Annotated in this window: 55 protein-coding genes (2 of these 55 running past the window's edge); 32 read left to right on the top strand and 23 right to left on the bottom strand. The window is 60.8% G+C overall.

What is annotated here, in order from left to right; genetic code table 11:
* The 3 genes from NBH21_RS04105 to NBH21_RS04095 form a co-directional block, all read right to left on the bottom strand.
* Positions 1–1,839, bottom strand: the 5' portion of a protein-coding gene (locus NBH21_RS04105; RefSeq protein ID WP_250912654.1) for a putative bifunctional diguanylate cyclase/phosphodiesterase. Its footprint begins 216 nt before the window's first position; 1,839 of the gene's 2,055 nt are visible here — the first part of the coding sequence; it begins with the start codon at positions 1,837–1,839; the stop codon falls past the left edge of the window.
* Between the two features lie 155 nt (positions 1,840–1,994).
* Complete coding sequence (locus NBH21_RS04100) at positions 1,995–3,368, bottom strand: aminotransferase class I/II-fold pyridoxal phosphate-dependent enzyme (protein WP_250912653.1); 1,374 nt, start codon at positions 3,366–3,368, stop codon at positions 1,995–1,997.
* Between the two features lie 185 nt (positions 3,369–3,553).
* Positions 3,554–4,882 (bottom strand): L,D-transpeptidase family protein, encoded by a 1,329-nt coding sequence (locus tag NBH21_RS04095; RefSeq protein ID WP_250912652.1) that lies wholly within the window; start codon positions 4,880–4,882, stop codon positions 3,554–3,556.
* A gap of 241 nt (positions 4,883–5,123) precedes the next feature.
* On the opposite strand from NBH21_RS04095, the gene NBH21_RS04090 reads away from it, so the two are divergent.
* Positions 5,124–5,861 (top strand): YrbL family protein, encoded by a 738-nt coding sequence (locus tag NBH21_RS04090; RefSeq protein WP_250912651.1) that lies wholly within the window; start codon positions 5,124–5,126, stop codon positions 5,859–5,861.
* Here the strand turns inward: NBH21_RS04090 and ldtR are convergent.
* Both ldtR and NBH21_RS04080 read right to left on the bottom strand, forming a co-directional pair.
* Positions 5,858–6,367: a transcriptional regulator LdtR gene (ldtR, locus tag NBH21_RS04085; protein ID WP_163904746.1), complete on the bottom strand. Its 510-nt coding sequence runs from the start codon at positions 6,365–6,367 to the stop codon at positions 5,858–5,860. The genes NBH21_RS04090 and ldtR overlap by 4 nt on opposite strands.
* Positions 6,368–6,497: 130 nt before the next feature.
* Positions 6,498–6,935: a DUF6163 family protein gene (locus NBH21_RS04080; protein WP_250912650.1), complete on the bottom strand. Its 438-nt coding sequence runs from the start codon at positions 6,933–6,935 to the stop codon at positions 6,498–6,500.
* Between the two features lie 126 nt (positions 6,936–7,061).
* Between NBH21_RS04080 and hemB the strand changes: the two genes are divergently transcribed.
* The 4 genes from hemB (at position 7,062) to NBH21_RS04060 (ending at position 10,478) form a co-directional block, all read left to right on the top strand.
* Positions 7,062–8,078 (top strand): porphobilinogen synthase, encoded by a 1,017-nt coding sequence (gene hemB / locus NBH21_RS04075; RefSeq protein ID WP_250912649.1) that lies wholly within the window; start codon positions 7,062–7,064, stop codon positions 8,076–8,078.
* A 94-nt stretch (positions 8,079–8,172) separates the two neighbouring features.
* Positions 8,173–8,631: an RDD family protein gene (locus NBH21_RS04070; RefSeq protein WP_250912648.1), complete on the top strand. Its 459-nt coding sequence runs from the start codon at positions 8,173–8,175 to the stop codon at positions 8,629–8,631.
* A 147-nt stretch (positions 8,632–8,778) separates the two neighbouring features.
* On the top strand, positions 8,779–9,558 hold the full coding sequence (locus NBH21_RS04065) for an arginyltransferase (protein WP_250912647.1): 780 nt from the start codon (positions 8,779–8,781) through the stop codon (positions 9,556–9,558).
* A complete protein-coding gene (locus NBH21_RS04060) occupies positions 9,555–10,478 on the top strand; it encodes a DMT family transporter (RefSeq protein WP_250912646.1) in 924 nt (307 codons plus the stop codon). Before NBH21_RS04065 ends, NBH21_RS04060 begins: the two co-directional genes overlap by 4 nt.
* Here the strand turns inward: NBH21_RS04060 and NBH21_RS04055 are convergent.
* Together NBH21_RS04055 and parC are read right to left on the bottom strand one after the other, a co-directional pair.
* The gene (locus NBH21_RS04055) at positions 10,436–11,539 is read right to left on the bottom strand and encodes an Acg family FMN-binding oxidoreductase (RefSeq protein WP_342451987.1); all 1,104 of its coding nucleotides are present in this window, start codon (positions 11,537–11,539) and stop codon (positions 10,436–10,438) included. The genes NBH21_RS04060 and NBH21_RS04055 overlap by 43 nt on opposite strands.
* A 308-nt stretch (positions 11,540–11,847) precedes the next feature.
* Positions 11,848–14,124, bottom strand: a complete 2,277-nt coding sequence (parC, locus tag NBH21_RS04050; RefSeq protein WP_250912645.1) for a DNA topoisomerase IV subunit A — start codon at positions 14,122–14,124, stop codon at positions 11,848–11,850.
* Between the two features lie 225 nt (positions 14,125–14,349).
* Between parC and NBH21_RS04045 the strand changes: the two genes are divergently transcribed.
* Positions 14,350–15,546, top strand: a complete 1,197-nt coding sequence (locus tag NBH21_RS04045; RefSeq protein WP_250912644.1) for a hypothetical protein — start codon at positions 14,350–14,352, stop codon at positions 15,544–15,546.
* A 17-nt stretch (positions 15,547–15,563) separates the two neighbouring features.
* On the opposite strand, the gene NBH21_RS04040 is transcribed toward NBH21_RS04045, so the two are convergent.
* Together NBH21_RS04040 and aspS are read right to left on the bottom strand one after the other, a co-directional pair.
* Positions 15,564–16,103, bottom strand: a complete 540-nt coding sequence (locus tag NBH21_RS04040) for an FUSC family protein (protein ID WP_250912643.1) — start codon at positions 16,101–16,103, stop codon at positions 15,564–15,566.
* A 4-nt stretch (positions 16,104–16,107) separates the two neighbouring features.
* Positions 16,108–17,898, bottom strand: a complete 1,791-nt coding sequence (gene aspS / locus NBH21_RS04035; protein WP_250912642.1) for an aspartate--tRNA ligase — start codon at positions 17,896–17,898, stop codon at positions 16,108–16,110.
* A 220-nt stretch (positions 17,899–18,118) separates the two neighbouring features.
* On the opposite strand from aspS, the gene NBH21_RS04030 reads away from it, so the two are divergent.
* The 8 genes from NBH21_RS04030 to NBH21_RS03995 all read left to right on the top strand — a co-directional run bounded on the left by NBH21_RS04030 (position 18,119) and on the right by NBH21_RS03995 (position 25,945).
* Positions 18,119–19,354: an MFS transporter gene (locus tag NBH21_RS04030; protein ID WP_250912641.1), complete on the top strand. Its 1,236-nt coding sequence runs from the start codon at positions 18,119–18,121 to the stop codon at positions 19,352–19,354.
* A gap of 87 nt (positions 19,355–19,441) precedes the next feature.
* On the top strand, positions 19,442–20,851 hold the full coding sequence (locus NBH21_RS04025) for a multicopper oxidase family protein (RefSeq protein ID WP_250912640.1): 1,410 nt from the start codon (positions 19,442–19,444) through the stop codon (positions 20,849–20,851).
* A 96-nt stretch (positions 20,852–20,947) separates the two neighbouring features.
* Positions 20,948–21,829 (top strand): MBL fold metallo-hydrolase, encoded by an 882-nt coding sequence (locus NBH21_RS04020; RefSeq protein WP_250912639.1) that lies wholly within the window; start codon positions 20,948–20,950, stop codon positions 21,827–21,829.
* Between the two features lie 141 nt (positions 21,830–21,970).
* Positions 21,971–23,116 (top strand): ribonuclease D, encoded by a 1,146-nt coding sequence (gene rnd / locus NBH21_RS04015; protein WP_250912638.1) that lies wholly within the window; start codon positions 21,971–21,973, stop codon positions 23,114–23,116.
* Between the two features lie 4 nt (positions 23,117–23,120).
* Positions 23,121–23,615: a GNAT family N-acetyltransferase gene (locus NBH21_RS04010; RefSeq protein ID WP_250912637.1), complete on the top strand. Its 495-nt coding sequence runs from the start codon at positions 23,121–23,123 to the stop codon at positions 23,613–23,615.
* A gap of 10 nt (positions 23,616–23,625) precedes the next feature.
* Positions 23,626–24,618: a small ribosomal subunit Rsm22 family protein gene (locus tag NBH21_RS04005; protein WP_250912636.1), complete on the top strand. Its 993-nt coding sequence runs from the start codon at positions 23,626–23,628 to the stop codon at positions 24,616–24,618.
* Complete coding sequence (locus NBH21_RS04000) at positions 24,596–25,612, top strand: DUF2891 domain-containing protein (RefSeq protein WP_250912817.1); 1,017 nt, start codon at positions 24,596–24,598, stop codon at positions 25,610–25,612. Before NBH21_RS04005 ends, NBH21_RS04000 begins: the two co-directional genes overlap by 23 nt.
* Positions 25,613–25,945 carry a hypothetical protein gene (locus NBH21_RS03995; RefSeq protein ID WP_250912635.1) on the top strand — a complete coding sequence of 111 codons (333 nt, stop codon included), beginning with the start codon at positions 25,613–25,615 and terminating at the stop codon, positions 25,943–25,945.
* On the opposite strand, the gene NBH21_RS03990 is transcribed toward NBH21_RS03995, so the two are convergent.
* Positions 25,917–26,324 (bottom strand): DUF2000 family protein, encoded by a 408-nt coding sequence (locus NBH21_RS03990; RefSeq protein WP_163904714.1) that lies wholly within the window; start codon positions 26,322–26,324, stop codon positions 25,917–25,919. The genes NBH21_RS03995 and NBH21_RS03990 overlap by 29 nt on opposite strands.
* Here NBH21_RS03990 and NBH21_RS03985 point away from each other — a divergent pair.
* Both NBH21_RS03985 and NBH21_RS03980 read left to right on the top strand, forming a co-directional pair.
* The gene (locus NBH21_RS03985) at positions 26,323–27,204 is read left to right on the top strand and encodes an AraC family transcriptional regulator (RefSeq protein ID WP_250912634.1); all 882 of its coding nucleotides are present in this window, start codon (positions 26,323–26,325) and stop codon (positions 27,202–27,204) included. The two genes, NBH21_RS03990 and NBH21_RS03985, sit on opposite strands and share 2 nt — an antisense overlap.
* A gap of 95 nt (positions 27,205–27,299) precedes the next feature.
* Positions 27,300–28,655, top strand: coding sequence for an esterase-like activity of phytase family protein (locus NBH21_RS03980; protein WP_250912633.1), 1,356 nt, complete (start codon positions 27,300–27,302; stop codon positions 28,653–28,655).
* Positions 28,656–28,830: 175 nt separating this feature from the next.
* Here the strand turns inward: NBH21_RS03980 and ppx are convergent, their stop codons facing one another.
* The 4 genes from ppx to NBH21_RS03960 form a co-directional block, all read right to left on the bottom strand.
* On the bottom strand, positions 28,831–30,351 hold the full coding sequence (ppx, locus tag NBH21_RS03975) for an exopolyphosphatase (RefSeq protein ID WP_250912632.1): 1,521 nt from the start codon (positions 30,349–30,351) through the stop codon (positions 28,831–28,833).
* Between the two features lie 11 nt (positions 30,352–30,362).
* Positions 30,363–32,555 carry an RNA degradosome polyphosphate kinase gene (locus NBH21_RS03970; RefSeq protein WP_250912631.1) on the bottom strand — a complete coding sequence of 731 codons (2,193 nt, stop codon included), beginning with the start codon at positions 32,553–32,555 and terminating at the stop codon, positions 30,363–30,365.
* Positions 32,556–32,619: 64 nt separating this feature from the next.
* Complete coding sequence (hdaA, locus tag NBH21_RS03965) at positions 32,620–33,333, bottom strand: DnaA regulatory inactivator HdaA (protein ID WP_250912630.1); 714 nt, start codon at positions 33,331–33,333, stop codon at positions 32,620–32,622.
* On the bottom strand, positions 33,334–34,458 hold the full coding sequence (locus NBH21_RS03960) for an AI-2E family transporter (protein ID WP_250912629.1): 1,125 nt from the start codon (positions 34,456–34,458) through the stop codon (positions 33,334–33,336).
* Positions 34,459–34,709: 251 nt separating this feature from the next.
* Between NBH21_RS03960 and purM the strand changes: the two genes are divergently transcribed.
* The 5 genes from purM to NBH21_RS03935 all read left to right on the top strand — a co-directional run bounded on the left by purM (position 34,710) and on the right by NBH21_RS03935 (position 39,723).
* Positions 34,710–35,783 (top strand): phosphoribosylformylglycinamidine cyclo-ligase, encoded by a 1,074-nt coding sequence (purM, locus tag NBH21_RS03955; RefSeq protein WP_250912628.1) that lies wholly within the window; start codon positions 34,710–34,712, stop codon positions 35,781–35,783.
* Positions 35,780–36,439 (top strand): phosphoribosylglycinamide formyltransferase, encoded by a 660-nt coding sequence (gene purN, locus NBH21_RS03950; RefSeq protein WP_250912627.1) that lies wholly within the window; start codon positions 35,780–35,782, stop codon positions 36,437–36,439. The genes purM and purN overlap by 4 nt, the downstream gene beginning before the upstream one ends.
* Positions 36,440–36,524: 85 nt before the next feature.
* Positions 36,525–37,475 (top strand): ABC transporter ATP-binding protein, encoded by a 951-nt coding sequence (locus tag NBH21_RS03945; RefSeq protein ID WP_250912626.1) that lies wholly within the window; start codon positions 36,525–36,527, stop codon positions 37,473–37,475.
* Positions 37,476–37,669: 194 nt separating this feature from the next.
* Positions 37,670–38,611 (top strand): omptin family outer membrane protease, encoded by a 942-nt coding sequence (locus tag NBH21_RS03940; protein WP_250912625.1) that lies wholly within the window; start codon positions 37,670–37,672, stop codon positions 38,609–38,611.
* Between the two features lie 167 nt (positions 38,612–38,778).
* Positions 38,779–39,723, top strand: a complete 945-nt coding sequence (locus NBH21_RS03935; RefSeq protein ID WP_250912624.1) for an omptin family outer membrane protease — start codon at positions 38,779–38,781, stop codon at positions 39,721–39,723.
* A gap of 101 nt (positions 39,724–39,824) precedes the next feature.
* Here the strand turns inward: NBH21_RS03935 and NBH21_RS03930 are convergent, their stop codons facing one another.
* Entirely contained in the window at positions 39,825–40,421 is a 597-nt protein-coding gene (locus NBH21_RS03930; protein ID WP_250912623.1) for an NUDIX domain-containing protein, read from the bottom strand.
* The gene (locus tag NBH21_RS03925) at positions 40,418–42,532 is read right to left on the bottom strand and encodes a molybdopterin-containing oxidoreductase family protein (protein WP_250912622.1); all 2,115 of its coding nucleotides are present in this window, start codon (positions 42,530–42,532) and stop codon (positions 40,418–40,420) included. The genes NBH21_RS03930 and NBH21_RS03925 overlap by 4 nt, the downstream gene beginning before the upstream one ends.
* 75 nt (positions 42,533–42,607) lie before the next feature.
* Here NBH21_RS03925 and NBH21_RS03920 point away from each other — a divergent pair, with 75 nt between their 5' ends.
* The 4 genes from NBH21_RS03920 to NBH21_RS03905 all read left to right on the top strand — a co-directional run bounded on the left by NBH21_RS03920 (position 42,608) and on the right by NBH21_RS03905 (position 45,343).
* Positions 42,608–43,459, top strand: coding sequence for a 23S rRNA (adenine(2030)-N(6))-methyltransferase RlmJ (locus NBH21_RS03920; RefSeq protein ID WP_250912621.1), 852 nt, complete (start codon positions 42,608–42,610; stop codon positions 43,457–43,459).
* 84 nt (positions 43,460–43,543) lie between these two features.
* Complete coding sequence (locus tag NBH21_RS03915; protein WP_250912620.1) at positions 43,544–43,966, top strand: hypothetical protein; 423 nt, start codon at positions 43,544–43,546, stop codon at positions 43,964–43,966.
* Between the two features lie 22 nt (positions 43,967–43,988).
* Positions 43,989–44,720, top strand: a complete 732-nt coding sequence (locus tag NBH21_RS03910) for a ribonuclease T2 family protein (protein WP_250912619.1) — start codon at positions 43,989–43,991, stop codon at positions 44,718–44,720.
* Between the two features lie 26 nt (positions 44,721–44,746).
* Positions 44,747–45,343, top strand: coding sequence for a glutathione S-transferase (locus NBH21_RS03905; protein WP_250912618.1), 597 nt, complete (start codon positions 44,747–44,749; stop codon positions 45,341–45,343).
* 74 nt (positions 45,344–45,417) lie between these two features.
* On the opposite strand, the gene NBH21_RS03900 is transcribed toward NBH21_RS03905, so the two are convergent.
* Positions 45,418–46,062 (bottom strand): outer membrane protein, encoded by a 645-nt coding sequence (locus NBH21_RS03900; protein WP_250912617.1) that lies wholly within the window; start codon positions 46,060–46,062, stop codon positions 45,418–45,420.
* 366 nt (positions 46,063–46,428) lie between these two features.
* Between NBH21_RS03900 and NBH21_RS03895 the strand changes: the two genes are divergently transcribed.
* From NBH21_RS03895 to NBH21_RS03875, 5 genes are all read left to right on the top strand, one after another.
* Positions 46,429–47,196 carry an SDR family oxidoreductase gene (locus NBH21_RS03895; RefSeq protein ID WP_250912616.1) on the top strand — a complete coding sequence of 256 codons (768 nt, stop codon included), beginning with the start codon at positions 46,429–46,431 and terminating at the stop codon, positions 47,194–47,196.
* Positions 47,193–49,220 carry an excinuclease ABC subunit UvrC gene (gene uvrC, locus NBH21_RS03890; protein ID WP_250912615.1) on the top strand — a complete coding sequence of 676 codons (2,028 nt, stop codon included), beginning with the start codon at positions 47,193–47,195 and terminating at the stop codon, positions 49,218–49,220. Before NBH21_RS03895 ends, uvrC begins: the two co-directional genes overlap by 4 nt.
* Positions 49,221–49,335: 115 nt before the next feature.
* Positions 49,336–49,971 (top strand): CDP-diacylglycerol--glycerol-3-phosphate 3-phosphatidyltransferase, encoded by a 636-nt coding sequence (gene pgsA / locus NBH21_RS03885; protein ID WP_250912614.1) that lies wholly within the window; start codon positions 49,336–49,338, stop codon positions 49,969–49,971.
* Positions 49,972–49,973: 2 nt separating this feature from the next.
* Positions 49,974–50,228, top strand: a complete 255-nt coding sequence (gene moaD / locus NBH21_RS03880; protein ID WP_250912613.1) for a molybdopterin converting factor subunit 1 — start codon at positions 49,974–49,976, stop codon at positions 50,226–50,228.
* Between the two features lie 68 nt (positions 50,229–50,296).
* The gene (locus NBH21_RS03875; protein ID WP_250912612.1) at positions 50,297–50,758 is read left to right on the top strand and encodes a molybdenum cofactor biosynthesis protein MoaE; all 462 of its coding nucleotides are present in this window, start codon (positions 50,297–50,299) and stop codon (positions 50,756–50,758) included.
* 68 nt (positions 50,759–50,826) lie between these two features.
* Here the strand turns inward: NBH21_RS03875 and NBH21_RS03870 are convergent, their stop codons facing one another.
* Complete coding sequence (locus tag NBH21_RS03870) at positions 50,827–51,723, bottom strand: branched-chain amino acid ABC transporter permease (protein ID WP_250912611.1); 897 nt, start codon at positions 51,721–51,723, stop codon at positions 50,827–50,829.
* A gap of 58 nt (positions 51,724–51,781) precedes the next feature.
* Between NBH21_RS03870 and NBH21_RS03865 the strand changes: the two genes are divergently transcribed.
* Together NBH21_RS03865 and NBH21_RS03860 are read left to right on the top strand one after the other, a co-directional pair.
* A complete protein-coding gene (locus tag NBH21_RS03865; RefSeq protein WP_250912610.1) occupies positions 51,782–52,330 on the top strand; it encodes a CGNR zinc finger domain-containing protein in 549 nt (182 codons plus the stop codon).
* Positions 52,327–52,851, top strand: coding sequence for a hypothetical protein (locus NBH21_RS03860; RefSeq protein ID WP_250912609.1), 525 nt, complete (start codon positions 52,327–52,329; stop codon positions 52,849–52,851). Before NBH21_RS03865 ends, NBH21_RS03860 begins: the two co-directional genes overlap by 4 nt.
* A gap of 22 nt (positions 52,852–52,873) precedes the next feature.
* Here the strand turns inward: NBH21_RS03860 and NBH21_RS03855 are convergent, their stop codons facing one another.
* The 5 genes from NBH21_RS03855 to NBH21_RS03835 all read right to left on the bottom strand — a co-directional run.
* Positions 52,874–53,905: a LacI family DNA-binding transcriptional regulator gene (locus tag NBH21_RS03855; protein WP_250912608.1), complete on the bottom strand. Its 1,032-nt coding sequence runs from the start codon at positions 53,903–53,905 to the stop codon at positions 52,874–52,876.
* Positions 53,906–54,162: 257 nt separating this feature from the next.
* The gene (locus NBH21_RS03850; protein ID WP_250912607.1) at positions 54,163–54,777 is read right to left on the bottom strand and encodes an alpha/beta hydrolase; all 615 of its coding nucleotides are present in this window, start codon (positions 54,775–54,777) and stop codon (positions 54,163–54,165) included.
* 17 nt (positions 54,778–54,794) lie between these two features.
* Positions 54,795–55,784 (bottom strand): glutathione S-transferase family protein, encoded by a 990-nt coding sequence (locus NBH21_RS03845; protein ID WP_250912606.1) that lies wholly within the window; start codon positions 55,782–55,784, stop codon positions 54,795–54,797.
* Between the two features lie 12 nt (positions 55,785–55,796).
* Entirely contained in the window at positions 55,797–56,702 is a 906-nt protein-coding gene (locus NBH21_RS03840) for a VOC family protein (RefSeq protein WP_250912605.1), read from the bottom strand.
* 109 nt (positions 56,703–56,811) lie between these two features.
* Positions 56,812–57,033 carry the end of a LysR family transcriptional regulator gene (locus NBH21_RS03835; protein ID WP_250912604.1) on the bottom strand. 702 nt of this gene lie beyond the right edge of the window, so the window shows 222 of its 924 coding nt (coding positions 703–924); its start codon lies off the right edge, out of view; the stop codon is at positions 56,812–56,814.

Raw genomic sequence — 57,033 nt, 5'->3', positions numbered from 1 at the left:
AACGAGGACCGGGGCAACGAACTGGCGATCGATCTTCAAGCGCTTTGGATTGAGCTTGAGCAGGCTGACGATGGACGCATAGCCCGTACCGAAATCGTCGATCTCGATCTCAATTCCCATCTCCTTGATATGCTCGATGTTGGAAGAAATCGCCTCGTCGGTTTCATCGAGGAAGACCGACTCCACCAGTTCGAACGAGACGGTGCCTGGCTTGATTTCAAGCGCACGCAGATTGTCGAGCAACTGGCGATCATTCAGCCGGCGGGCGGACACGTTCACGGCCACCTTGGGAATCGTAATGCCCCGGCCGTTCCAGCGTTCGAGATCGGCAATCGCGCGGTCAAGAATGATGCCGTCGATGGTGCTGAGAACGTTGAGATCCTCGGCAATGCTGAGGAAATGCGACGGCGCCAGGATACCCTTGGCGGGATGGTTCCAGCGCACCAGCGCCTCGACGCCGACGATCTCATGCGTGCGGGCATCGAATTGCGGTTGATAGAAGCTGATGAATTCCTTCTGCTCGATACCGCGCAGGATGTCGTCGGCCGTCCGCTTGGTATCGATGATCTCGCGCTGGATCTCTTCGGAGAAGAATTCGCTGTGGCCCTTGGTGCGCTGCTTGACGCGGTAGAGGGCGATATCGGAATTGACCAGCAGGCTCTTGGGATCGATGTTGCCCCCCATGCCGACGGCAATGCCGATACTCGCACCAACGCGGCAGAGATGGCCCTGATACGGCACGGGCTGGCGTATCTTCTCGATCAGTTCGTCAGCCTTGGCGGAAAGCGCCTCGTTGTTCTCTTCCAGCACATGGCTGACGATAACGAACTCATCCCCGCCGACGCGTGCGATAAAGTCATCTTCTCCAACGACGGTCTTGATGAGTTTCGCGACGTGGATGAGCATTTCATCGCCGGCCGTGTGGCCGAGTGTGTCGTTGATCTGCTTGAAGCGGTCGAGGTCCACATGCAACAAAGCGACGCCGCTGCCGTCGCGCCGGCAAGACTCGGCATACTGCGCCATGACGTTATCGAGATAGCGCCGATTCGGCAGTCCTGTAAGCGCGTCGTGCAGGGCATTGTATTCCAGACTTGCCCTCGTCGCCTCAAGTTCACGGTTGCGCGCCTCAGCAAGGTTCTTGGCAATCACCAGAGCAGCATTGGCCTGCTCCATTTCCTCCTTGGCTTCGGTGAGTTCCTCCAGTGTCTTCTCGTGACGGGCGATCTCCTTGATCAACTCCGACTGGCTGTCGACGACACTGGCATAGTAACTCGCCATGAAGAAGGCATAGATCGTCGCGCTGAACGCCGAGATCATCCCCGCATAGACCATGTTTTCCAGCGGGATGTTATCCGGGAACCGCTCACCCTGCAGGATATAGGCGGCCACGAAAACCGACAGGCCTAGCACGAGCTGGGACAGCACAGCAACGCGCGCCAAAAGTGTCGCCCCCATATAGAAGAAGGCGAGCATCGGCATGACCACGTACCACATCAGGAAGGGCGAACTCGCGCCCCCATAGTGGTAGGAGCCCCAGAGAATTGCAAAATTCAGGTTGAGGATCGAGAGCTGGGACAGCATGCCGTAGCTGCGCGGAAACAGCTTGATAAGTGGCAGGAACAGCCAAAATCCGAAGATCGATACAGCAAGGACAGTAACCTGGGGAAAGGGGGCCGGGTCGATGACGAACAGACTCAAGGGTATCGGCGCACCGGTGATGGGGCCGAACATATGACTGATCAGGAACATGCGGACACGCTTTCGCGTATGCACATCTTCTTTCAGATGCGCCGGCGTCAGCCAGTCGATGGCCGCCTCGAGCCGGGAAACAAGTGTCATGCGACAGCCTTTCAACCGCAGAGCTGGTCAACTCTGTGTGAAATGTGTTTCCAAACAGTAAATTCAATCGTTAAACGCTGTTAACATCAGCGTTTGATGCCAAAAAAGGCAAACAGACGCTATCTACGCATAACAAAAAGAATATAAGCCGTCGCTCAAGCAGCCGCGGAAGTTGAAGTGCCCAATAATTTTAAGGGGCTTTGGTCAACGGTCACGCAAAGTTCGAGATCGGTACGCGCCGCCTCGAGCGCCGAGCCGAGTGCCACGACGACACGATCAACATCGGAGCGGGTGTGATCCGCCATCACCTGGAAACGGAACCGAGATTCCGCCTTGGGAACGGCCGGATATTCGACGAGATTGGCGATGCCGCCAAAGTCCGGCATGCGGCGGGCAATCAGGCGTCCGAGCGCTTCGCTGCCGACGAAAACGGGTACGATCGGCGACGGAAGACCCAGCGCGCGAAGCCCGGTATTTTCCACGGTCTTGCGGAGATAGAGAATGTTGTCCATCAGCCGCTGGCGCCGCTCCTCCCCTTCATCCGAACGGATGATGTCCAGGGCGGTTCCGACGACCGCGGCCTGAACGGGCGAAAGCGCGTTGGAGAAGGTCTGTGTGGCGCTGAAGTATTTGAGATACTCCGCCGCAGCTCGCGTCTTCACCGAAACGAAACCGCCGTTCGAGGCGAAACTCTTGGAGAAGCTTCCAATCAGGATGTCGGCCGCGTCGAGCATCCCGGCGGTGCCAAGATTGCCGAGGCCGCCCGGCCCCATGGCGCCGAGATCGTGGGCGCAATCGATAAGAAGCGTCGCGCCATAGGTATCGCAGGCCTGACGCAGGCCGGCAAAGTCCGGCATGTCGGCATGCATGGAGAAGAGGCTTTCCGTCACCACCAGAATACCGGCATCCGGAAACTTCTCGCGGATCTTGCTCAGCCGCCGGATGACGGCATTCGTATTCAGGTGGGCGAAGTGATGGATGTTCTGGGTCGCCGCGCGGGCACCTTCCTGAAGACAGGAATGGGCGAGAACGTCCATGACCACGTGATCGTCGGGCCGGACGAAGCCCTGCACGGATGCAAACCCTGCAGACCAGCCGGTCGGATAGAGCACCACCTCCCTGCCCCCGAGGAAATCCGAGAACTTCGCTTCGAGATCGAGCGAGTTGGCGGTGTTGCCAAGGAGAGCCGCGGATCCGGCGCTGTGCACTCCGTAGCGCTCGACCGCTTCGATTGCGGCCTGCTTGATGCGCGGATGGGAAGAAAGGCTGAGATAGTCCTGGGAAGCGAAATTGATACCCTGGAAGCTGCGATCGGCATCCGATCGTACCTTACAATAGGTTGCTGGCGCGGTTTCCGTCGAGCGGGCGTAGGGCCAGACGTCATTGCGTCGGCGCAGATCCTGCCATTCGAAAAAGCCGTCTGTGCGGCCAACGAGATCGGGACCGGTCGGCGCCCGATAGTCCCTGAGACTGCCCTGAAGGGCTGATGCCGGAATGCTAACTTTCCGGCTCGAGCTGCTCATATCCATCTGCGCACAGCCTCCAACTCAAAAACAAACGGCTGCGCAGATGATATTTTCGGGCTCCGGTTTACACAACCGAAAATTTTAACAAATTTTTAACGGTTATTATTCGTCACCCGATAAGTGTATATTAACCATAACGAAACGAACCGGCCGCCCCCAGAAAATGAGGGCGGCCGGAAATTTCGCTTTTATTGCGGCAGGATATCGTCTTCGACGGAGCCCGAGACCTGCTCGACGCCGATATTGGTCTGCAACGCGAGCTGGGCGTTGCCGTCCTTTCCGTAAATATCGTCACGGAACTGAACGACGCCGTCCTTCGCCGACCATGCGGTCAGATAAACCCAATGGACACCGACTTCGTCGGTGACCTTGATCGGCGTGTTGACGCGGCTTGCGATCACGCGCTCGATTTCCTGGCGGTTCCAGCCGGGGGTGTTCTTCAGCACCCAGACGATCAGATCGCGCACGTTCTGAACGCGCACGCAGCCGGAGGATTCGAAACGCATCAGCTTGTTGAACAGGCCCTGGGTCGGCGTGTCGTGCATATAGACCGCTTCCGGGCTCGGGAAGTTGATCTTCGTCGAGGACATGGCGTTGATCTTGCCCGGGTCCTGCCGGAACATGAGGTTCGGCGCCTTGGGCGCGAACCAGTCGATGCTTTCCGGCGACACTTCGCTGCCCTTGCCGTCGATCAGGCGGATGTTGTTGCGCGACAGATAGGTCGGATCCTTGCGCATCAGCGGTACGATGTCCTTTTCGACGATCGAGCGCGGCGCAGTCCAATAGGGGTTCAGGATGATGTCGGAGACCTTGGAATCCACCAGCGGCGACGGACGGCTGTCGCGGCCGACGATCGCGGTGTTGCGAAGCGCAACGCGGTCGCCTTCAACGGCTTCGACATAGGCTGCCGGAATGTTGACGACGATGTAGCGGTTCTCGAGCTGCTTGCTCATCATGTCCTGCAGACGCTGCAGGTTGACATTGAGCTGCATCAGGCGGGTGTCGGCCGAGACGTTGAGGGCCTTCAGCGTGAACTCGCCGAGAACGCCGTCTTCCGGCAGACCGTGGCGGGCCTGAAAACGCTTCACCGCGCCATCGACGTAGGTGTCAAAGGAGTTCGACATGCCGGCGCCGCGATCAAGGTCGCCCGAGATCATCAGGCGCTGGCGCAACTGCTGGACGGACGGATCGACAACACCGATCTTCAGCTTGACGGCAGGCGTCACCTGCGGCCAGCCACCGTTGGAAACGATGGCCTGATAGTTCTGGATCGCCTCCTGGAAGTTGAAGAGATTGCTGCCGCTCAGCATCGGCGTGTTCGACACCACGCTTGCTGTCGCGCGGGAAGCCTGGGCGTCGAACTGGTCATCCCAGTTGCCGCGCCGGGGTGCGCTGATCAGCTCGTCGACTGCCGTCTGTGCGACTGCCTGGCCGGCGATTGCTGCGGCACCTGCTGCTGCGGCACCGCGCAGGATCGCGCGGCGTGACAAATCGACAATTCCAGATTTCTTCGACATCTTTCCTACCGTTTCCAGTTCAAACGAAAACCATGCTTTAAGTCAGCCATGGTTAACAAACGGACGCCGTGGTTCGCTTTTAAGGCGATTGCCGCTCCGGCACCACAATGAATATGCGACCATTATTTCCCCTCGGCGCTCACATACCAATATGGCCAATTCGTGGCTCCGGCTATTGCGCGAACTGTCGTATTCCTGTCATATTATGTTTTGTTACAAATTATTACGATCAAAGAACTCCATGGCAGGCAAGGATTTTCACGGCAGGTTCGGCAGCCGACTCGATATCTCGGAATGCGAGTTCGAAACGGCCGGATCACTAAAACGTGTCTACACGCACCCGGACATGCCGGACGTGGTGCTGAAGATCGTCGATCCGGACAGAACATCCGGGGATGCTCGCCTGAAGGGTGAAAGCCTGGTCAAGCGGACGAACCCGCTCGGGGTCTATCGCGGCTTCAGGCGGGAACTCACCCAATACCTGATCCTCAGCCGCCGCTGGAACGAGGACGAGCGCGGCCCGCCGCCGATTGCCGTGCCCTGCGGTCTAGTGTCGACGACGGCCGGGCTAGCGCTTGTCACGGAAAAGATCGCCGGCGATGGCGACAAACTCGCCCCGACACTCGAAAAACTGTTTGAAAAAGGCGCAGTGTCCATCAAGCACCTGATTGCGTTCGACCGGCTGTTCAAGGATTGCATGGACATGCATGTGGTTCTTTCCGACATGCACATGCGGCAGTTTCTCTATAGCGAGAACCGCTCGGGAAGGCCGGAATTCGTCGTCATCGACGGCATCGGGGAAAAGAACATGATCCCGCTGCGTTCGCTCAGCCCGTATCTCAACAGGCGGCGACTTCAACGCGCACGCGACAGCATTTTCGAGGCCATCTTTGCGCGCTACCCTGCCCTCAAGGCAGAGTGGACCGGGAAGCAGGCGAATGCATCCCGGCCAGAGCTTGAAAGCAAGCCTGCTTCTTAGAGACGATAGAGGATCTGGTCGTTCCAGAAGCGATCGAGGCGCTGGAGCAGCTTGTTCATCTGGGTGAACTCGTCTGAACCGATGCCGCCGACCTTCTGGATCGAGCCGATGTGGCGCTCATAGAGCTTGGCGACGGTTTCGGCGATTTCCTGGCCGCTTTCGGTCAGGCTGATGCGAACCGAGCGACGGTCGATGCGCGAACGCTGGTGGTTGATGAAGCCGAGGTCTACCAGCTTCTTGACGTTGTAGGAAACGTTCGAGCCGAGGTAGTAACCACGCGAGCGCAGTTCGCCGGCGGTCAATTCGGAATTGCCGATGTTGAACAAGAGGAGCGCCTGAACGGCGTTGACGTCGCTGCGACCCTGACGGTCGAACTCGTCCTTGATGACATCGAGAAGGCGGCGATGCAGGCGTTCAACGAGATGCAACGACTCCATGTAGAGCGAGCGGATTGCTTCTTCCTGCGGTGCCAGGGTGTTCTGCTGTGGCTTGAGCTTGGTGTTCATGTCGGTCTGCCTCACTGTTTTATCTGGCGGCTTTGTTTTTCTCCCGCCTTGTGAGTGACCATATCCAATGCATATAAAATTCTACTTAAAACGCAGGCTTAACAAGAGTTTACCGAAAAGCCTGATGCCATTACGGTAAATCAAGCCTTATCTCTTCCTGTTTGTGGCGCTTTTCGAGCCATAACGCCAGACGGAAGACGACATACACCAACGCCACCACCGCATGCATGACCAGCACGATCGGATTGGAACCGAAAGTGTCGTACCAGACCGTATGCATTAGGATCTGCGTGCCGGCGGCAAGCGCCCATATGACCGGTCCCCAGGAGACCGCAAGCCACAGGCCGAGCGCGGCGACGGGGAAGATGACCGACAGGCTGGCGCCCGCCACTTTCCACGGCAGGGAGAGAAGATCGAAGCGCCCCTGCCCGCCCAACGAATAGCCGACCAGCATTCCCCAGTACTGCAGGCCAAACCACAGGCAGGCGATCGCGACCACTCTCAGAAAGATCACGAACAGGATTTCCGCCAGGCTGCCTTTCGGTGCATTTTGAGAATCAGGGTTCATGGGCGAAGCATATGCGCAAGCGGCGTCCCGTTGCCAGCCATGGCGCGACGATGCGCCCCTTTGCGGTTTCTCAATTTAGGACTAGAGCAGTACGCGCACCGCTCAAAAGGAAGACGAGGCATTATCATGCAGGACAAAATTCATCTGGTCGACGACATCACCGGGCACCGCCGCATGCGGCGAAATCGCAAGGCCGACTGGACGCGCCGCATGGTTCAGGAGAACCGGCTGACGGTCGACGACCTCATCTGGCCGATCTTTGTCATCCCCGGAGAAGGCATCGTGGAGCCGGTCGCCTCCATGCCGGGCGTAAACCGAATGTCTGTGGATAAGGCTGTCGAGGCCGCGAAGGAAGCGGCCGATCTCGGCATTCCGGCGCTGGCGACCTTTCCGAACATCGAAATGGAACTGCGCAACGAAACCGGTTCACAGATCCTCGAAGCCAACAACCTTATCAACCGCGCAACGGCTGCGATCAAGAAAGCCGTCCCGAACATCGGCGTTATCACCGACGTGGCGCTTGATCCGTTCACCAGCCATGGGCATGACGGCATCCTGCGCGGGGAAGAAATCGTCAATGACGAGACGGTCGAGCAGGTCGTGCGCGCCGCCATACTGCAGGCTGACGCCGGCTCCGACATCATTGCACCTTCTGAAATGATGGACGGCCGCATCGGCGCGATCCGCCGCGGCCTCGACGCCGCAGGCCACCAGAACGTCGGCATCATGTCCTATGCGACGAAGTTCGCTTCCGGCTATTATGGCCCCTACCGCGAGGCGATCTCCACCGGCGGACTGCTGAAGGGCGACAAGAAGAGCTATTATCTCGATCCGGCCAACGGCACCGAAGCGCTCCGCGACGCGGCACTCGATGTCGAGGAAGGCGCCGACATGCTGATGGTCAAGCCCGGCCTGCCCTATATCGACATCTGCTGGCGAATGAAGGAAGCCTTCGGCCTGCCGGTCTTCGCCTATCAGGTCTCCGGCGAATATGCGCAGATCAAGGCCGCCGCCCTCAATGGCTGGCTGGACGGCGAGAAGGTCATGCTGGAAACCCTGCTCTGTTTCAAGCGCGCAGGTTGCGACGGCATCCTGACCTATTTCGCCATGGATGTGGCCCGGCACCTCGCCAAGCACGGCTGAAGTTTCGGAAGCTTTCGGGGGCAGACTGGCCGGAGCCATTGTTTTTCCGGCGTTTGCCCCCATATGCTTTCGTGAATTCACAACGGAGCAGACAATGAGCCTCGACACCAATCCGACCTATGCAGCACCGGAGGACTGGCGCGCTTATAGCGGTGTGCTGTCACGAAGGGTTTTTGCTTTCATGATCGACTACCTGCTCGTCGGGGCGCTCTGGGTTCCCGCGGCGATTCTGGTGTTTTTCATGGGCGTCATCACGCTCGGCTTCGCGTGGCTTCTCTATCCCATCCTGTTCTTCGTGGTGGCCGGTCTTTATTTCGGAATGTCGCTTGCCGGACCGAGCCAGGCAACGCCTGGCATGCGCGCCATGGGCATCGCCATGGTTCGCCTCGATGGCCGCAAGATCGACTTCTTCACCGCGATTGCGCATCTCGCGCTGTTCTGGATTTTGAACTCGGTTCTGACCCCGCTGATTCTCCTCGCTGGTCTTTTCATCGAGAGATCGCGGCTGGTTCACGACCTGTTGCTGGGCACTGCGGCCGTCCGCACTGCCTGACGAAACGGCAACGACAACAAAATCCTGCGGAACACGCCGTCCCATAGCGGTCCGGCGTGTTCTTCTTTGATGACGGATAGTTGACGTTTTTTATTCTTGCGCCATGCTAGTGAAAATGATGGTCGCCAGAGGAAACCGACCGGCAAGATGAACACCCAGACGTCTCCGTCCCCGCAATTCTACCTCACGGCGCCCGCGCCGTGTCCATACCTGCCGGGGGAAATGGAGCGCAAGGTTTTCACACATCTCGTCGGCCCGCGTGCGACCGAGATGAACGACCTTCTCACACAGGGCGGTTTCCGCCGGTCCCAGAATATCGCGTACCGCCCCGCATGCGAGGCCTGCCGCGCCTGCATCTCGGTGCGCATCCTCGTTGACGAGTTCGAGCCGGGCCGCTCCTTCAAGCGGGTGGCCGCCACCAACAAGGATGTCGTGTCGACAGTCTTTCCGGCCCAGCCCTCAACCGAGCAGTTCTCCCTCTTCCGCACCTATCTGGATCACCGCCATCAGGAAGGCGGCATGTCGGACATGTCGGCGCTCGACTATGCCATCATGGTCGAGGATACCCATGTGCAGACCCGCGTCATCGAATACCGGCTGCGCGCACCCGGCGACGGGCTTGGCGGCCAGCCACGGGGCGAACTGATTGCGGTCGCCCTGTCGGACCTGATGAGCGACGGGCTCTCCATGGTCTATTCCTTCTTCAACCCGGCGCTGGTGAAACGGTCTCTCGGCACGATGATGGTGCTCGACCACGTCAACCGGGCCAAGGCGCTCGGCCTGCCGCATGTTTATCTCGGCTACTGGGTGCGCGGCTCCCACAAGATGGATTACAAGACCCGCTTCCTGCCGCAGGAACAACTCACGAACCAGGGCTGGGAACGCTACATCCCCGCTCCGGAAGCGACCGAGTCGCCGAACGCATGACATCACCCTCCCCTGCCGGTCGCTCCACCGGCCTCGCGCTGGCGACAGCCGGAGGCCTCTTCCTGTCCTTCGACATTCCGCTCGTCCGGCTTTCCGATGGTGGGCTGTGGCCGGTGCTTGGCCTTCGCAGCATGGCGATCTTCCTGATCGCGCTCTTGGCGCTTGCCGGCATACGCCTTGCGACCGGGCGCTGGTCCCCGCTCCGCCTGACAGCCGCAACCTTGGTCGGCGGGCTGTTCTACGGCTTCAGCACCATGGCCTTCGTGGCTGCCGTCTATCACACGTCCTCGGCGAATGTCGTCTTCATCGTCGCCTTCTCGCCGATGATCGCAGCCATCCTGTCATGGCTGTTCCTGAAGGAGCCACCTAGCCGCTCGACGCTGGTTACCATGGTGGTCATGCTGCTCGGCGTCTCGCTGATCGTCAACGGGGGCGTATCATCAGGTCATCTTTTCGGGGATTTCCTCGCCGCTGTCGCAGCCGTGCTGATTGCCGCGGCCCTGACCATCGGACGCGCCTCGCGCCAGGCAATGGGTTTCGTACCGCTGCTTGCGACCATCATACCTGCCGGTTTCAGCCTCGTTCTCGGCTGGAGCTACGGGTTCACCATGCAGGCGCCCGGTTGGGCGCTTCTCGACGGGATCGTGATGATGCCGCTCGCGTTCTGGCTGCTGGCGACCGCGCCCCGCTACCTGCCGGCGGCAGAAGTCGGCATGTTCTACCTGCTGGAAACCATTCTGGCACCGGTATGGATCTGGCTGATTTTCAGCGAAATGCCCGGAACGCCCACCCTTATCGGCGGCGGCATCATGGTGCTCGCCCTGCTCGGCCATTCCATGACGCAGATATGGGCCGGACGAATGGCCGCCCGCCGGGCTCAAACTTCGATAACCGCTTCGACAGGCCTCCTCGGCGAATAGATCATCGCGGGTGCGTAACCGAAGCGTAGGATGATATCCGGCCGGCGCCCGCCAAAGCCAGCTAAGATGGAAAGGTCCCCTCTCAGTGCCGCAACTTCGACCGGTTGGTTGATAAATGCCGTCCTCAGCCCCAGCACGGTCGCCATAAGGCAGAAGCGCTGGCAAGCCTGCCCCACGGCAATCCAGCCTGCAGGCCCCTCTTCGGCTGCGGAGAAGACCGCCACCCCGGCCGAAGTATCCATGTGGCGACTGTATTTGTCGGCTTCGGAGGCGGGTTTGAAGGCGAGATCGAACGCCAATGGCCCGAGCCATTCCGGCAGCGCCGGATTGCCGCTTGCCGGCGAATACAGACCGTCGCCCCTGCGCCTGGCGGTATACGGGCTGAAGCGCAGCCAATCCTTGAGTTCCCGGATGAATGCGCGGTCCGCCATCTGGACGTCGTTGCCGGCAATAACCAGGTTCCGCACACGATCGATCTGCGAACGTTCCGTTACGATAGCCGTGTCTACACCGGCAACCGCCGCGACCTTCGCCAGTCTCTCCAGATCCCCGGAGGCGACCGGCCTGCCGTCGTATATGCTGCGGGTCGATTGTCTGAAGGGAATGGCTGCGGCCATTTCCATCACCCGCTCACCGGTCGGAGCGCCACGGGACAATGTCACGGCCACGCCGTTCGACCCTTCGTCGATCAACGCAACATCCGCAATACGGCCCGTGGCTGCGGCAGCAATCACAAGGTTTTCGAGCGCACAGCCGAGACCCACGTAGAGATGATGGTCATCCGGATCCACCACCGGCGTACGGCGGGAAAAATCCGGACGGATGGAAATGCGGTCGCCGGAAAGACGGAAAAGCCAAGGCTGCGTATTATGGCCGTTGGCGGCAAGCGTCGCGTGACGTACCAGTTCTACGAATGACGGATCGGCGCGCAGCGGCGCACGGATCCTCTGCGCATAGTCCTGATAACGACGAAGCTCGATACCGAGGGACAGGACGCTTCCTCCTGCTCCCAGAGCGATGAGCCCCCCTCCGCCCGTCAGTATCGCCCGCCTGCTCAACATCACGCCGCTCCGTCTTGTTCGCCAACAGTCTATCCGATATCCCGCACAGCCTCTTGCCCAGGATCAAGCGCGCGGCGGCGACCGGCAGTTTCCGCGTGCCTGAAGGTCAGGGCGGCTTGCCCATAAAGCCAATGGACGACGGTTTTGTGCGACAAGTCGCCCACACCGAACGTTTCATGGAAAAATACGAGGTAGCGCTGGAAAAGCTCGCCGCTGCATCGAATATCTGGCCGTCGCGGCGGGCGAGATCAATGAGGATAGAGCAACGCACTTCCTCGGGGATCACACCCAACCGATAGACTGACGGTTCAGCCGGAGAACTTGCCGCTGCGGGGGAAGCCCTTCGGAACGGTGCGGCCGGCCGCAGCGCGGTCGCCCATCCATTCGCCGAGTTCGTCCTTCGACTTGCTGAAGACGCGACCGGCGCTGTCTTCCCAGGTCAGTCCGTCAGCAATCGCGAAGCACTTGATGTCGGAAATACCGCCATCCTTGTAGCGCTGCAGGCGAACGCCCTTGCCGCGGGTCATTTCCGGCATCTGCGCCATCGGGAATACCAGCAGCTTGCGGTTCTCGCCGACGACGGCGACGTGGTCGCCCGATACCGGAACCACGAGCTTCGCCTCGTCCGGCATGCCGACATTCATTACCTGCTTGCCCTTGCGGGTGTTGGCGACGATGTCGGACTCGGCAACAATGAAGCCATTGCCCACGGTCGAGGAGAACAGAAGCTTGCGGCTGGAATCGTGTACGAAGGCGGTCAGAACGTCCTGATCGTTCTCCATATCCACCATGATGCGCAGGGGTTCGCCGTGTCCACGGCCGCCCGGCAGCTTGTCGCCGCCAAGCGTGAACACCTTGCCGCCGGTCGTGACCAGCAGGATCTTGTCCGTGGTCTGCGCCGGGAAGGCAACTTTCAGGCCGTCGCCTTCCTTGAAGGTCAGGCTCGACGTATCGGAAATGTGCCCCTTGAGCGCCCGTATCCAGCCCTTCTCGGATACCACGACGGTGATCGGTTCCTTTTCGATCATCGCCTGCTGGATGGCCTCGCTGTCGGCGTCCGGCGCGTCGGCGAACTGGGTGCGGCGGCGGCCGAGTTCGGTTGCCTTGGCGTACTTCTTCTTGACCTCGCCAATCTCCCACGCGACCGTCTGCCACTGCTTTTCGTCGGAAGCGAGCAGCGCCTCGATCTCGGCCTTTTCCTTGCTGAGTTCCTCGTGTTCCTTGCGGATCTCGAATTCCTCGAGCTTGCGCAGATTGCGCAGCCGCATGTTGAGGATCGCCTCGGCCTGGACGTCGGTCAGGTCCCAACGGGCGATCATCACCGGCTTGGGCTCGTCCTCCTCGCGGATGATGCGGATGACTTCGTCGAGGTTGAGATAGGCGATCAGCAGGCCGCCGAGGATTTCAAGGCGGCGATCGATTGCGGCAAGGCGGAAACGCGAACGACGAAGCAGAACATCCTTGCGGTGTTCCAGCCATTCGGTCAGCACCTCGTTCAGCGCCATGACGCGAGGCACCTTGCCCTGCGACAGCACGTTCATGTTGAGCGAAATACGGCTTTCTAGCTCGGTGAGCTTGAACAGCGATTCCATCAGCAGCGTTGCATCGACGGTGCGGCTCTTCGGCACCAGAACGACGCGGACGTCCTCGGCGGACTCGTCCCGGATATCTTCCAGAAGCGGCAAGCGCTTGGCGATCAGCAGTTCGGCGATCTTTTCGATCAGGCGCGACTTCTGCACCTGGAACGGGATCTGGGTGACGATGATCTGGTAGCCACCGCGACCGAGATCCTCGATTTCCCAACGTGCACGCACGCGGAAGCCGCCGCGACCCGTGCGGTAGGTTTCCAGCATGCTTTCACGGCTTTCGACGATGATGCCGCCGGTCGGGAAGTCGGGACCTTCGATACCGCCCTTCTGGGGATTGGCCGGATCGGCCAGCAGTTCCTCGACGGGCGCGCCGGGGTTCTTGATCAGGTAAAGGGCCGCGTCGCAGATCTCGTGCGCATTGTGCGGCGGGATCGAGGTCGCCATGCCGACCGCGATGCCGGATGCGCCGTTTGCAAGCAGGTTGGGGAAGGCGCCGGGAAGAACGACCGGCTCCTCGTCTTCCTCGTTATAGGTCGGGCGGTAGTCGACGGCGTCCTGATCGATGCCTTCGAGCAGCAGCGCCGCGACATCGGTCATGCGCGCTTCGGTGTAACGATAGGCAGCAGCGCTATCGCCATCGATGTTGCCGAAGTTGCCCTGCCCGTCCACGACCGGGTAACGCTGGGAGAAATCCTGCGCGAGACGCACCAGCGCGTCATAGACCGACTGGTCGCCATGCGGGTGGAACTTACCGATGACATCGCCGACGATACGGGCGCATTTCTTGAAGGCCGAGTTCGGGCGAATGCCCATCTCGCTCATCGCGTGGATGATGCGGCGATGAACCGGCTTCAGGCCATCGCGCACGTCGGGCAGCGCCCGGTGCATGATCGTCGACAATGCATAAGCGAGGTAGCGCTCCTCGAGCGCCGCCTTGAGATCGACCGGCTGAATGTTGTCGCCGCCGTCATCCGGCGGAATAAGATTTTTCCCCATGGCTTCTCAACTAGACGAGAAGGCCTGAAACGGCAAGGAATCCGCGTCATCCGGCTGTGGATTAACAGGCCCCGACGTTGGCAGTGACAAAAGTCACCACCCTTTAACCTAGGTCAAAATGTCATGGCAAAAGCGATGGAAGTTTCGCAATCTGACAATATAAAGACATGCTGTTAGTCGTGAATAATACGACTCCGCGCTTTTTTCTCCGAAAGGAACTCGCCTATGACCTTTTTCCGCACTTCCCGGCTACTGCTGGCAGGCGCCGCCTTTGCAACGCTTTCCAGCCCCGCATGGGCGCTCGACGGCCAGGATCTCCTGAAGAAGATCAATGCCGCCTATGCGGCGGGCAGTGGCGCAATCTCCGCCGAATCGGTGGAAGTCAACGGCAGCGCAGTGACCCTTAAGGGGTCGAAATTCACGACGACCGGCCCGCAGGAAAAGTCGATCCCGCTCGGCGACCTCACCCTCAAGGGTGTCAGCGAGGAAGACGGCGGCGCCTACTTCATCGAGCGCATCGATTTCCCGGCGGTCGATTTCACCGAAGAGAAGACCAGCATCTCGGTCAAGGATCTCTACCTTGCCGGCGTGCATGTGCCCGGCAGCACCGAAGGCAAAGACTTCAAGTCGATGATGCTCTACGACGAAGCCCATAGCGGCGCGATCGATGTCAGCGTCGACGGCAAACCGGTCTTCACCATGGCCGAGGCTTCCGCCACCATGACGCTCGGCGAAGACGAGAAGTCGCTCGCTTTCGAAGGCGGCGTCAGCAGCGTCAAGGCCGACCTTTCCACCGTTGAGGACGCCAAGAGCAAGGAAACGCTCGATGCGCTGAACCTCAACACGCTCGAAGGCGACATCTCCTTCTCGGGCAACTGGGAGCTCGATACCGGCACGATCGATGTTGAGGAATACAGCTTCGACTTCGCCAATGTCGGCCGCCTGAACCTCGCATTCAGCCTGTCCGGCTACACGATGGACCTCGTCAAGCAGTTGCAGGAAACCGCCCGCACGATGCAGGGTCAGCAAAACAACGAACAGGCACAGCAGGCCGCAGGTCTCGCCATGCTCGGCCTGATGCAGCAGATGTCCTTCGTCAGCGCCGAGATCAGCTTCGAGGATGACGGCATCACCAAGCGCGGCCTCGAGTTTGCCGGCAAGGAGCAGGGCACCACCGGTGAGCAGATGGCCCAGATGGTCAAAGCAATGCTGCCGATGATGCTGGCGCAGGCCAAGCTCGGCGCGCTGCAAAACGAGATCTCGAATGCCGTCAACACCTATATCGACGATCCGCAGAACCTGACGATCAGCGCAGCACCGGAAAAGCCGGTCCCCTTCCCGATGATCATGGGTGCCGGCATGGGCGCACCGGAAACCATTCCGCAGCTGCTCGGCGTATCCGTCAGCGCCAACGAGGAATAAACTTCCCCGTTTCGTTTTCAGGGGCCGTCCTTCGGGGCGGCCTCTTTCGTTTCAGGGGCAGCACTACCGTCCGGGCTGGACGATGAAACCCGCTTCGGAAGGAACAGGACGAGTGCGAAAATTGCGCCGATGACCGCGCCGACCACCACGTCGAGGAAACGCACGAGACCCGCGGTCGAAGGCCCCATGACCATCACCAGCAGCGCCGAAGCGCCGGCCTGAATGGGCACCACGGGGGCAAGGTTCAGCAGCGCGCCGATAAGCACCCCGAGAAAGACGCAGAGCAGTATCTGGATTTCAAGAAACGGTATCGGCAGCAGGAATGCCAGTTCGCCCACCAATATCCCGATCGTTACCCCTACCATCATGTTGAATGTCTGATGGAGATGATTTGGGATACCCGGGGCCAGACAGATGATCGCCGTGATCGCGGCGAAGATCGGTTCGGGATGACCGAACATCCAGCGCGCCACATAAAACGACAACGCCGCGGCAATAGCCGCGGCGAGCGCATGTAGCAGGATGTCCCGGACCCGGTCGGAGATCCAGAGCTTCATTCGATCAGTCTTTCTTCTGCGGCGGGATCACGCGCAGGCCGAGTTCGCGAAGCTGCGTCGGCGTTGCGTCGGACGGCGCGTTCATCAGGAGGTCCTGAGCCTGCTGGTTCATCGGGAACAGCGTGATTTCGCGCAGGTTCTTGGCGCCGACGAGCAGCATGACGACACGGTCGATACCGAAGGCACAGCCGCCGTGCGGAGGCGCACCGTACTGGAAGGCACGATACATGCCGCCGAAACGCTCTTCGACGTCGGCCTTCGACAGACCGACCAGTTCGAATGCCTTGACCATCAGGTCCGGCGACTGGTTACGGATCGAACCGGAAGCGATTTCGAAGCCGTTGCAGACGGCGTCGTACTGGTAGGCCTTGATCGACAGCAGATCCTCGCCGTTCAGTGCCTCAAGTCCGCCCTGCGGCATGGAGAAGGGATTGTGGGCGAAATCGATCTTCTTTTCCTCTTCGTTGTATTCGAAGAAGGGGAAGTCAACGATCCAGCAGAATTCGTAGCGGTCGCGGTCAACCAGATCGAGCTCCTCGCCGGCGCGGGTACGGGCTTCGCCCGCGAACTTGTAGAACTTGGATGGCTCGCCGGCAACGAAGAAGCAGGCGTCGCCTTCATCGAGACCGAGCTGTTCGCGGATCGCCTCGGTGCGCTCCGGGCCGATGTTCTTGGCAAGCGGGCCGGCGCCTTCCAGCACGGCGCCTTCCTGGCGCCAGAAGATGTAGCCGAGACCCGGTTGGCCCTGGCTCTGCGCCCAGGCGTTCATGCGGTCACAGAACGCGCGGCTGCCGCCGGTCTTGGCAGGGATGGCCCATACTTCGACCTTCGGGTTGGACGCGATCATGTTCGCAAAGACCTTGAAGCCGGAACCGGCAAAGTGCTCGGTGACCGACTGCATGACGATCGGGTTGCGCAGGTCCGGCTTGTCGGAGCCGTACTTGCGGATCGCCACGTCATAGGGAATGCGCGGCCATTCCTTGGTCACCGGCTTGCCTTCGGCAAACTGCTCGAACACGGCCGTCATCATCGGCTCCATCGTGTTCCAGACGTCTTCCTGCGTTACGAAACTCATCTCGACGTCGAGCTGGTAGAACTCGCCCGGCAGACGGTCGGCGCGCGGGTCTTCATCACGGAAGCACGGCGCGATCTGGAAGTAGCGGTCGAAGCCTGCGACCATCAGCAGCTGCTTGTACTGCTGCGGGGCCTGCGGAAGAGCGAAGAACTTGCCCTGATGGATACGCGACGGCACGAGGAAGTCGCGCGCGCCTTCCGGCGAAGAGGCCGTCAGGATCGGGGTGGTGTATTCGCCGAAGCCTGCATCGGCCATGCCGTTGCGCATGGCGGAGATGATCTTGGTGCGCTTGACGATGTTCTTGTGCAGCGTCTCGCGGCGCAGGTCGAGGAAGCGGTACTTGAGGCGAACGTCTTCGGGATAATCGGGCTCGCCGAAGACCGGCAGCGGCAATTCCTTGGCGGCAGAAAGAACTTCGATTTCCTGCGCGTAGAGTTCGATTTCACCCGTCGCCATGTTCTTGTTGACGGTGTCTTCAGCACGCGCCTTGACGACGCCGTCGATGCGGATCACCCATTCGCCACGCACGGTTTCGGCCAGCTTGAAGGCCGGGCTGTCGGGATCGGCCACGACCTGGGTGACGCCATAATGATCGCGAAGGTCGATGAAGAGAACGCCGCCGTGGTCACGAACACGATGGACCCAGCCGGAGAGGCGGACGGTTGCGCCCACATCGGACTTGCGAAGGGCGGCGCAGGTGTGGCTGCGGTAACGGTGCATTTTTCAGAGCTTTCCTGGACTAAGGTAACGGTCGAAAAGGCGCGCGGGCGACCATAGACAACCGATAAAAATCGGGCGGAAAAGCGCATGGACTGTCCGATTTGTCAAGGCTGGAGCATATGTCGCCGAGATTTCCGCTGTAACAGCACAACCCTCTGCTCTACAAGGTGCATCCTGTGACGGCGCCGACTCGCGGCAGCCGCTCATGCGTGCAGGTCCAATGAACGATATCCGCCCCCTCATCCCGCTTCTCATCACCGCAGGCATCCTGATCGGCGGCAATGGCCTGCAGGGCACCTTCATTTCGCTCCGCGCGCTACAGGAAGGTTTTTCGACGTCGATGATCGGCATCATCGGGACGGGCTACAATATCGGCTTCGCCATCGGCTGCATCTATGTGACCCGCATCATCCGCTCGATCGGGCACATCCGGACATTCAGCGCATTGGCGGCCATCGCGTCGGCGGCCTCCATTTCCATGCTGCTCTTCATTCACCCGACGAGCTGGTTCACCATGCGGCTCATCCAGGGCCTCTGTTTCGCCGGCCTCTTCGCCGTGGTCGAAAGCTGGCTCAACGCACGGGTGACGAATAACAACCGTGCCCGGACGCTTTCCATCTACCGCTTCGTCGATCTCGGCGCGGTGACGTTCGCGCAGTACATGATCCCGGCGGTCGGCATCGGCGGTTTCGAGCTCTTCGCCATCATCTCGATGGCGCTGACGCTATCGCTGGTTCCGATCTCCTTTGCCGACCGGTCGAGCCCGGCTCCGCCGCAGGCCGTGCGCTTCGACCTTCGCGTGCTGTGGAAGGTCTCTCCGCTCGCCACGATCGGCTGCATCGTCGTCGGTCTCACCAATTCCAGCTTCCGCTCGCTCGGGCCGATCTATGCCGATGGTATCGGCATGTCGATCACCTCGATCGCGACCTTCATGAGCGTCGGCATCTTCGCCGGCGTCGTGCTGCAATATCCTCTCGGCCATTATTCCGACAAGCTGGACCGTCGGTTCATCATCCTGGTCTCGGCCTTCGGCAGTTTCGCCGCCGGGCTTTTCCTCGCTTTCGTCGCCGGTACGAACGAGTGGCTGAACTTTGTCGGCATCTTCGTGTTCGGCGCCTTCGGCATGCCGCTCTACTCCCTCTGTTCAGCTCACGCCAACGACCATGCCGCGCCCGGCCAGCATGCGCTGGTCTCCGCCGGCACCCTGTTCTTCTGGTCGATCGGCGCGGTCATCGGTCCGCTGTTCGCATCCTTCATGCTCGACCTTTTCGGTCCGCAGGCGCTCTTCATCTATACGACAGTGGTGCTCTTCGCCTTCATGGCCTACACGGTTCTGCGCATGGGAACCCGCAGCGGCGTGCCGACAGGCAGCCGGCGGCAACGGTTCCGCAATCTGCTCAGAACCTCCACCTTCTTCAACAAGCTGGCGACGCCGCCGACCGAAAAAGACGACTGACCTGCGGCAGTTTGGCTGGCGCAATGATATTGATGATTTTTCACCTCAAGTTTAAAGAGGCGGAAGTCCATTTGCAGGAGAAGCCCCATGGCTCTGCTCACCCGTCGCAATCTTCTCAAAGCCTCCGCCGTCGCAGGTGCCTATGCCTCGGGCATGGCGTTCCTTCCCCGCCTGACCAACGCACTTGCCGCCGCCGACCCGGTAACGCTCGAAGCCTATCGGCTAAGCGCCATGATCGACGGCAAGGCGGCGACCGAAGGTGTCATGAGCTATCGCGTAGGCGGTGGCGATGCGGCGGATGTCACGCCTCCGGTGCTTCGTGCACGCCGCGGCGAGCCCTTCGCCGCCCGCTTCCTGAACAATCTCGATGAACCGAGCACCGTCCACTGGCATGGCCTCAGGATCGACAACGCCATGGACGGCGTTCCCTTCCTGACTCAGCCCTATGTCTATCCGGGCGACAGCTTCGACTATGCCTTCACACCGCCGGATTCGGGTACCTACTGGTACCATCCCCATTGCAATACGCTGGAGCAGATCGGCCGCGGCCTTGCCGGCATGTTCATCGTCGAAGACCCGAACGATCCGGTTTTCGACGCGGAGGTGGCGATCAACCTTCGCGACTGGCGGCTTGGTGGCAACAGCCAGTTCATCGAGCAGTTCAAGGCGCGCGACGCGGCCAAGACCGGCACGTTCGGCACCGTGCGCACCGCCAACTGGCAGCTCGAGCCAAGCTATGATGCTCCGGCCGGCGGTCTTGTGCGTCTGCGCATTCTGGCGTCCGACGTCACGCGTATCTTCAATCTGAAAATGGTCGGCGCGGAAGCCCTGATCATCGCCATCGACGGCCAGCCGGTTCCCGAGCATATGCCGCTCGATACCGTGGTCATCGCGCCCGGTCAGCGGCTCGATCTCGTGGTGCGCATGCCGGATACAGAGGGCGAGACCGCCGCACTCGAAGACATCCGGCCATCGACGCCGAAGATCGTCGCCCGCCTGCGCTCCGTCGGCTCGTCCCTGAAACGGAACCTAGGCGATGTGGCGCCGCTTGCCGCCAATCCACCTGTCGAGGCAGACCTTGCCAATGCCATTCCGGTTCCGCTCGTGCTGAGCGCCACCGCTGAGAATGCGGCGAAGGATTCGATCTGCGGTTCGCTTGGCTATTCCTTCTGGGCTATCAACAAGGTGCCCTACCCCGGCGACAGTGCCGACCCGATGGATCCATTGGCCGAAATGAAGCTCGGCAAGACCTACATGTTCAATCTGGAAAACGTGACGCCGCACGCGCATCCGATCCACATACACGGCATGAACTTCAAGGTCATTTCGTCGTCCAAGGGACCGGTTTCGCCCCTCGTCTCGGACACATATCTCGTCCTGCCCGACGAAAAGGTGCAGCTGGCTGTGGTCGCAGACAATCCCGGAAACTGGGTGCTGCATTGCCACATCATCGAACACCAGAAGACCGGCATGACCAGCTATGTGCGGGTCGTCTGACCCGCTTGGTCAGGCCATATGGCCCGATTGCGTGACTTGACAGCGGACAGGCCACGCGGGCATCAACCGGCAACGACACCAGCGCAGGAAGCTGCCGTGACCGACCTTGCCGCCACGCTTCGTATCCTTGAGCCCTATCCCGGGATCTACGCCTATTACGACGGCCGTATTCCTGGAAAACGCCTGCATTCGCCTGAGCGAAACTGGCTGGACGATGGCGCCTACAGCCTCGGCGTCGCCAGCTATGCCATCGTTTCCGGCAATGAAGCGCTCGTCTACGACACGCATATTTCCCTGGATCATGCCCATGCGATAAGGCGTCATCTGGAAGGACTTGGCGTCTCCCGTATTCGTGTCGTGCTCAGCCACTGGCACACCGATCATATCGCCGGCAATGCGGTCTTTGCCGATTGCGAAATCATCGCCAACCGTCTGACGGCGCAGGCGATGGCCGACAACGCCGCGGTTCTCGCCGCCAAGACCCCGTCTATCGATCCCGTCGTCATGCCGAACAGTCTTTTCAATGAGCGACTCGTGCTTGATGTCGGCAAGCGAAAAGTCGAGCTTCTGCAGTTCGACATCCACAGCGCCGACGGAACCGTTCTCTTCCTGCCCGATATCGGCGTCCTTCTTGCCGGCGATACGCTGGAGGACACGGTCACCTATATTTCCGAGCCGGAACATACGCTTCGCCACATCGAGGAACTGGATCGGCTTGCAGGGCTTCCCGCCCGCCACATACTGCCGAACCACGGCTCGGAGAAACGGATTTCCGGCGGCGGTTATGCGCCGGACCTGATCCAGGCGAACCGCAGCTATCTCATGCGTCTCATGGAAACGATCGACGATCCCGATCTCGACAAGACCAGCCTTGCCGATTTCGTCGCCTCCGATGTGATGCACGGAAGTATCAGCTATTTCGAGCCCTATGAGCGGGTCCACCGCGACAACATCGCCGCTCTCCGTTCTAGAAAGTAAGTCCGTCTCACGATTTACGTCGTAGATGGCGAAAACGGGGAGCAACTGTCGCAAGCGCGGTCGCCGCAGCCCGATCATATTGACATCGACGGTCGAAAGGAGAACTAAGGTTAATAACCTAGTTTTCATGACCGAGCCGAAATGATCGAAACGACAGCCGCATTAGAGGAAGCGTGCCGCAAGCTCGCCCAATCGGATTTCATTACTATCGACACCGAATTTCTCCGGGAAACAACGTTCTGGCCGGAACTCTGCCTTATCCAGATGGCCAGCCCCGATCTCGAAGTCATCGTCGATCCGCTGGCCAAGGGCCTCGACCTTGCCCCCTTCTTCATCCTGATGGCCGATGATTCGGTGGTGAAGGTGTTCCATGCCGCCCGGCAGGACATCGAAATCATCTTCCACCTCGGCAACCTTATCCCGCATCCGATCTTCGACACCCAGGTCGCGGCCATGGTCTGCGGCTTCGGCGACAGCGTCTCCTACGACCAGCTCGTGCAGAAGGTGAAGAACGTCCATATCGACAAGACTTCGCGCTTCACCGACTGGAGCCGTCGCCCGCTTTCCGAAAAGCAGCTCGATTATGCGCTGGCCGATGTCACCCATCTGCGTGACGTCTACCTCAAGCTCAAGTCCGATCTGGAGCGCGACGGTCGTGCCGAATGGCTGACGGAAGAGATGGCCATCCTCGAATCGCGCGAAACCTACGACCTGCACCCCGACGATGCATGGCAACGGCTGAAAATGCGGCTCCGCAAGCCGCAGGAACTCGCCGTCATGCAATATGTTGCCGCATGGCGCGAACGCGAGGCGCGCAGCCGCAACGTGCCGCGCTCCCGCGTGCTGAAGGACGACGCGATCTACGAAATCGCCCAGCAGCAGCCGAAGGATACGGAAGCGCTCGGCCGCCTGCGTACCATCCCGAAGGGTTGGGAGCGTTCCTCCTCGGGTGCAGCCATCATCGAACAGGTCAACGCCGCCCTGGCACTGCCGAAGTCCGACATGCCGCACGTCCATCGTCACAATCATGCGCCGGAAGGTGCTCAGGCCGCAGTCGAGCTTCTCAAGGTGCTGCTGCGCCTGACTTCGGAAAAGCATGGCGTCGCATCCAAGGTGATCGCCAACAGCGACGATCTGGAAAAGATCGCGGCCGAGGGCGAGAAGGCTGACGTCCCAGCCCTGCAGGGCTGGCGTCGGGAACTGTTCGGCGATCTGGCCCTGAAGCTGATTTCCGGCGGTGTCGGCCTGCGCTTCGTCGACAAGCGCGTTGAAGCAGTGGAGTTCTGAGCAGATGCCGGTTCTGCGGCTACGGCGCGCATCCCCGGATGATATCGGTTTCATCATGGAAACCGAACGTCTTCCGGGCTATGACTACTTCATAGGCCGTTACAGCGCAGAAGAGCACAAGGCATACCTGACGAGTGAAGCCTTCGCCTATCTGATCGGCGAAGACGCGAACGGAATGCCGGTCGGCTTCGCGATTCTCAAGGACCTCGACAACCGGGACGGCAATGTCTGCATCAAAAGGATTGCGGTGGCTGTTCCGGATCAGGGCTACGGCTCGCAGCTTTTGAGCAGCGCAATCGATTTCGTCTTTCGCGAAACGGAAACCTTCCGTCTTTGGCTCACCGTGGTTCGCGGGAATGATCGGGCGCTTTCCGTCTACCGGAAAAACGACTTTGTCGAGGAAGGCGCCAAGCGGCAATCCGCATTGCTTCCTGACGGCAGCCGCGCCGATATGGTCATGATGTCGATCCTGCGCCCCGAGTGGTCGGCGCGAAACTGAGGTCATCTTCGTGGAACTCCCCGCTCCGCTCAGAGCCGCCGTAGACCAGATGCTCGCCCGCGAACCGCTGGAGCGGCTGCAGCGTGCGAGCGAAAAGCTGTCCGACCGCTATCGCCGAGAGGTGCGCGACGGCAAGTTCCACATCGATGGCGAACTGGCCGCCAAGGCCTATCTCGCCACCCGCCTGCCCGCCACCTTCGCAGCCGTTCGCGCCGCCCTTTCCATGGTCGAGGAAGCATCGCCCTCCTTCGCGCCGGAAAGCCTGATCGATGTCGGTGCAGGCCCGGGCACCGCGCTCTGGGCTGCGGCCGATTGCTGGCCGGAGCTCAGGCGGGCAAGCCTCGTCGAGGCAAGTGCCGCGATACGCTCGGTCGGCGATGCGCTGGCGAAGGCCGGGCAGGTGGACTGCCAATGGCTGGCGGGCGATCTCACCGGTTCCCTTCCGCAGTTGCCGCCCGCCGATCTCGTGACACTCGCCTATGTGCTGGACGAGATCGACGAGATCGCCATACCGGCAGCAGTTTCCCGGCTGTGGGCGCTGACCAGCCATACCATCGTCATCGTGGAACCCGGAACGCCGGCCGGCTGGCGTCGCATCCTGACGGCGCGCGCTACGCTGCTGGAAGCCGGTGCCCATATCGTGGCGCCCTGCCCGCATGCGGCTGCCTGCCCTATCGAGGCGCCGGACTGGTGTCATTTCTCCCGCCGTGTCGCCCGCTCGCGTGTGCATCGCCTCGCCAAGCAGGGAGAGGTGCCGTGGGAGGACGAGAAATACATCTTCATCGCCGCCTCGCGGCATCCCGCCGAACCGCCGGAAGCCCGGGTTCTAGCTCCGCCGAAGATATCGGGCGGCGTTGGGCGGCTGAAGCTCTGTCGCGCCGACGGGAGTGCCTCGGAGATCACCGTCAGCCGCCGCGACGGCGCTATCTTCAAGGCGGCCCGCCGGGCGGATTGGGGTGATGCCTTCGATGCGAGGGGAGATGGCGATGACGCAGACGCATGAACTCGACCTGCGGACGGCTGAAAAGTTTGCTCGTATCGCGCTTTCCCATGTCGAGCGGGAATACCCTCACAAGCCGGGCTTCGTCTTCGGCAGTCCGAACGATGTCCGTTCGCCGCGCGAAACGCACCCTGTCTTCTTCGGCAGCTATGACTGGCATTCCTGTGTGCACGGCTACTGGATGCTCGCCCGCCTTCTCAATCGCTTCGCCGATCTCCCGGCCGCGCCGGAAATCCGCGGCCTTTTCGAACGGCGGCTGACTTCGGCCGCCGTCGCCGGTGAAGTCGCACTCTTTGAACGGCCTGAATCGCGCGGTTTCGAGCGTCCCTATGGCTGGGGCTGGCTGCTGAAGCTCGCGGCGGAACTTGAGATCATGGAGGAGCGCCGCTTCGCGGACATCCTTCGACCCCTCTCCCGGCTTGTTGCCGGCCGCTTCAGGGATTTCCTGCCTCTCGCCACCTATCCCGTCAGGGTAGGCACACATTTCAACACGGCCTTCGCAATCCGGCTGGCAGCGGACTACGGCGAGGCAATAAACGACGCGGCGTTCCTCTATCTCCTGCGTACAACGGCTCTGCGTTGGTATGGCGAGGACCGGGACTGCTCTGCCTGGGGAGAGCCGTCCGGTGACGATTTCCTGTCGTCTGCCTTGACCGAGGCAGAATGCATGCGCCGTCTTCTGCCTATCGAGACTTTCGCCGACTGGTTCAGCCGATTCCTGCCGAGGCTTGCGGAGGGGCAGCCGGCGACGCTGTTTTCACCCGCCAGCGTCTCGGACCGATCCGACGGCAAGATTGCCCATCTGGACGGGCTGAACCTCAGCCGTGCATGGTGCTTCCGCTCGCTCACGGGCGCACTACCGTTGAACGACCTACGCCATTCTGTCCTGCACGCGGCCGCCGATCGGCATCTTGCCGTGTCCCTGCCCCATATCGCCGGTGACTATATGGGCGAACACTGGCTCGCGAGCTTCGCGGTTCTGGCTCTGGAGGCCTGATTGTCCGGCATTCTACCCTCGAGAAAACTGGTCGGGCTTGTGCTCGCCACTGCCGTGCTTGCGCTGGCCACAGCCGATCTGAGACGGCGCGGCTTCATGTCGCCGTCGCTCGCCTCGGCAATCGCCATCTCGCTGCTGCTGGTCAATCTCGCCCTCGGCATCGCCGGCCTCATGACCCGGCAGAAGCTGGCCTGGGGCCTTTATCTGCTGGCGAGCCTTGCCACCTCGCTGGTGCTCGGGTTCGCGACGCCCGTCAGCGCTGCCATCACCCTGCTGCCTCTCGGCATCGGCGCCCTGCTTGACCTTATCCATGCATCCGGGCGCCCTTGGTGATCTTGTCGACGATCTTCTTGTCGGCGCGGAGCGCTAGGCCCACCACCTTCGCATCATCAGGGGAGAACTCGGCAAAGACGGCGCGGTTTGCGGCGTCATGGCCGGTTGAAAACATTTCTTCGATGTAGAGGGAACTCGGCACCTCGCGTTCCAGCGAGCGCAGGTGGATCTTGCGCAGGGTCTCCTGATCGCCGGACAGGACGACAATCGGCTGGATACACAGCGCATTGTAGAGGTTGCCCGCGGCGTCCCTGTAGGGTTCGCCGATGATGCCCTCCTCCCTTGCGACTATGCCGCTGGTCAGAAAGGCGGTAACGTTGAGCTTCTGCCATGCGGCGAGATCCTCGCGCAGGACAACGACGAACTTGGTATCGAACATGCAACACTCCGGAAACGGTCTTCTTGATAGGCTTGCCGAGCTACCAGTCCCCGATGGCGAAGGTCTTGAACGTTCGTGCAGGCCGGCCGACGCGATCCGTTCCGATATCGATACCCACGGCATCGAGCGCATCGAGGCACAGTTTTCCGGCAACGGCTTTGCGCCGCATCGGCATGATACCTATGCGCTCGGACTGACGATCAGCGGCGTGCAGGCCTTCTCCTATCGGGGAGAGACACGTTTCAGCCTGCCGGGAAACATCATCGTTCTTCACCCCGACGAGGTTCACGACGGCGCGGCAGGCACGGACGACGGCCTGCGCTACCGAATGATGTACATTCCCCCCGAACTGATCCGCGATGCCTGCGACGAGCCGTCGGCCACCCTGCCGTTCGTATCGACCCCGGTGCTGTCCGACAGCCGGCTTGCCCGTGCCCTCGCGGAAGCGCTTGCCGATCTCGACCACGCTCCGGATGGACTGGCGCTCTCGGACCTGCTGACCCGGATCGCGGACGGGCTGGGGCGTCATGCCGGCAGCCGCCAGACGGTATCGGCCAAGTCAGAGCGGGCCGTCGCGCGCGCCTGCGCCTATCTCAGGGAAAACTGTGCCGAACAGGTTTCCTCCGAAGAGCTGGAAACGCTGACCGATCTCAACCGGTATTCGCTCGCCCGCCAGTTCCGGTTGGTGACGGGAACGAGCCCGCATCGTTATCTGACCATGCGGCGGTTGGAACGGGCCAAGGGCATGATGAGCAGTGGCATGCCAATTGCCGAAGCCGCCTACGATGCAGGCTTTGCCGACCAGAGCCATTTCACCCGCCATTTCAAGAACTGCTACGGCATGACACCCGGCCACTGGCTGACGCTGCTTCGCGCCTGAGGACAGTCACCGAAACTTCATCGAACAGCAATCGCTCTGACATGGGCGGTCCGTAAGCATGCCGCGTCTCTAACCGTCCTACGAATGGTGACGCCATGAAAAAACATCTCTTTGCTTCCGTATCCCTTTTCCTTCTTGCCGCACCGGCCTTTGCCGACGAGGTCGCCTTCCCGGCCAAGCTCGTTTCCCACGCAATCCTTCCGGCCAATACGATCATCGCCGCACCGGCCGATGCCCCCGCCCATCTGAAGACCTCCGGCAAGTTCACCACGGCAGACCGCAAGCGCGCCGAAGGCCACGGCACTGTGCCCGGCAAGGACGGCGTTCGCCCGACCGGCCTCTCCATGCCCTTCGATGGTCAGGCCGTGCAGGGTTTTTCCGGCATCAAGGCCATGGCAGACGGCACCTTCTGGAGCCTTTCCGACAACGGCTTCGGCTCGAAGATCAACTCCAGCGACTCGATGCTGATGTTGCATCACATCAAGTTCGACTGGGATGCCGGCAAGGTCGAGCGTCTTGAAACCGTGTTCCTCTCCGACCCGGACAAGAAGGCTCCCTTCCCGATCGTCATGGAAGGCGCCGAGCAGCGCTACCTGACCGGTGCCGACTTCGACGTCGAATCGATCCAGCCCGTCGCCGACGGTTTCTGGATCGGCGAAGAATTCGGCCCCTACCTCCTGAAATTCACCAGGGATGGCAAGCTGACCGACGTCATCGCCACCAAGGCCGGCGAGACCGAAGTGAAGTCGCCTGACAATGCAGCCCTCGTCGTTCCGGCCAACCCGACTGCCAAGATGCCGGCCTTCAACCTGAAGCGTTCCGGCGGCTATGAAGGGCTTGCCATGTCGAAGGACGGCTCCAAGCTATACGGGCTGCTCGAAGGCCCGCTCTTCCTCGAAGACGGTTCCGTCGAAAAGGCCGACGGCCTGACGGCGCTGCGCATCATCGAACTCGACGTCGCCTCCAAGGCCTGGACCGGCCGTTCGTGGCTCTATCCGCTGTCGGAAGGCGGCGAGGCCATCGGCGACTTCAACATGATCGACGGCACCACCGCCCTCATCATCGAGCGCGACAACGGCGCCGGCACGGCGGACAAGGCTTGCGCCGATCCGAAGAAGCCCGAGCCGACCTGCTTTGCCGTTCCGGCCAAGCACAAGCACATCTACAAGATCGAGATGACCGATGAGAACGTTGGCAAGGCCGTTCGTAAGATCGGCTACATCGATCTGATGAAGATCTCCGACCCGGACAACAAGAAGCGCCAGGGCGGCGGCGAAGGCTTCTATGACATGCCTTTTGTCACCATCGAAAACGTCGACGTGGTCGATCCGACCCACATCGTCGTCGGCAACGACAACAACCTGCCTTTCTCGGCCGGTCGCGCGCTGGACAAGGCCGACGACAACGAGTTCGTCCTGCTCGAAGTCGGCGAATTCCTCTCTGCGAAGTAAGAGCGGTCAACTCGCGAAAAGAGGCCGACGGCATTTCTGCCGTCGGCCTCTTGATTCGTTCCAGATCCATCGGATCAGTCAGGCTTCAGCGAGAAGCATGCCTTCGTTGGTAGCTTTCAACAGACGCCGGCAAAATGCGAATCGAGGAGCGCCCCCTCCCCACTGCGGTTTTGGATTACTCGAAGACGAAAGCCAGTCGCTTGCCGGTCAGCTTGGCAAGCTGCTGGAGGCGTCCGTCGAGGCGTTCGCCAGCAAAGTCGCTATAGGCGTGGGGCACGACGAATTCGAGGTCCAGATCGGGCCGTTCCGACCGGCGGAAGGCCAGATCGTTCACGATGCCCGGCATCGAAGCCGAGAAGAGATAGACCACCCGTAGCATGCCGCCGAGAAGCTTGGCGCGATCGAGCAGGCGTTCAGTCGCAATCGTCGCCAGCGGACCGGTGCGACCGTCGTCATAGAGCCCTTCGAAGCGATAGTAGTTGGTAAGCGCAATGAAGGCACGACCTGGATGAGTGATCCCGACGAAGGACGAGTGGGCAATGATGTTGAGCGCCTGCAACCCGCGATAGTCGGGATGCGCGCGCCAGCTGAGATCCGCCAGCAGGCAGGCGGCGCGGCGATAGCGTGCGTCCTCCTCGGTTTCGACGACGTCGAAACAGGGCATCATCCGGCCCGTCCATTCCGCTAGCTCGCGTGCATGCTCGGGCGAACGAGCGCGCAGGATGGCGAGTTCATCGGCAGCGGTCAGCAGCGGATCCAGCGACTGGTCCTCTTCGGAGAGCAGCGAGAAGAGATAGCCTTCGCGAACGCCCTGGGCGGAGAAGGAAACCCGCGCGGGCCTCATCGCCTCCAGCACTTCCTGCATGGCGATGGCGCCGAAGGGAAGCAGCGAACGACGGCTCTTGGAAATCGAAGACCATGCAGGATCGCGCGAATTGGCACCGGAGATCACCTCTTCGAGGAAGGAGACGATCTCGCCGTATGGCAGTTCGTAGCCCTGCATCATGTGAAGGGGATACTTGCGCAGTTCCATATGCAGCTTGGCGATGTTTCGCCAGGTGCCGCCGACGGCGTAGAAGGTCCGCCCCGCGCCCTTTTCGAGAAGCTTTGCGCCCTTGATCTGCTTGCGCGCAAAAGCGCGCGCCTTGGACAGCGAACCGCCCACGGTTTCCGACAGGCGCAGGCCACCCAGCGGCAGCGTGATGCCCTTGCCGAGTTCACGGCCCCTGATGTCGATGAGTTCCAGCGAGCCACCACCGAGGTCGCCCGCGATCCCGTCCGGATCGTGGAAGCCGCTGACGATGCCGTAAGCGGAATAGAGCGCCTCTTCCTCACCGGTCAGCACGATCACCTTGTGATCGAGAATTTCCTCGGCCCTGCGGATGAATTCCGGGCCGTTTGCCGCCTCGCGAGCAGCAGCCGTCGCCAGCACATACATCGCCGTCGCCCGGGCCTGGCGCGAAAGCGCGCCGAACCTGCGAAGGGCGCCAAGCGCACGCGTCACACCTTCGTCGTCCATACGACCGCTGGACGCCAGCCCCTTGCCGAGACCGCAAAGCACTTTTTCGTTGAAAAGCACCGTTGGAGCCCTGGAGAGGCCCTCGTAAACGACGAGACGGATCGAATTCGAACCAATATCGACAACGGAAACAGGGGCAATGCCGGGCAAGCGCCCCTGCGCTTCAGATCTTGTCATGAAGTACCAGTTTAGCGTTTCCGACCGGATATGATACCGGCAATCAGTTTCGGCGCGCTCGATTTCAATGACTCCCCACGTCCAGAAAGGCTCGGATTGGTCATGAAATAGTGCTGCGCGTTGAAAGGTTCCTCGCCGGGGCGTACTTCCATGCGCCTTGACGTCCCGTCGGCCAATATCTCGTAGCTCTGCTGGTTGTCAATCAGATTGCCCAGCATAATCTGTGATAGAACCTGTTCATGCACGGTAGGGTTGGTGAGCGGCACCAGCGTTTCGACGCGTCGGTCCAGATTGCGCGGCATCATGTCGGCCGAACCGATATAGACCAGCGACTTTTCCGAAGGCAGGCCGTAACCGTTGCCGAAGCAGAAGATGCGGCTGTGCTCGAGGAATCGGCCGACGATCGACTTGACGCGGATATTGTCCGACAGGCCGGGCACCCTCGGGCGCAGGCAGCAGATGCCGCGAACGACCAGATCGACCTCGACGCCCGCGCGGCTGGCGCGATAGAGCGCGTCGATGATCTCCGGATCGACCAGCGAGTTCATCTTCATCCAGATCGCGGCCGGCGCGCCGTTGCGGGCGTGGACGATCTCCTCCTCGATGTGCCGCAGGATGCGCGGGCGCAGCGTGTAGGGAGACACGGCCAGCTTCATGCTCTCTTCCGGCTCGCCATAGCCGGTGATGAAATTGAAGATGTTCGCCATGTCGTGGGCGATCTTCGGATTGCAGGTGAAGAAGGAAAGGTCCGTATAGATCTTCGCCGTCACCGGATGATAGTTGCCGGTACCGAGATGGCAGTAAGTGCGAAGCTTGCCGTCCTCGCGGCGCACCACCATGGACATCTTGGCGTGGGTCTTGAGTTCGATGAAGCCGAAGACCACCTGCACGCCGGCGCGTTCAAGGTCGCGCGCCCAGCGGATGTTGGCTTCTTCGTCGAAACGGGCCTTCAGCTCCACCAGCGCGGTCACCGACTTGCCGGCCTCGGCGGCGTCGATCAGGGCGCGCACGATCGGGCTGTCGTTCGAGGTGCGGTAAAGCGTCTGCTTGATCGCCAGCACGTCCGGATCGCGGGCGGCCTGAAGCAGGAACTGCACGACGACGTCGAAGCTTTCATAGGGGTGGTGAACCACCATATCTTTCTCGCGGATGGCGGCAAGGCAATCGCCGGCATGCTCGCGCACCCGCTCCGGAAAGCGGGCGTTGTAAGGCTCGAAACGCAGGTCGTCGCGCGGAGCCTTGGTGATTTCCGAAAGCGTGTTGAGCGCGAGAAGGCCCGGCAGAACCGCCACGCGGTTATCCGGAACGGCCAGTTCATGCACCACGAACTGGCGCAGAGAAACCGGCATTTCGGAATCGACCTCGATGCGGATCACCGACCCGCGACGGCGGCGCTTGAGCGCCGTCTCGAAGAAGCGCACCAGATCCTCGGCCTCTTCCTCGACTTCGATATCGCTATCGCGAATGATGCGGAAAGTGCCGAAGCCGGTCACTTCATAGCCGGGGTAAAGGCGGTGAATGAACAGGCCGACCACATCTTCCAGCGTGATGTAGCGAATGGTCGTCTTCTCGTCCGGCAGGCGGATGAAACGGTCGAGCGTCGGCGGCAGGCGCAGCAGCGCCGTCATCGGCTCGCGATTACGCTTGCTCTCCAGCTGCAGCCCCATCGAGAAGCCGAGATTGGGAATGAAAGGGAAAGGATGCGCCGGATCGATCGACAGCGGCGTCAGCACCGGGAAGATCGATTCCTCGAACGAGGTTTCAAGCCAGCTGCGGTCCTCGGCGGACAACGCGGCCGGACGAACGAACAGGATGTCTTCCTTGGCAAGATACTGCTGCAGGACCGCCAGCGATGCCTGCTGTTCCATCTGCAGGTTGTCGATTTCCTTGAGGATTTCGTCGAGCTGCTCAGCCGGCGTCTTGCCGTCCGGGCTCTTGATCGTGATGCCCTGGCGAACCTGACCTTCGAGGCCGGCGACGCGCACCATGAAGAATTCATCGAGGTTGGTTGAGGAAATCGACAGGAACCTGACGCGTTCCAGCAGCGGATGCGCGGTATTCAGGGTCTCTTCCAGCACGCGGCGATTGAACTGCAGCCAGGAAAATTCACGGTTGATGAACCGCTCGGAACTCGACAGGAGTTCGTCCGTGGCCGTCATCTCGGCGTCTGATACGTCGGCCGCGTCGCTTACCACAGAGTCCATGTCTTCCATCCCTTTGTCGGTTTCCCGCTCCAATTATAACAGTTTAACGACAGTCCTGTGACGGTCACTCCGGTCCGTTTGCCGCGTAGAGTTCGTTGAGAACCTCGCCGGCCAGTGTCCGGGTGATCCGCGTTCGACGCGCCAGCGCCAGCCGGTCGATCCTCTCCACGATATCCTGCGCCGCGGAAAAGGATCGCTCCATGCGCTGCACGATATAACCCACAATCTTGTCATCGACATAAAGCTGCCGGTCGGCGAACAATTTCATCATGACCTGCGAAAGCAGCGCCTCGTCGGGACTGCCGATCTCCACCATGGTCGCGGCTTTCAGGCGCGAACGCAGATCGGGCAGCGCGACATTCCACGACGGCGGCCAGGTGCGCGACGTCATCAGCAGGCTGGTGCCGTGTTCACGCACGGTGTTGATGAGATGGAAAAGCTCGACCTCGTCGAAGCCCTCCCTGTCCGCATCCTCGAATACCACCGGTCCCGTTTCCGCCTGGCGGGATGCATCGGCGCCGGCCTGCGGATGAACGTCCGCTGCACCGCTCTGCTGCCGGAAAATATCGACCAGATGCGACTTGCCCGACCCCTCCGGTCCCATCAGGACCACGACGGGCGACGGCCATTGCGGCCAGGAATCGATGATTGCGACGGCCGCCTCAAGGCGGTCCGATACCAGCAGGTCGTCACGTCCCGTCGCCTTGCCGTGATCGAAGGCGAGCGGAAGCTGCTCGGCGATGCTGCGCCGCGACGCGACCTTCTTGATCTCACTCATTCACTTCTCTGAAACGTCCTTCACGGGCGGCTCGCCCTCGGCAGCCGTCTGCCCGTAATACAAATCACTCTCAAGATATCTTGCCAGCGCAAAACGGACAAGCACACCGATGGCGGCGGCTGCCGGCACCGCGACCAGAACGCCGACGAAGCCGAACAGCGCGCCGAAGGCAAACAGCGCGAACATCAGCCAGACGGGATGCAAGCCGACGCTTTGGCCGACAAGCTTCGGCTGCAGGATATTGCCTTCGATGAACTGGCCGGAGAAGAAGAACACCACCACCATGATGAGGTGCATGTAGTCCGGCCAGAACTGCACCAGCGCGACACCGGCTGCAAGCAGCAGGCCGACAGTGGAGCCGACATAGGGAATGAAACTGATCATGCCGGTGAAAAAGCCGATCAGCAGGCCGAAGTTCAGGCCGATCAGCGACAGCCCGACCGCATAATAGATGCCGAGGATCAGGCAGAGCGAGCCCTGCCCCCGCACGAAGCCCGCAATAGTGTTATCGAGTTCGGTCGCGATTTCGCGCACGGTGGCGACATGATTGCGCGGGATCCAGCTATCGACCTTGGCGATCATCCTGTCCCAGTCCAGGAGCAGGTAGAAGGCGACGACCGGGGTCACGACCAGAAGCGAGGCGATATCCACCAACGCCTTGCCGGAATTCCAGATCTGGCCGAACAATGTACCGATGAAGCCGACGCCCTCGGACAGATATTTGGAGAAATTCTCCTTGATCGTATCCATCTGGGAATTCAGCCATTGCGGCAGCCATGCGGCGTTCGACGTGGCGATGAAGTCCTGCAGCTCGGTGACATAGCCGGGAATGTGCTGGATAAACTGGTTGAGCTGGCTCGCCAGAATCGGAATGATGATCATCAGCGACAGGACGAAGACGATGACGAAGGCCGTCAGAATGACCACCGTCGCCATCATGCGGCTCAACCCGAGCCGTTCCAGCCGATCGGCGACCGGATCGAGGAAATAGGCCAGCGCCATGCCCGCAATGAAGGGCAGAAGAATCGCCCGGAACGTCATCAGGAAGAAGACGAAAACGATGAGCGCAGCGAGCCAGAACAGCAACTGGCGCCGCAGACCCGTTCCGCTGATATGATGCACCATGAAGCGTTCCTCTCGTCGCGCGTGCTGCGGTCTCGCGCGAATAAGCGACAAGCCAATGATAGGAATTAGGGTATCGGCAAAGCGCGGGTCAAGATGGCTGGCGGACGGAACAGGCAGCGGCGGCATAGCTCTCTCTATAAGTCTCTTGCGAAAACTGCCGGAAAACATCGCGAATCCAGCCTCGCGACTTGCATGTCGAGCCTCTTCATGCAATTGCCAGCCGCATAATCGATACCCATCGGAGACACGGGATGAGCCAGTCTGGAAAGAACGGTCTGACCTATAGCGACGCCGGCGTTGACATCGATGCCGGAAACCTGCTGGTCGAAAAGATCAAGCCGGCGGTCCGCTCCACGCGGCGTCCCGGCGCTAACGGCGAGATCGGCGGCTTCGGCGGTCTGTTCGACCTCAAGGCAGCAGGCTTCAACGACCCGATCCTCGTTGCCGCCAACGACGGCGTCGGCACCAAGCTGAAGATCGCCATCGACGCGGGCATTCACGACACCGTCGGCATCGACTTGGTCGCCATGTGCGTCAACGATCTCGTGGTGCAGGGCGCGGAGCCGCTGCTCTTCCTCGACTATTTCGCAACCGGCAAGCTCGACCCCGAACAGGGCGCGGCCATTGTCGGCGGCATCGCCGCCGGCTGCCGCGAGGCAGGCTGCGCGCTGATCGGCGGGGAAACCGCCGAAATGCCCGGCATGTATGCGGGTGGCGACTATGACCTTGCCGGCTTTGCCGTCGGCGCTGCCGAACGCGGCAAGCTCCTGCCGGCAGGCGACATTGCAGAAGGCGACGTCATTCTCGGCCTCTCCTCCTCCGGCGTTCACTCCAACGGCTTCTCGCTGGTGCGCAAAATCGTCACCCTGTCGGGTCTCTCCTGGGATGACAAGGCGCCCTTCGATAGCGACAAGACGCTCGGTGCGGCCCTGCTGGAACCCACCCGCATCTATGTGAAGCCGCTCCTCAAGGCGATCCGCGAGACGGGTGCGCTCAAGGCGCTGGCACACATCACCGGCGGCGGCTTCCCGGAAAACATTCCGCGCGTCCTGCCGAAACATCTTGCCGCAGAAATCGACCTTGGCGCCATCAAGCCGCCGGCAGTCTTCTCCTGGCTCGCCAAGACCGGCGGCGTCGCCCAGAACGAGATGCTGCGCACCTTCAACTGCGGCATCGGCATGATCGTCGTTGTCGCGGGAGCAGATGCCGAGCGCGTCTCGGCCGTGCTCGCGGCCGAAGGCGAGACCGTCATTCCGCTCGGCCGGATGATCGCACGCGCCGAAGGTGAACCCGGCACACGTTATCAGGGTGTCCTGGCCCTATGACAATGCCGCGCAAACGCGTCGTCGTCTTCATTTCGGGCGGCGGCTCCAACATGCTGGCGCTCGCCGCCGCCTGCGAGGCTCAGGACTTCCCGGCTGAAGTGGTCGCCGTCATCTCCGACAAGGCGTCGGCGGGCGGACTGGCGAAAGCTGCCGAGCGCGGCATTGCCACCTTCGCCTTCGAACGCCGCGATTACGCCAGCAAGGCCGAACACGAAGCGGCGATCCTCGCCACGCTCGAAACCCTGTCGCCGGATATCGTCTGCCTCGCTGGTTACATGCGGCTGCTGTCGGGCGAGTTCATCCAGCGTCTCGAAGGCCGGATCATCAATATCCACCCTTCCCTGCTGCCGCTCTTCCCGGGCCTGCATACCCATCAGCGGGCCATCGATGCGGGCATGCGGATTGCCGGCTGCACCGTGCACTTCGTCACCGAGGGCATGGATGAAGGCCCCATCCTCGCGCAGGCAGCCGTTCCGGTGGTCACCGGGGATACGGCCGACAGTCTTGCAGCAAGAGTGCTGACCGTCGAACACAAGCTCTATCCGCTTGCATTGAAGCTGATGGCGGAAGGCAAGGTCCGGATGGAGGATGGCCATGCCGTTCGGGAGCAACAGGGCACGGCCCATCCGGACGACAAGCTGATCGGCGCGTTCTGATAGCTGCGGCAAGCAGGCCGCTTGAAAAGCCTGGCATGCGCGAGCAACATCGCTCACTCATCGATTGAGAACGCAGGGAATCGCGGTGCCGACTTCACTTTATCGCTTCGTCTGGCGGGTCAGCGGCCCGCATCAGGCCGCCATCGCCATCCTCTCCATTCTGCTTTTCCTGCTTGGCACCATCCCCCTCGAAATCCAGCGGCGGATCGTCAACGACGCAACCAGCCTCAAGCCGTTCGGCGCCATCGTGACGCTGGTGAGCCTCTATCTCCTTTGCGTTCTCGCTGAAGGATCCGTGAAGCTCGCGCTGAACATCTACCGCAACTGGATCGGCGAGCGGTCCGTGCGCTGGCTGCGTCGCGTCGTCTTCGTATCCGACGCCGCCGATCCGGATTCCGTTGACGTCACCAAGGAGGGAGCCGAACTCTCGATCGTGATCGCCGAGGCGGAACCGATCGGCGGTTTCGTCGGCGGTGCGATTTCGGAACCGCTGCTGCAGGCCGGCATTCTCCTGTCCGTCACAGGTTATCTCATCTATCTCCAACCGCTAATGGCGCTCGTGGTGGTGCTGGTATTCTGTCCGCAGATCGGTTTCGTGCCGCTGATGCAATCCGCCATCAACCGTCGGGTCGGCGCGAAGATCAGCGTCACGCGGCAGATGAGTGCCGGTATCGTTGAGCGCGGCGCGGCGCTCGACGCGGATGGTGTGCAGGACAACCGGATCGAGCAGATCTTCGCGCTCAACATGGGCGTCTACAAGATCAAGTTCACCATGAATTTCCTCATGAACTTCCTCACCCAGCTCGGCTATGCCGGAATTCTCGCTCTCGGCGGCTATTTCGTCGTCACCGGTCAGACGGAAGTCGGAACCATCGCGGCCTTCATCGCCGGTCTCGGCAAGATCAACGACCCCTGGGGCGATCTCGTCGACTGGTATCGCGCCGTGAAGGTGACGCAGGTCAAATATGAGATGGTTCGCACCGCGCCATCCCTTGCCAATCTCTCAGAAGAGGACGCTGCTGCCATCGCATTCTGAGGAGTGCAGCATGCCGCGCTATACCATCGCGCTAGAGCGCCGTGCGTCCATTTGGACGCACAAAGGACGCTCTAACATCTTGAATCTACGCATCGAGCTTTCCGAAAATCGATTCCGATTTTCGGGCCGATGCGCTAGCCCATCATTAACCATTCCGATGCAGGCTCGCCTTGAACAACAAGGGGTTGCGGGACATGCCGATTCGTTCCTTCTATTTACCGCTGATTGCGTCAGCCGTATTGGTCACGGCCCTGCCCGCTCGCGCCCAGGACAATTTCTACTCATCTTCGGACGGTTCGGTGAGCGCGTTTGCCGGCATCGGCCTCACCAATCTCCAGGCCGGGGAATATGTCTATGACGGCAGCCACAAGCTGAGCCAGCTCGACTGGGAAAGCAAGAATGTCCCCACCGCCAAGCTGGGCGCAACGCTTGAACTCGGCTATAACTGGCGTCTCAAGGGCAAGCTCGACTTCGGCATGAAGGGCGACGGTCACATGGTCGACCGGGACTGGGTGGACTATTCCATCGATGACTGGACGCACCAGTCAGTCCACCCCGACACGAAGCTCGACCACTATCTGAACGGCACGATCGAAGCCGACAGGACTATTTACCAGACAGACAGCACAAGGCTCGCTCTTGGCGGGGGCCTTGGCTATTCGGACGTTCAATGGAGCGCCTATGGGGGCAGCTACGTCTATTCCAGCTATTCCCTGCACGACACCGTCGGCACCTTCGCGGACGGAGAGAAGGGCATCACCTACCGGCAGAAGATTCCTGTCGCCTTCGTCTCGGCCAATGCCGAGCAGCGCATCGGGGCGCTGACACTGGCCGGCGGCCTCCATGGCGGCGCGACCTTCGGCATCAGCGACATCGACGATCACTGGATGCGCTACCTGCGTTTTACCGACGACATGAAGCCGGCGCAGATGATCGGAGCCAATGTCTCCCTCGACTACCAGCTTCTGCCGTCCGCCTCGATCTATGTGGCCGGGGACTACCAGAAGGTCTATCATGCCAAGGGCGACACGAAGGTCGAAAGCACCCTCTACCCGGCATCGGCCAAGTATGACGATGCGGCCGGCGCCGACTTCCAGGCGTGGTCGGTATCCTTCGGCGTCAAGGGCACGTTCTGAAACCGGGGACTGCCGGGTTCATTTCAAGTTACAAATTCTCCCCGCAGAAAAAATCGACTCACTTTTGGCCCGGGTCATTCCCATAAATGGCCGGTCCTGCCCGTTGAAGAAGAAGATCAAAATCGTAATGTCCGACCCCATTGGACAATACGACTGAGGGTAAACGCATGTCTCTTCTTCGCACGAAGACCGCCTTGCTGGCGGGCCTTGTGTTCTGTTCTCCGACCCTTGCAACGGCAGCAGACAATCTCTTCACCTCGCCCGACCAGAACTTCACCATTTACGGCGGCATCGGCTTCGCCAACATCAAGGCCGGGGAATATGTCTATGACGGCTCCCACAAGCTCAGCCAGCTGGACTGGGAGAGCAAGGGCGTCACGCTCTACACGTTCGGCGCCATGGCGGACCTCGACAAGAACTGGAGCGTGAAGGCCGATGTGAACATCGGGGCGAACGGCAACGGCCACATGGTCGACTTTGACTGGCTCGTCTACTCCATCGATGACTGGACACACCGTTCCACCCATCCAGACACGAAACTCGACCACTATTTCAACGGCTCTATCGAAGTGGACCGCGACGTCTACTCCAACGACGTCACGACGCTCGATCTCGGCCTGGGCTTCAGCTATTCCGATGTGAAGTGGAGCGCCTTTGGCGGCTCCTACATCTACAGCACCTCCGCTCTGCACGATACCGTAGGCAGCTTTGCCGACGGCGAGAGGGCCATCAGCTATCGCCAGAAGATCCCGGTCGCCTTCCTGGCGGCAAATGCGGAACACAGGATCGGTGCTTTCACCATCTCGGGTGGTGTGAAGGGCGGCCTGAGCTTCGGCATCGAGGACATCGACGACCACTGGATGCGTGACCTGCGCTTCTACGATTCCATGGGGGCGGCCCCCATGCTCGGGGCCAACGTCGCCGTGAACTACGAGTTCACGCAGAACGCCGCATTCTATGTCGCCGGCAATTTCGAAAAGGTCTTCCGCACCAAGGGAGACGTCCGCATGGTCGACACCACGGGCGCAAGCGACGACGAGCATTACTCCAATGGAGCCGGCGCCGATTTCCAGGCGGTATCGATCTCCTTCGGCCTCAAGGGCAAGTTCTGATCCTCCCGAGCCCCCCGCGGACGGCCAGCCGTGCCGTCCGTCTGGCCGCGAACGTACCTTTGCGCGTTCGCGGCCTTTTTAACACCGCCGCACAGAACCCTTCAGTCGGCCAGAAGTTCGCGGTTCAATGCCGCCCACTGCAGCAGCATGATCGTCTTGGCATCGAGGATTTCTCCGCTTTCAATCATGGCAAGAGCGTTTGCCAACGGAAGTTCAACAAGCTCGATATCCTCGTGCTCCTCGTCCAACCCACCGCCATCGGCCACCCTGTCGGCCTCTCCGATCTGCGCATAGAAAAAGTGAATCTTTTCCGTCACCGCGCCGGGCGACATATAGGCGGAAAACAATCGTCTCGGCTGCCTGAGACCGAAGCCGGTTTCCTCATGCGCCTCGCGGATCACCGTTTTTTCGGGATCTTCTCCCCGTTCCATGGACCCTGCCGGGACTTCCAGTAGAAACGGTGCTTCGCCCTGCAAATGTACGGGAATCCTGAACTGCCGCACAAGAACCACGACGTCCCGTCGTGGATCGTAGATCAGCACCGCAACGGCTTCGCCGCGATCGAAGACCTCCCATTCAAGCTGTGTCGTATGGCCATCGCGCCCATAGTCGAAAACGACCCGACGCAGGGTGCTCCATCCCTTCCACACGATCTCGTCGCTGACGATGTCGATACTGGTCCGGTCGAAACGGCTCATTCGCCGTCCTTCACGAGCCAGACCTTGTTGTCGTGGAAGGCGGCGCCGCCATGGGGAGCCACGCAATCGGCGCCGGTCAGCACGTTGATGCCCTCCCCGTCGATATGGGCCTTGTTGGGCCACAGCCCCTCAGCCACGAGAACGCCCGGTTTCACCGCATCGGTGACCCGCGCATGGATCCTGATCTCGCCGCGACCGTTACCGATGCGCACGACGTCACCGGCGGCGATGGAAAGTCGCTCGGCATCCCCGGTGTTGACCATGACTTCCGGTCTGCCCTCTTTCTCGACCGAAGTCTTTGTTTCGGCAAAGGTCGAATTCAGAAAGTTGCGGGCGGGCGACGTCGCGAGACGGAAGGGATGTTCAGCGTCGGCGACCTCGATCAGGTCGACATGATCAGGAAGCGCCGGCAAGGCTGTAACGGGGCCGAGATTACCGACGTTTGCCGGCGGCTTGTTGGGAGACTTGCCCGACACCCAATCCGGACGGAAACGGAACTTGCCATCGGGATGGCCGAAGCCATCGAGAAAATGGGCAGAACGGAAGTCCGGCTGACAGTCGATCCAACGTCCGGCCTTGAGTTCTTCATAGCCCAGTTGACCGCTTGCCTTCAGAAGCCGGTCGATGTGCTCTTCTTCCGAGAGACAGAAGCCCGGATAGTTCGACACACCGAGACGCTTCGCCAGTTCCTCGATCACGAAGAGGTTGGTGCGCACCGTTTCCGGCGGCTCCACAAGCTTCGGCCCGAGCAGGATATGGCTCTGGCCACCGGCACGATAGATGTCGTCATGCTCCACGAACATGGTGGCCGGCAGGACGATATCGGCCACTTCGGCGGTTTCCGTCATGAACTGCTCATGGACGGCGACAAAGAGGTCGTCACGCAGAAAGCCCTGCTTCACCAGCCGCTGTTCGGGCGCAACATTCATCGGATTGGTGTTCTGGATCAGCAGCGCCGTCACCGGTCCGCCATGGCGCAAGGCCCCGGCGTCACCGGTCAGCACGCGGCCGATCTGCGACTGGTCGAGCATGCGGATCGACGGGTCCATGTAACCGGTGCCCATCAGTTCCGATTTGTTCAGCCGGAAGATGTCACCGTTGTTGTGGAAGGCGCCGGCGCCTTCGTATTGCCAGAGGCCGAGGACGGTCGCGACCGACAGGGCCGCATGCATGGCGGCAGAACCGTTGCGCTGGCGGGCGAAACCGTAACCGAGGCGGAAGAAGGTCTTCTTCGTCGTGCCGACCAGCTTCGCCAGCGTTTCGATCTCATCAACAGTAAGACCGGTGATGGTTGCCGCCCATTCCGGCGTACGGCTCGCGAGATGCGCTTCGAGACCGGCCGGGTCATCGGCATATTTCGCCATGTATTCGCGGTCGGCATAACCATCCCGGAATGCGACATGCATCAGTGCGCAGGCAAGCGCCGCATCCGTGCCCGGACGGACGATCAGACCGAGATCGGCCTGCTTCATCGTCGGGTTGTCGTAGATGTCGATCACGACGATCTTCGCGCCGCGTTCCTTGCGGGCGCGGGTCGCGTGGGTCATGACGTTGACCTGCGTGGCCACCGCATTCGTGCCCCAGATGACGATGCAATCTGATTTCGCCATCTCGCGCGGATCGGGTCCGCGCAGCGCACCGGTTCCCATGACATAACCGGTCCAGGCCATATTGGTGCAGATCGTGCCCATGAAGCCGGAATAGCGCTTGGCGTGACGCAGCCGCTCGATCGAGTCGCGCTGGACCTGGCCCATGGTGCCAGCGTAGAAATACGGCCAGATTGCTTCTGAGCCGTGCGCCGCTTCCGCCTTGACGAAAGCATCGGCAATCTCGTCGAGGGCAGCCTCCCAGGAAACTTCCTGCCAGTCGCCAACGCCCTTTGCTCCCTTGCGCCGCTTCGGCGTCATAAGCCTGTCAGGATGATAGAGGCGCTCGGCGTAACGGGCGACCTTGGCGCAGATGACGCCGGCCGTATAGGTGTTGTCGGGTGCGCCGCGCACACGCCCGATGCGGCCATCCGGCTCGACGTCGACGTTGAGCGCGCAGGCGGAGGGACAGTCGTGCGGACAGACCGTGTGACCGGTCTTACGAATAGGGCTCGCGATGTTCATGTCTTTTGTATATTCCAAGCCCGAGAACGCCAAAAGGCCTATTCAGATAAATCATCGAAACCATCAGGACGACAGATGAACTATCGCCACATCTACCATGCGGGCAATTTTGCCGACGTGCTGAAGCACGCGGTCTTGGCGCGCCTGATCGTCTATCTGCAGCAGAAGGACAAGGCCTTCCGCCTGCTCGACACCCATGCCGGCATCGGGCTCTATGATCTTTCGTCGGAAGAGGCTCAGAAGACAGGCGAATGGAAGGACGGCATCGGAAGACTGCTGGAGGCGGAGCTGCCTGCACCGGTCGCAGCCTTTCTTGCACCTTATCTGGAAGCCGTGCGCACGCTCAATCCCGACGGTTCCATCCGGCTTTACCCCGGTTCGCCGAAGCTTTCGCGTATGCTTTTTCGCCCGCAGGACCGTCTGTCCGCGATGGAACTTCACCCGGATGACACCCGTGCGCTGTCTCGTCTTTTCGAGGGCGATTATCAGGCGCGCGTGACCGAACTCGATGGATGGCTGGCGCTCGGCGCGCACCTGCCACCGAAGGAAAAGCGCGGCATTGTCCTGGTCGATCCACCGTTCGAAATCGATGGAGAATACGACCGGCTGGTCGATGGTCTTTCCCGCGCATGGCGGCGTTTTTCGACCGGCGTCTATTGCCTGTGGTACCCGATCAAGAAGGGCGCGCCGATCGCGGCCTTCCATCAGGCGCTCAAGGAACTTGAGATCCCGAAGATGCTGTGCGCCGAGCTTTCGGTTCGCAGCGACCGCGAAACGACCGGTCTTTCCGGCTCCGGCCTCATCATCGTCAACCCGCCCTATACACTGAAGGACGAGTTGCATGCGGCGCTGCCGGAACTGAAGCGCCTGCTGGCCCAGGACCGCTTCGCCTCGCAACGCTGCTTCTGGCTGAGGGGTGAGGAATAGGCGCGGAGGCACGGTGGATCTGCCAGATCCCTTGACGTTGCCGGTGTTTCTCAACATTGTGGCGGCTCATTGGGGAGATTCATCATGACGAACCGTCTGCTGATCCGCGCCGCGCTGTCGCTTGCCAGTCTCATGCCCCTTGCCCTTCTGATGTCCGTTGCCATCGCCACCGAAAGCCTTGCGGCAATGCCATCCTGCGAGCAGGTCGCCGGCAATGTCAGTTCCCGCTTCGCGGTGAACAATCGCGAATTCCTCAAGGTCGATCTTGCCGTACAGGACTTCGGCAGCATTCGTGAAAGCCGTTTCCAGCCTGCCGACGAGACCCATCGCGTCGAGCGCCGCTATTGCAATACGACGATCACCGGAACCGATGGCCACCGCCGTACGCTCTGGTACGTGATCGAAAACACATGGGGACTTGCCGGTGTCGGCCACTCCGTCGAATTCTGCGCGAGCGGGCTCGACCCATGGCATGTCTACGGTGCCGACTGCGCATCGCTGCGTTGAGCGGGATTGATCGACGAACACCATGTCCCGATATGCAGGTTTCATCGCCCTCGCCTTTCTGGCACTGGCCGCTCTCGCCTACACCCTCCTGAAACCCGAGGAGGCACCGCCTCCTTCTCCGGCGCAGCAGGAAAGTGTAGCGGCACCTCCGGCAACGACATCGCCGGTGAAACTGCCGCTGGGGACCGGTTTCGATTACTACTTGTTGGCGCTTTCCTGGTCGCCGACCTTCTGTTCGCTCAATCCGGGCGGCGGCAATCGTGACCAATGCGGGCCATCGAAGAATTATGGTCTTGTGGTACACGGCCTGTGGCCCCAGTTCGAACGCGGCTACCCGGAATCATGCCCGACCGACGCTGCACAGAGAGTTCCAGAAAGTGTTGGCCGTTCCATGCTCGACATCATGCCCGGCATGGGGCTGATCGGGCATGAATGGCGCAAGCACGGAACCTGCTCCGGGCTCTCCCAGGCCGACTATTTCGCCGTCACCCGTGCCGCCTACGAAAAGGTGACGGCACCTGCCGCCCTTGCAACAGTTCGAAAAGAAACGAGGATTTCGCCCGCGGTTCTGGAGAGCCAGTTCCTCGATGCCAACCGCAGCCTTGATGCTCGCGGTATCGCCGTCACCTGCGAAGACGGCAAGCTCGATGAAATCCAGATCTGCCTGACGAAAGACCTCGAATTCCGCACCTGCCAGGACGTGGACCGCAACAGTTGCCGACAACAGAGCATCACAATCCCGCCCAGGCGGTAAAGACCGCACCAGAGAATGGATCACCCATGAAGCTGCTTTTTTCTTCCACTTCGCCCTACTCCTCGAAGGTCCGCATGGCGGCCCGCTATCTCGGGATCGGTCTCGAAGAGATCACCGTCAACACCAATGACGATCCGCCGGTGCTGATCAACGCCAATCCCCTCGGCAAGATCCCGGCGCTCGTTACCAACGACGGCGACGCCATCTTCGACAGCCGTGCCATCATGCATTACCTGCACCGCATTTCCGGCAAGGGCCTCTACCCCAAGAAGGACGAGAAGCGGACGGAAGCGGAAGTGCTGGAAGCGCTCTGCGACGGGATCACCGACTGCCTGCTGGCCATCGTCTACGAGAAGCGTCTGCGTCCGCCGGAACTGGTCAGCCAGACGGTGATCGACCGGCAGTGGTCTAAAGTCGTGCGGAGCCTCGATCATCTCGAAGCCAACATGCCGAAAACCGGTAAGAAGCTGCATGGCGGTCATTTCGCCATGGCGAGCCTGCTCGGCTACCTGATGCTGCGCTTTCCCGGACAATGGGAAAATGGTCACACGGAACTGACCGCATGGCCGGCCAAGTTCACCAAGCGCTTCGAGAATTATGGCGCGCTACGGCCACAGACCTGAGGCCTGACGAACTCCAGACAACAAAAAAGCCGGGCTCGCGCCCGGCTTTTTCTTGAGTTCGATCCTGACAAGGATCAGAACTTGACGCCCATGCCGACCTTGACGCTGTGGTCGTCGAAGCCCTTGGAAACGTTCGCGCCGTCGATGTCAAAGTCGCGCTTCTGGTAGTCGCTGTAGCGATACTCTACGCGAGCCGTGACGTTATCGGTGACCATGGCTTCAACGCCGGCACCGACGGTGTAACCCGCAGCAATGCGCTCGTCGGAGTCGGTGGCGCTCTTCAGCTCATGGTTGGCAACAGCAAGACCGGCCGTACCGTAGATCAGGAACGGATTCATGTCGTAACCGACGCGACCGCGGAGCGAGCCGTTGACACCCTGGGTGCCCTTGTAGCCAGCGCCGGCATTGCCGTCTTCGCCGTTGTAACCGATATCGGCTTCAGCGCCGTAAACGATCTGGCCGTTCTGCATGTTGTAGCCACCGTAGACGGAACCGCCGAGAGCCTTGGCGTCGCGGTTCTTTGCACCGTCGAAGCGACCGAAGTCGTAGGTGGCCATACCGCCCACATAGGCGCCGGACCAATTGCCAGCCGGAGCCGCATAATTGTCCGTGACAGCCGGAGCCTCCGGAATCTGGTCGACGGCGTCGGCGGCACTTGCAGCCTGGATAGCAGCAAAGCTCGTGGCGGTAGCCAGAAGAATCATAGTGAGGGTACGCATACTAGTCTCCTTTCAGTTCACTGCCGCGCTTAATCCTTACAAACAGCGGCGAGAACGATAGTTAGAAATCCCTGCCCGTTCCGAAGGAATAAATGGCGGTGAAATGAGGAATTGAAAGAGCCAAAATATGAAATGATTGTGGCGCACCGGTGACCAAAATGGGATGTTGCTTTGTGACAACACAAAATTTGTTAACCATAACAAATTCTAAACGTAACCTTACTGAATTAATCCCGAATTAAACTTAAGTTAATCGAAGTATTTCCCAAGTGCCTGATGCGAAAAGATTTTGACTACCCCTGTTCAACACGCTGTTGCACGACATATATGCGCAGCAGCAGCACAGGTAATCGGGGTCGTATCGCAATGAAAGCAAGCATACCGAAGACAGCTCTGGTGACCGGTTCCGCAAAGAGACTTGGCGCGGCTATCGCGGAAGACTTGGCGCGCCACGATTTTTCCATCGCAATCCATGGCAACGGATCGTTTGACGAGGCCGAGGCGCTTGCCGCGCGATTGCGCGCCGAGGGACGCAAGGCGATCGCCCTGAGAGCCGATTTGTGCGACGCCGAAGAAACTGCCGAACTGATGAGGATGGCGACGGCGGAACTCGGAGCGGTCGGCCTTCTGGTCAACAATGCCTCGGTTTTCCTCGAAGACAGCGCCGAGAGCTTCAATGCCGACCATTTCGCCCAACACTTCGACCTGCATGTGCGAGCGCCCGCGATCCTCTCAGCGGCCCTCCTCCAGCAATTGCCGCCTGATGCGCATGGCCTGATCGTCAACATCATCGACCAGCGGGTTCTGGCGCTTACGCCAAGATTTTTTTCCTATACACTGTCGAAGTCGGCGCTGATGACGGCGACTCACACCATGGCGCAGGCCTTTGCCCCGCGTGTCAGGGTGAATGCGATCGGTCCCGGACCGACGCTGAAGAGCGTGCGCCAGGCGGAAGCCGATTTTCAGGCACAGATCGACGCACTGCCGCTTGAACAGGGTCCGCGGCTGGAGGAATTCGGGCAGACGATCCGCTTTCTTTTTGACACACCGTCGATCACCGGCCAAATGATTGCGCTGGACGGCGGACAACATCTCGCCTGGCGAGTGCCGGGCGCCACGGAGATCAATGAATGACCGGAGGAAAGCTGCCGGATGGCGGCATTCTCTACGATGAAACGGAAGAAGAAGACGATGACGCCATCGTCGAACCGGAAGCTCCGCAAGCCGCGACCGCCATCGACTGGAACGAAGGCGGAGCCAGCCATGAGGGGCTGACAGGTGCTGCGCTCATCGGTGAATTCGTCAAGCAGTTGCCGAACGGCCCCGGCGTCTACCGCATGCTGAATTCCGATGGCGACGTTCTCTATGTGGGCAAGGCGCGCAGCCTGAAGAAGCGCGTCAACAACTATGCGCAGGGACGGCTCCATTCCAACCGGCTGACGCGCATGGTGCGCGAGACCACCCACATGGAGTTCGTCACGACCCGGACCGAGGTCGAGGCGCTGCTCCTGGAAGCGAATCTCATCAAGCGCTTGCGGCCGCGCTTTAACGTGCTGCTTCGCGACGACAAGAGCTTTCCCTACATTCTGATCACCGGCGACAGCCGCGCCCCGGCGATCTACAAGCATCGCGGCGCGCGGGCACGCAAGGGCGACTATTTCGGCCCTTTCGCGTCAGCCAGCGCGGTTGGCCGAACGATCAATTCGCTGCAGCGGGCGTTTCTGCTGCGCACCTGCACCGACAGCGTATTCGAGACGCGCACGCGGCCGTGCCTGCTCTATCAGATCAAGCGCTGTTCCGCTCCGTGCACTCACGAGATCAGCGATGAGGGCTACGCCGGCCTCGTCAAGGAGGCCAAGGACTTCCTTTCCGGCAAGAGCCAGAACGTCAAGGAAGCCATGGCGCGGTCCATGAACGAGGCGGCCGAGGAGCTGGACTTCGAACGGGCCGCCGTGTTCCGCGACCGCCTTGCCGGGCTCTCGCATGTTCAGAGCCATCAGGGCATCAACCCCGCCGGCGTCGAAGAGGCCGATGTCTTCGCCATCCATCACGAGGGCGGGCTTTCCTGCATTCAGGTCTTCTTCTTCCGCACCGGACAGAACTGGGGCAACCGCGCCTATTTCCCGAAGGCAGACCCACAGCTTACCGGCGCCGAGGTGCTCAACGCCTTCCTCGCACAGTTCTACGACGACAAGCCCTGTCCCCGGCAGATCCTCCTCTCCGAAGCCATCGAGGAGCAGGATCTGCTGGCTACAGCGCTCACGGAGAAGACAGGACACAAGGTCTCGATCCTCGTGCCGCAGCGGGGCGAGAAGAAGGATCTGGTGGACCATGTCAGCGCCAATGCGCGCGAGGCCCATGGACGCAAGCTTGCCGAGACAGCGTCGCAGTCGCGCCTGCTTGCAGGTTTCGCGGAGACCTTTGGCCTTGCCTATGTGCCGCGCCGGATCGAGATCTACGACAACTCCCACATCATGGGCACCAATGCCGTCGGCGGCATGGTCGTGGCGGGGCCGGAAGGTTTCGTCAAGGGGCAGTACCGCAAGTTCAATATCCGCTCGACCGACATCACACCGGGCGACGACTTTGGCATGATGCGCGAGGTGATGACGCGGCGGTTCTCACGCCTGCTGAAGGAAGAAGGCAAGCCGGACCGTTCGGCTCCCGTAGACGATTCGGCGGACGCCCCCTTCCCGGCATGGCCCGACGTGATCCTCATCGATGGCGGCCAGGGCCAGATGACTGCGGTGCGCGCCATCCTCGACGAACTCGGTATCCGTGACTGCGTGACAGCCATCGGCGTCGCCAAGGGTGTCGACCGCGACGCAGGCCGCGAACGCTTTTTCGCGGAGGGCAAGCCCGACTTTACCCTGCCGCCACGCGACCCGGTTCTCTACTTCATCCAGCGCCTGCGCGACGAAGCGCACCGATTCGCAATCGGTTCCCACCGGGCTCGCCGCAAGAAGGAGATGGTGAAGAACCCGCTCGATGAAATCTCGGGGATCGGGCCGACGCGAAAGCGCGCCCTGCTACAGCATTTCGGCACAGCAAAGGCCGTTTCGCGCGCCGCCATGTCCGACCTTCTGGCGGTCGAGGGTATTTCAGAAGCCGTGGCGCGTCTGGTCTACAATCACTTCCATGAAAACGCCGCAGACTGACGTCACGAAGCATGTGACAGGCGGCGTTTTCTTATAGACGATTCAGAAAACTTGGGTTGACGCTACAGGTTTAAAGCCGTCATCTACGAACGAAATTCTCCGGCAGCAGGGCATCATGGCATCGCGCGCATACAATCTTCCGAATATGTTGACCTATGCACGCATTGTCGCCGTGCCGATCATCGTTCTTTGCTTCTTTGTCGAGGGCAAGCTGCAGAGTTCCGATTTTGCCCGCTGGACGGCGCTTTGGCTCTTCGTGATCGCCTCGATCACCGACTTCTTCGATGGTTATCTCGCCCGCATCTGGAACCAGACGTCCAATATCGGCCGCATGCTCGACCCGATCGCCGACAAGCTGCTCGTCGCCTCGGTCCTGCTGCTGATGGCGGCTGATGGCACAATCGCCGGCTGGACGATCTGGGCGGCGATCATCATCCTTTGCCGCGAAATCCTCGTTTCCGGCCTTCGCGAATATCTTGCCGCGCTCACGGTCTCGGTCCCGGTCACCCGCATCGCCAAGTGGAAGACGACGATCCAGATGGTCGCCATCGCTCTCCTGCTGGCCGGCTCGGCGGGCGATGCCTATGTCGACCGCCTCATCCATGGCGTATCTGCGGCGGGCGATGTCCAATCCGTCCTGCCGATCGTCACATATGCCGGCATCTTCATGCTGTGGGTCGCAGCTGCGCTGACCATGTACACGGGCTACGACTACTTCAAGGCCGGCGTGAAGCACATCGTGGACGAATAAGCATGGTGAAACTCGTCTATTTCGCCTGGGTGCGGGAACGGATCGGCAAGGGCGAGGAAGAAATCGAACTTCCCGACGACGTGAAGACGGCGGGCGACCTGATCGCCCATCTCGCGACGCTTGGCGAGGAATACGAAAACGCCCTCCAGTTTCCCAAGGCCATTCGCGTTGCGATCAACCAGGAACATGTGGAGCATGACGAACTCATCGCCGGCGCGCGCGAGATCGGCCTGTTCCCTCCGATGACCGGTGGGTGATCCAGGCAGGTTACGACAGGCAATCCGCTTTGGTTCGCGTTCCCGGTGAACACATCAAGGAAGAGAGCATGACCATCCTTCCGACCATCCGCGTGCAATCCGCGGATTTCGACGTTGCGACGGAGACGGCTGCGATCACCAACGGCCGCCGGGATATCGGCGCACTCGTCTCCTTTACCGGCCTTTGCCGCGACGAGGGCGGCGCGCTTTCCGCGCTTGAACTGGAACACTATCCCGGCATGGCCGAGGCCGAGATGCGCCGAATCGCGCTAGAGGCCATTGAGCGCTTCCAGTTGCAAGCCCTCACCGCCATCCACCGTTTCGGACGGATCGAGTCCGGCGAACAGATCGTGCTGGTCATCGCCGCATCGCCGCATCGTCAGGCCGCCTTTGACGGCGCCAACTTCGTGATGGACTATCTAAAGACTGCTGCCCCCTTCTGGAAGAAGGAGCATATGCAGGACGGCACGAGCGGCCAGTGGGTCAGCGCCAAGGATGCCGATGACCGCGCCCGCGACAAGTGGAGCTAAAGCAATTCCAGCAAAGGTGTGCAGCGGCTTTGCGTCCGGAATTGCGTAAAACAAAGAGATAGAGCCTTTCAGGGAATGACGCGTTCCCGGCGGCTTGCGACCAGAAGCAGCACCAGCGCCGAAATGATCGCAGCGTCCCTCCAGAGGATCGGCGCATAACCGCTCCACAACGTTTCAGAAAGCCCGACCACGGCGGCTCCCGCCGCAGACTTCAACGGCACGGAATAACCGCCGACAGCGGCGATCAGCACGACCTTAAGGCCGAATAGCAGGCCGGAGGCAAAATCCATCGAGCCATAATAGGATGTCGCGAGGATGCCGCAGATCGCGGCAATCGATGCTGCGGCCACATAGGACAGCACGCAGACGCCATCGGCATTGACGCCGCAAAGGCGCGCGGCGCGTGGATCGTCCGCCACCGCCCGCCAGGCCCGGCCCGCACGGGTGCGCACCAACAGCAGATGCCCCACAGCGACAAGGCCAGCCATAAGCACGGTACTGCCAATCTGGATGACCGTCAGGCCGACATCGCTTCCATCCCCTCGCCAGAAGATGACGCGTGCGTTCAGAAAGGGAGAGAGCCAGAGTTCGCGGCTGTTCATCGAAAGCCGCATAATTTCCGAAAGCAGGATGACCAGCGCCAGAGACGCCACGATAACCGCGTTGGCGCTCGCGACATGCAACGGGCGCAGCACATGCCGGACAATGCTCCAGCCGGCAATGGTCGTATAAAGAAACGAAGCGACAGCCGCGAGCGCCAGCGTGGCCGGCAGGATGAGGAACAGCCTGTTCCAGCCGATATGGGCGAACAACAGGAACACCTGTCCGGCGAAGGCAAACAGAGCGCCGTAGGTGATATCCGGACGGCGCATCATACCGAAGGCCAACGCATAACCAAACGAGAGCGTCGCGTAGAGCGCGGAAATCGGTACGGCATTCATCAGTTGCTGCAGCAGGTAGGCCATCATTTCCTCCTGACATTTTTATAACTGGCAAAGTGCATTTTACCAGTTATAATTCCGCATGACCTTCTCTTGGACCACTCACCGCTTTGCCGGCGGCGCACTGGCACTCGATGTCGCGAACAGCGTCATCCTGCGCTTCGATGCGGCCCGCGCCATCGACCGCTTCGCGGAGCATGGCCAGATGGACGCTTTCGCGGCGGCAGCCTCAACCTTCTCTGCCGAGAAAGCGCTGTTCGGCGAACTCGTAGCGGCACCTCCAGAAAACAGGCAAGTGCTGATCGCCTTGCGCGAGGCGATCGACCGCTATTTTCGCCGGCGCATCCTGGGGGCAGACAACCGCCAGTTTCTTGCCGATCTGCTGGATGCCGCGGCCGATGCCCTGAGGTCGGCGGCAAGCGAACGATCGCTGGAGGCGGCAACTGCCCGTTCCGCGCTGGCGCTGATCAGCGCTCCGCAGCCGGAGCGCATGAAAATCTGCGGCAATTGCGGCTGGCTGTTTCTCGACAAGAGCAAGAACCGCAGCCGCATGTGGTGCGACATGGCGGTTTGCGGCAACCGTGTGAAGGCAAGCAGGCACTACCGCAAGCAAAAGGAAGACCATTCATGACGGCCCGGACTGCATGCATCATGCTCATGCTCTTCCTTGCCCTGCCGCTTGCAGGCTGCCAGCGCGACGAGGAAGGACCGCTTTCGATCTCAGGCAAGGTCTTCGTCTTCAACTACCGGGTGGCGAAGGCCACCTATCTGCTGACCCTTGCCCGCAACGGCGCCCTGCCCGATGAAAGCTATGCGGAGGCCACATTCGAAAACCCGACCGGAGGCGAACCGCTCAAGATCCGGGAAAAGATCTTTCCCTTCTGGGACAAGGTCACACTTGAAAGCCCGGCCGTGCATTGCGTGCGCAAGGAGCATCCCTATGCGGTCTCGATCCGTATCATCGACGCCACGGGAAAACTGCTTCAATCCATAGACACGACCGTCATCTCCAGCATGGACCAAAGCGTCATGCCGGCCAAACCACTGGTGGTAGGACCGGTCTACACCGAAAATCCGGAGGTTTTCAAAGCCGACGGAACCATGGACTTTTCGCCGGAAAAGGGATGCGACTACGGCGACAAGCAGGGCTAGAACCAAATACCGAACTACGACGTCAGTAACGGGCCGTCGTCTCACGCTCGACAAGATGGAAGCCGAGGTCGATCTGTGCCTCTGGCTGGGTGCCGTTGCCGGAGGCACGCACGATCATGTCGACCGCCCTGTAACCAATCTCATAGCGAGGCACGCGCACCGTCGTCAGGCTCGGAGTCGATACATTCGCATATTCGAGGTCGTTGAACCCGCAGATGCCGAAATCCGCGGGCAACCGAATGCCGCGACGCTGGCATTCGAACAGCACGCCCAGGGCGATATCGTCGTTATGACAGAAAGCGGCATCCGCATCCGGCGCCTGCCGCAGCAGGCGTTCGAGCAGATGGCCTCCCAGGCCGACACTGGTGTGCGCATCGAGCGAGAAGACCAGTTCGGGATCGTATAATCCGGCCTTCTCCATCACGGCGCGGTAGCCGTCGAAACGCCGCCGGCTGCGAATATCCCAGCGGCCGCCCATCAATGCGATCCGGCGAAAACCGCGTTCGATCAGGTGGGCGGTCGCCATTTCCGCGGCGAGGCGGTGATTGATACCGATCGACATGTCCACGGGCTCACCATTGATGTCCATGATCTGCACCACCGGGCAAGGTGCCCTATGCAGCAGATCCAGGACATCCGGGTGCTCTTCGACTCCCGCAATGATGATCCCCGACGGGTTCTGGGCAAAGAACAGCCGTAACTGCTTGATCTCGTCCGCCGGATCGAAGTGGGTATTGGCGTATTGGATGCGCATATCGGTCGAGCGGACACGATCCTCGATGCCGCGCATGATGCCGATGAAGGAATAATTGGTCAGCGCCGGCGACAACACGCCGATGATTCCGCTGTTCTGGCTGGCCAGCGCCCTCGCCGCGAAATCGGGGACATAGCCCATGCTCTCGACGAATTTCATGATGGTTTCGCGGAGCGCAGGCGACACCTTTTCAGGATTGCGCAGCGCCCTCGAAACCGTGATCGAACTCACCCCCGCTGCGGTTGCCACATCGAGAAGCGTTACCCGTTCCTGCCGTTGACGTCGCCGCCTCGTGCCCAATGTCCACCCGCCGGAATTTCGCCGCCTGTCGGTCGCCGGACACCGCGCCACGCCGGCGCATGCGTCTCCCCAATCGGCAACCATTAATTGTGCAGGATATCGGAGTTCAAGATCACCCGCAATCCGACGCATTGTGGAAAACCGGGCAAATATCCTCCCCAAGAGTTGGGGGGATTACGTTAAATGCCGTAGTGCACCAAAAAAGGTCAGCGCTTTCAAGGAGGGGTTGCAAAGCCCCTCCTCTCCCTCGGTCACATTCAGGCAAGATGCTCTGCGAGGAAGGCACTAGCCCTGTCGAGACCCGGACCAGAGATCGAATGCCCGAGGCCGGGAACGATCAGCGTTTCGACCGGAACGCCGAGTGCCTTCAGGCGCTTTTCGGCGTTCTGCGTTTCCCCAACGGGAATGACGCTATCCATAGTGCCGTGCTGCAGCAATACCGGAACGGAAGGAACGGTTTCCGCGATATCGTCAGTGGCGAGACGTCCCGAGAAACCGACGATCGCCCCGACCGGCCACCTGCCGGAAACGAGGGCATCGAGCGCCATGATCGTGCCCTGCGAGAAGCCGACAAAAGCCACCCGATCGAGACGATCGGAAAACCCGTGCTTTTTGATGGATTCGCTCACGACCGCATCGAAGGCGCCGCGCGCTGCGCGGATTCTCTCGGCACGATTCTCGGGCGTTACGCCGGCAACACTAAACCACTGGTAGCCGGAGTTGAAATCGCAAGGCTGCGAGCCATCGGGCGATTCGAACGCGACACCGGGCAATGCCGGAGCCATGGCCGGCGTAAGCGCGGCAAGATCGACACCGTTGGAGCCGACGCCATGCAGGAAGATCACAAGGGCTTTTGCCTCAGAGTTCGTCATTGTCTTTTCCAGTAGAGTTAGGCGGAGGGACGGATGGTGGCGAGTTCGACCGGATAGAGGCCGGGCAGATCCGGCCCGACGGGCACGATGCCGTTCGGGTTGAGCGCCTTGATCGAATAGTAGCCCTGCTTGATATGGTCGATGTTGACCGTGTCGGCGACGCCCGGAACGGCCAGTATACGGTGCAGATAGGCGTTCAGCGCCGGATAGTCGGCGATCCGCCTCAGATTGCACTTGAAGAGACCGAAATAGGCGGCGTCGAAACGCACCAGTGTAACGAACAGGCGAATATCGGCTTCGGTCAGGCTGGAACCGAAGAGATATGGCCCACCGGCAGAAAGCCGGTCTTCCAGCTCATCGAGCATGGAAAAGACGTCCGCGAACGCTTCCTCATAGGCAAGCTGGGTCGTGGCGAAGCCGGCCCGGTAGACCCCGTTGTTGAGACGCGGGTAAATGCGGTCGTTCAGGGCGTCGATCTGATCGCGCAGCGGTTCCGGATAGAAATCGAAGGTATCGTCCGCAAGATCGCCGAAGCCCGTATTCAGCATGCGCAGGATATCGGCCGACTCGTTGTTGACGATCGTCTTGCGCTCCTTGTCCCAAAGCACCGGCACTGTTGCGCGGCCGGTATAATGCGGGTCGGCGCTGGTGTAGATCTGGTGCATGTAGGTGGCGCCATTCAGCGTATCGAGGTTCGATCCGGGATAAGTTCCGAACTTCCAGCCTTCGGCGGCCAGCGCCGGCTCCACGACAGATACGGAAATTACATCCTCGAGCTTCTTGAGCTTGCGGCCGATCAGCGTGCGAGAAGCCCAGGGACAGATCAGTGCGACATAGAGGTGATAGCGGCCAGCCTCAGCCTTGAAGCCACCCTCGCCCGTCGGGCCAGCGCTGCCATCCGGCGTGACCCAGTTGCGAAAACCCGAAACCTGCCGCACGAAGCCACCCTTCGCGTCGGTCGCCTGAACGGGGTGCCACTCTGCGGTCCACTTTCCATCTACCAGCATGTTTCCGTCTCCTTACTTGCTGCCGGGTTCACGGGTCTCGAAGGTGATCTTCGTGCCCCAGGGATCGGCGATCGTGAAATCCGCGGTACCTGCATCCGCGCCGAGATGCGCCCGGACAGGGTCCGCGAAACGCGCGCCGGCCAGAAACTCCAAGCTTTCCAGCCCGGTGCTCGGATAGTTGCGCGGACCCGCTCCACGGCTGTTCCAGATATTGGTCGCCACATGGTGGTGGTAACCGTTGACGGCATAAAAGGTGCCGCCTGGATAACGGCTGGTGATGTCGAGACCAAGGACGCCGTTATAAAAGGCTTCGGCGGCATCTATCGCTCCCACCTGCAGGTGAACATGGCCAACCACTGAGCCATCGGGAAATCCCTTCCAGCGACCATCGCCGGCGGTCGCGAGAATGCTCTCGATGTCGAGCTGATCGGAGGGCATGTGGACATGCCCGTCACGCCAGCGCCATTCGAGGATGGGACGGTCGCTATAGATTTCGACACCGTTGCCTTCGGGATCGGAGAGATAAAGCGCCTCGCTGACTGCGTGATCGGAAGCGCCGACCACCCTTGCCTGCGTTTCGATTGCATGGCGGATCCAGCGGCCGAGATCGGAACGGGCCGGCAAAAGGAAAGCCGTGTGGAAAAGCCCAGCCTCGCGCGGCGAACGACGGCGGGCGGATGCATCGCGACGCAGTTCGAGCAGCGTCTTGCCGCCCGCGCCAAGCTCGACCGATGCGGCATCGCCCTTCAACAGGTGAAGACCGACGGACTGCTGGTAGAAGCTGCTGACGGCATCGAGATCATTGACGGTGAGAACAACCTTGCCGATGGCAAAACGGTCGTCATTGACGGTGTGCACAGCACTGGCCTTATCGGACTGGCCCTGCCGGGCCGTGGATTTGATAGCGGTATCGACCATGAGACATCTCCCAGACAGATCGAACGGAAATTCGTCTGGGACCGATATGCATCATTTCCATTCAAAAGATTATCCCATTTGATGGACGAAAATTGCGTCCTGAATGGAATTAATCAATGCGCCAGCCAAGATCCCATGGGGGCTCCCCGCGGAAACGGTCCGCGAGGAAATCGACGAGCACGCGCACCTTGGCCGCCAGATAACGGCCGGGAGGATAGAGAGCGTAGAGACCATGGGGCTCGTCCTCCATGCCGTGAAAAAGCGGGCGAACATTGCCGACGACAATGGCAGCGCCGGCAACGAAGCTCGGCACGCGCGCGATCCCCAGCCC

It is taken from the genome of Ciceribacter sichuanensis, assembly GCF_024055605.1.
Classification (GTDB): Bacteria; Pseudomonadota; Alphaproteobacteria; order Rhizobiales; family Rhizobiaceae; genus Allorhizobium; species Allorhizobium sichuanense.
Note: the sequence above shows the minus strand (reverse complement) of the source record. Positions and strands in the feature narration are given on the sequence as shown.

Coding starts and splice junctions, on each gene's coding strand:
- NBH21_RS03875 (WP_250912612.1), top strand. CDS start 50,297: ATGACCATCCTTCCGACCATCCGCGTGCAATCCGCGGATTTCGACGTT.
- NBH21_RS03850 (WP_250912607.1), bottom strand. CDS start 54,777: ATGACGAACTCTGAGGCAAAAGCCCTTGTGATCTTCCTGCATGGCGTC.
- ppx (WP_250912632.1), bottom strand. CDS start 30,351: ATGACAAGATCTGAAGCGCAGGGGCGCTTGCCCGGCATTGCCCCTGTT.
- NBH21_RS03990 (WP_163904714.1), bottom strand. CDS start 26,324: ATGTTCGATACCAAGTTCGTCGTTGTCCTGCGCGAGGATCTCGCCGCA.
- purN (WP_250912627.1), top strand. CDS start 35,780: ATGACAATGCCGCGCAAACGCGTCGTCGTCTTCATTTCGGGCGGCGGC.
- NBH21_RS03895 (WP_250912616.1), top strand. CDS start 46,429: ATGAAAGCAAGCATACCGAAGACAGCTCTGGTGACCGGTTCCGCAAAG.
- NBH21_RS04080 (WP_250912650.1), bottom strand. CDS start 6,935: ATGAACCCTGATTCTCAAAATGCACCGAAAGGCAGCCTGGCGGAAATC.
- NBH21_RS04100 (WP_250912653.1), bottom strand. CDS start 3,368: ATGGATATGAGCAGCTCGAGCCGGAAAGTTAGCATTCCGGCATCAGCC.
- NBH21_RS04095 (WP_250912652.1), bottom strand. CDS start 4,882: ATGTCGAAGAAATCTGGAATTGTCGATTTGTCACGCCGCGCGATCCTG.
- NBH21_RS03860 (WP_250912609.1), top strand. CDS start 52,327: ATGACGGCCCGGACTGCATGCATCATGCTCATGCTCTTCCTTGCCCTG.
- NBH21_RS03935 (WP_250912624.1), top strand. CDS start 38,779: ATGTCTCTTCTTCGCACGAAGACCGCCTTGCTGGCGGGCCTTGTGTTC.
- purM (WP_250912628.1), top strand. CDS start 34,710: ATGAGCCAGTCTGGAAAGAACGGTCTGACCTATAGCGACGCCGGCGTT.
- NBH21_RS03845 (WP_250912606.1), bottom strand. CDS start 55,784: ATGCTGGTAGATGGAAAGTGGACCGCAGAGTGGCACCCCGTTCAGGCG.
- NBH21_RS03905 (WP_250912618.1), top strand. CDS start 44,747: ATGAAGCTGCTTTTTTCTTCCACTTCGCCCTACTCCTCGAAGGTCCGC.
- NBH21_RS03840 (WP_250912605.1), bottom strand. CDS start 56,702: ATGGTCGATACCGCTATCAAATCCACGGCCCGGCAGGGCCAGTCCGAT.
- NBH21_RS04045 (WP_250912644.1), top strand. CDS start 14,350: ATGACCTTTTTCCGCACTTCCCGGCTACTGCTGGCAGGCGCCGCCTTT.
- NBH21_RS03925 (WP_250912622.1), bottom strand. CDS start 42,532: ATGAACATCGCGAGCCCTATTCGTAAGACCGGTCACACGGTCTGTCCG.
- NBH21_RS04000 (WP_250912817.1), top strand. CDS start 24,596: ATGGCGATGACGCAGACGCATGAACTCGACCTGCGGACGGCTGAAAAG.
- NBH21_RS04060 (WP_250912646.1), top strand. CDS start 9,555: ATGACATCACCCTCCCCTGCCGGTCGCTCCACCGGCCTCGCGCTGGCG.
- NBH21_RS04040 (WP_250912643.1), bottom strand. CDS start 16,103: ATGAAGCTCTGGATCTCCGACCGGGTCCGGGACATCCTGCTACATGCG.
- NBH21_RS03870 (WP_250912611.1), bottom strand. CDS start 51,723: ATGGCCTACCTGCTGCAGCAACTGATGAATGCCGTACCGATTTCCGCG.
- aspS (WP_250912642.1), bottom strand. CDS start 17,898: ATGCACCGTTACCGCAGCCACACCTGCGCCGCCCTTCGCAAGTCCGAT.
- NBH21_RS03985 (WP_250912634.1), top strand. CDS start 26,323: ATGCAACACTCCGGAAACGGTCTTCTTGATAGGCTTGCCGAGCTACCA.
- ldtR (WP_163904746.1), bottom strand. CDS start 6,367: ATGAACACCAAGCTCAAGCCACAGCAGAACACCCTGGCACCGCAGGAA.
- rnd (WP_250912638.1), top strand. CDS start 21,971: ATGATCGAAACGACAGCCGCATTAGAGGAAGCGTGCCGCAAGCTCGCC.
- NBH21_RS03900 (WP_250912617.1), bottom strand. CDS start 46,062: ATGCGTACCCTCACTATGATTCTTCTGGCTACCGCCACGAGCTTTGCT.
- NBH21_RS03910 (WP_250912619.1), top strand. CDS start 43,989: ATGTCCCGATATGCAGGTTTCATCGCCCTCGCCTTTCTGGCACTGGCC.
- parC (WP_250912645.1), bottom strand. CDS start 14,124: ATGGGGAAAAATCTTATTCCGCCGGATGACGGCGGCGACAACATTCAG.
- NBH21_RS04010 (WP_250912637.1), top strand. CDS start 23,121: ATGCCGGTTCTGCGGCTACGGCGCGCATCCCCGGATGATATCGGTTTC.
- moaD (WP_250912613.1), top strand. CDS start 49,974: ATGGTGAAACTCGTCTATTTCGCCTGGGTGCGGGAACGGATCGGCAAG.
- NBH21_RS04070 (WP_250912648.1), top strand. CDS start 8,173: ATGAGCCTCGACACCAATCCGACCTATGCAGCACCGGAGGACTGGCGC.
- NBH21_RS03865 (WP_250912610.1), top strand. CDS start 51,782: ATGACCTTCTCTTGGACCACTCACCGCTTTGCCGGCGGCGCACTGGCA.
- NBH21_RS03915 (WP_250912620.1), top strand. CDS start 43,544: ATGACGAACCGTCTGCTGATCCGCGCCGCGCTGTCGCTTGCCAGTCTC.
- NBH21_RS03920 (WP_250912621.1), top strand. CDS start 42,608: ATGAACTATCGCCACATCTACCATGCGGGCAATTTTGCCGACGTGCTG.
- uvrC (WP_250912615.1), top strand. CDS start 47,193: ATGACCGGAGGAAAGCTGCCGGATGGCGGCATTCTCTACGATGAAACG.
- NBH21_RS03940 (WP_250912625.1), top strand. CDS start 37,670: ATGCCGATTCGTTCCTTCTATTTACCGCTGATTGCGTCAGCCGTATTG.
- NBH21_RS04065 (WP_250912647.1), top strand. CDS start 8,779: ATGAACACCCAGACGTCTCCGTCCCCGCAATTCTACCTCACGGCGCCC.
- NBH21_RS03930 (WP_250912623.1), bottom strand. CDS start 40,421: ATGAGCCGTTTCGACCGGACCAGTATCGACATCGTCAGCGACGAGATC.
- NBH21_RS04025 (WP_250912640.1), top strand. CDS start 19,442: ATGGCTCTGCTCACCCGTCGCAATCTTCTCAAAGCCTCCGCCGTCGCA.
- pgsA (WP_250912614.1), top strand. CDS start 49,336: ATGGCATCGCGCGCATACAATCTTCCGAATATGTTGACCTATGCACGC.
- hemB (WP_250912649.1), top strand. CDS start 7,062: ATGCAGGACAAAATTCATCTGGTCGACGACATCACCGGGCACCGCCGC.
- NBH21_RS03960 (WP_250912629.1), bottom strand. CDS start 34,458: ATGGTGCATCATATCAGCGGAACGGGTCTGCGGCGCCAGTTGCTGTTC.
- NBH21_RS04090 (WP_250912651.1), top strand. CDS start 5,124: ATGGCAGGCAAGGATTTTCACGGCAGGTTCGGCAGCCGACTCGATATC.
- NBH21_RS04055 (WP_342451987.1), bottom strand. CDS start 11,539: ATGTTGAGCAGGCGGGCGATACTGACGGGCGGAGGGGGGCTCATCGCT.
- NBH21_RS03970 (WP_250912631.1), bottom strand. CDS start 32,555: ATGGACTCTGTGGTAAGCGACGCGGCCGACGTATCAGACGCCGAGATG.
- NBH21_RS04030 (WP_250912641.1), top strand. CDS start 18,119: ATGAACGATATCCGCCCCCTCATCCCGCTTCTCATCACCGCAGGCATC.
- hdaA (WP_250912630.1), bottom strand. CDS start 33,333: ATGAGTGAGATCAAGAAGGTCGCGTCGCGGCGCAGCATCGCCGAGCAG.
- NBH21_RS03980 (WP_250912633.1), top strand. CDS start 27,300: ATGAAAAAACATCTCTTTGCTTCCGTATCCCTTTTCCTTCTTGCCGCA.